Here is a 55,317-nt window from a genome sequence, read left to right as displayed (position 1 = left end):
CGCCCGAAGGGACACGGCGCCTATTTCTGTCGTGCGGCACAACAATTCAAGCGTGCAATAGTGGCTTTTCGATTTCGCGGCGATTTTATCGCCCTGCTCATGAATCGAGACGCCCATGCGAAAAAGGATGGCGGGGTTGCCGCCATCCTCTCCCGTGACTGCCGGACACCCTGCAAGGGGGGCGGGCGCCGCTCAGTCAGACCGTGGAAATCGGTCGTCAGTTCTGCTTCTCAGCCTGGTCCTTCATGGCGTCGGACTTTGCGTCGCCCGCCTTCTCGACCGCGTCCGCCTTGGCATCGAGCGCATCCTCGGCAGCGCCGGTGGTCGCATCGGCCTGGTTTTCGATCGCATCTGCCGCCGCTTCGGACTGCGCCTCGACCGCGTCCGCGGCCTTCTCGGTGGCTTCCTGCTGCGGGCTGTTGCAGGCAGCAAGGCCCAGCGAGGCGGAAGTGACTGCAATCATGGCAAGGCGCGGCATGGTGATGGCATTCATGGCGAGAATTCCTTTCCCTCTGTTATCGTAGCGGCGCGGGATTTTCAGGAGGACGCGCCAGCCTCCTGCGCGGGGCCCGTCACCGGGCCCCGGCCGCGTGGCTTAGCGAACCGAGCCGCGACGGAACAGGTTGACGATCGCCAGCAGGACCACCGCGCCCAGGAACGAGGCGAAGAGCGACATGATGTCGAACGCGCCGCTGGTGATGGGTGCACCGCCGATCAGCGGAGTGATGATGAAACCGGCGACGAGCGCGCCGACGATGCCGACGACGATATTGAGGAAGATGCCCTGCTGGGCATCGGTGCGCATCAGGATCGATGCCAGCCAGCCGATGATGCCGCCGACAATGAGGATGAGAAGAAGGGTCATTGTACCGTCTCCGAAAAGTGTGCTTGTTGATCCAGTAAACGGCCAGAGTCCGGCAAGGTTCCGCGTTCCTTCCAAATCGATCTTTCGCTTGCCCTTTCGTCGGTCGCGCCGGTTTCGCCGGACGGGCCCGCTGCCTCCCGGCCCCTCCCGAAACCATCCGTGGGCCTGCCGGGTTGTATTACCCGAGGAGATGCGAAGAGGTGTATACGTCCGCCCGCACCCGCGCGCTTTCAGCGCTGGCCTCGTTGCTGATCGTGGCGGGCGGCGTGCTCGCGCTGGTGGCCGGCCTCGCGGCCCGCATGACCCAGCAGGAGCGGCGCGAGGCGCTCGCCGCGATCCTGCCGCTGCGCGACCCGCCAAGGGAACCCAAGCGCCGCGAAGTCCCCGCCAAAGCCAGTTCGACCGCAGCGAAGGGCCGGCCTTCGCCTCCCAACTTGCGCAACAAGGCAACCCAGGTCGTCGCCCCGCCGACACGCCTGCCGCCGCTGATCGTGCCGCCCCCGATCGTTGCGGCACAGCGCGCCGGCACCGGCTCGGCCGCGCAGAGCGGCGCCTCCGACCGGCTCGGCCCCGGCCAGGGCGCGGGCGGCATCGGCGATGGCGACGGTGGTGGCGGGGATGGCGACGGGGACGGCTACGGCGATGCGGTGACGCGCCCCAGGCAGATCCGCGGCCGCCTGCACTTCTCCGACCTGCCGCCGGACTTGCGCGAGCAAAAAACCGGCGGCGAACTCAAGCTGCGCTACCGCATCGGCGTCGACGGGCGCGTGAGCGACTGCCGCATCCTCGTCTCAAGCGGCCGGCCATCGCTCGATGCAACGACTTGCCGCCTCATCACCGAGCGCTTTCGCTTCCGTCCGTCCAAGGACGCGCGCGGCATTCCGGTGCCTTCGATCATGGTCGAGACGCATGGCTGGTACTGGCCCCCCGACGAGGGGGATGATGGTGGCGGCTTCTGAAACCGGCCCGGCCGCCGGTACGTTGTACGAGTAATCCACCGTTGTTGGGTCTCGTGCAGCCCTCCTGGCAGGCAAGACGGGTTGACGACACCGGGCCAACTGGAGCAAGTGAAACAATCAAGTCCTTGCGAGAATTGCACCGATGCTTTCGCAGAAAACCCGTTATGCGATCCGGGCCATGCAGCACCTCGCGGACAAGTACGGCCAGGGTCCGATCCCACTGACCGACATCGCCGAGACGCAGAACATCCCGGCCAAGTTCCTCACCGTCATCCTCTCCGAACTTTCGCGCTTCGGCATCGTCGCCTCGCAGCGCGGCAAGGACGGCGGGTACTGGCTGGGCGTGCCGCCGATCGACATCACCTATGGCGACCTCATCCGGGTGATGCGCGGCTCGCTGGCGCTCGTTCCCTGCGCCAGCCGCTTCGCGCACGAGACGTGCAAGAACTGCGTCGAGGAAAAGGACTGCCGCACCCGCGCGCTCATGCTCCAGGTTCGTGACGCCACCGCCACCCTGCTCGACGGGGTGACCCTGAACGACGCCATCGAACTGGTCCCGGCCGCGGCAGGACTGGAAGCAGTCGCGGAAGCCGGCTGATCGTCGTTCCGGATCGGGTCCGGCAGCAGGTCGTTCGTCTACCTCCACCGGCCTTGGGTCGCCAGCTTTCGGCACTGAAAGCAAAGCTACGCCACCGACCCCGTTGTCAACTTATTAGATTGAGAATAGGAGGGCGCATTGACCTTCTCGGGGACGGCTGCCCCCGCGATGCGAGAGGAGACGCGCATGCGCATTGCCAAGACCAACGAAGCACCCGCCGGCGAGCATCCGCTGCTCAACGAAGGCGTACAGCACGTCATCGAGGCGCTGCAGCATTTGCGTTTCGGCGTGATCCAGCTGACCGTCCACGACGGCAAGCTGATGCAGGTGGACGTCACCGAGCGTCGCCGCTTCTCCAACTGACGCCGCGCTCAGGCAGCCGGGAACACTGGTCCACCGGAAGTCCCTGCCGCCGCGCGGGACGCCTTGCTGCTACCCGCTCCCGGGCTCTGTCGAGCCCATGCCGGCACCGCTCCTGTCTGGACGCGGGCTGGTGCAATCCGCTTCTACCTGCTCCAACCCCCGCCACGGGAGGAATATGAATGCTCGATTCGCTACTGGCCGATCTGCCGGGCCACTTGGCCGCGATCGCCCCCTTCATCGCCATCGGTTTCGCCGCGCAGATCGTCGACGGCGCTCTCGGCATGGCCTTCGGGGTGATTACGCAGACGCTGCTGGTGAGCGTGGTCGGGGTCGCGCCGGCGGCCGCCTCGGCAAGCGTGCACCTGGTCGAGCTGTTCACGACCGGGACTTCGGGCCTGAGCCACATCTTCCACCGCAACGTCAACTGGGGCCTGTTCTGGCGACTGGTACCGGCGGGCATCGCCGGCGGCGTGACCGGCGCCTACCTGCTGTCGAGCATCGACGCGTCGGTGGCCCGGCCTTTCGTCATGCTCTACCTCGCGGGGATCGGCTTCTACCTGTTCATCCGTGCCATGCGCATGCGCAAGCCCAGCTTCGCCGACCCCAGCTACACCGCCCCGCTCGCGCTGGCCGGCGGCTTTCTCGATGCAGCGGGCGGCGGCGGCTGGGGTCCGGTCGTGACGTCGAACCTGCTGGTCCAGGGCGGCGAGCCGTCCAAGACCATCGGCACCGTCAACACGGCCGAGTTCCTGCTGACTGCCTCGATCTCGGTCGCCTTCATCGCGACCATCGGCCTTTCGGCCTTCACCACCGCGACTGTCGGCCTGATCCTGGGCGGCGTGATCGCAGCACCCTTCGGTGCCCTGTTCGCCAAGCGCATGAAACCGCGTATTCTGCTCATCGCGGTCTCGATCGTGCTGATCTCGACCAGCCTGTTCAGCGTCTGGAAGGCCTGGCCGATCTTCTGAACCGTCGGCGCGGGGGCTGACGGCATGCGCCGATCCTTGTAGGGATGGTCCAAACAAGGAGAGGACCGACATGGCCAAGCCCCCCCGGCCGGCATCCGGCGTAATCGACGAAACCCACGACGCCGACCGCCTGTCTTGGGTCGAGGGCGCGAATGGCTCCGGCGATTTCCCGATCCAGAACCTGCCGCTCGGGGTGTTCTCGCGCCCGGGCGAGGCTCCGCGCGGTGGCATCGCCATCGGCGGGTACATCCTCGACCTTCCCGCCCTGACAGGCACCGGCCTACTGCACGGCGAGGCGCTGGCAGCGGCATCGGCGGCCCAGGCACCGGCCCTGAACGCGCTGCTGGCGCTGGGTGCCGGCCCGCGCACGGCGCTGCGCCGGGCCGTCTCCGCCCTGCTGGCGAAGGACGCGCCGGAGCGCGGACGCATCGAGCCGCTGCTGGTGCCCGTTGCCGAGGCGACGCTGCACCTGCCCGCCGCCGTGGGCGACTACACCGACTTCTATGTCGGCATCCATCACGCCACGACGGTGGGCAGCCTGTTCCGCCCCGACAACCCGCTGCTGCCCAACTACAAGCACGTTCCGATCGGCTATCACGGCCGCGCCTCGACAATCCGGCCGAGCGGTGCCGCGGTCGTCCGGCCGCTTGGCCAGACCCGGGCACCGGATGCGACGGAGCCCCGCTTCGGCCCCGCCGCCAGGCTCGACTACGAACTGGAGCTGGGCGTCTGGATCGCCGCCGGCAATGCGCTGGGCGAACCCATCCCGATCGCCGAGGCTCCTGCGCACATCGCCGGCCTGACCCTCCTCAACGACTGGTCCGCGCGCGACGTCCAGGCGTGGGAGTACCAGCCGCTGGGCCCATTCCTTGCCAAGAACTTCCTCACCACCGTTTCGCCGTGGCTGGTGACGAACGAGGCGCTCGCCCCGTTCCGCCGCGCACAGGCGCCCCGTCCCGAGGGCGACCCGCGCCCCTTGCCCTACTTGTGGGACGAGGCCGACCAGGCGGCCGGTTCCTTCGCGCTGACGCTGGAAGCGCACCTCTCCAGTGCGGCGATGCGGGCACAGGGCATCGCGCCCTTGCGCCTCAGCCACGGCTCTGCCGGCTCGATGTACTGGACCATCGCGCAGATGGTGACCCATCACGCCTCGAACGGCTGTGCGCTGCAGACCGGCGACCTGCTGGGGACCGGCACGATCTCCGGGCCGGAGCAGCATTCGCAAGGCAGCCTGATGGAGATCACCCGCAACGGCGCCAGCCGCATCGCCCTGCCCACCGGCGAGACCCGCGCCTTCCTGGAAGACGGCGACGAGCTGACGCTGTCCGGCCGCTTCGAGGCCGACGGCTTCCGCTCGATCGGGTTCGGAGCATGCACCGGGGTGGTCGAAGCGGCGCGAACGGCAGCATCGTCGCCCCGGCACTGATCCGCGGGCGGCGGCTCCCTTCAGAACGTGAAGGTCACCACGATCGAATCGCTGTAGGCCCCCGGCTTCGGGTACTGGCGGGCGGGTATGCGGCCATAGGCCGTCTTCGATGCGTTGAAGTTCAGCAGGTTGTTTATCATCATCGTCTGCAACTGGCCGCCGTTGCTGCCGTTGCCCCAGATCGTGGCGTAGCCGTTGTCCTGATAGATGTTGTAGTTCAGCCGCGCGGCGCCGTTCGCCAGTTGCCGCCCGGAAGCCGTGCCCGAAGTACCTGCGCTCAGGCTCAGGTCGACGGAGGCGTTCATCGGCACGCTGACCGAAATGCAGTTTGCGGTCACCGTCGCCGTCGCGGCATTGGGCGTAGCGCTGGCCGGGTTGTAGGTGCCGAAGCTCAGCGGCGTGGTCGAGACGCTGCAGAGGCAAACGAGGCAGCCTGCAGCCGATCCCGGCGCGGGTGGCATCAGTCCCCCGGCCAGAACGCCCAGCGCGACGACGGTGCGGACGATCGTGGAATAGTTCATGGCGTTGCGTCCTTTTCGGCGAGGGCCACTTCGGCAGGGGGCCTGCCGCCTTCGACCCATTCGCTTTCCGAGGCGCAGGCGACCGGCGTGGCCGCCATGAGGCGGGCTTCCCCGGACAGCACGGGCACGACGGCGCGGCAGGCCCCCTGCGCGCCGGTCACGCGCAGCACGGCGCCACCGACGTAGTCGTCGATCCAGACTTCGCCGTCGTAGCCTACGATGCCGCTGCCCCCCGTCCAGGCGAAGGTCGATCCGGTCGGGACCGGGGCGCCATGCGCATCGACGAGACGAAGCCGCGCGCCCACTTCGCCCGCACCGCCGAAGCGCACCCGCACCGCCTGCCGCCAGCCGGGCGCGATCGCTTGTGCCTGGGCGTCGAGCGCAGCGTCGATCGGCATGTCGGCGGCGTCGACGGAAATGTGGTTCTCGGCATAAGGCTGCAGCCCGGTGACGATGACGCTGCGCCCCTGGCCCGCCTTGCGCGGGCGTGCGCGGTTCTCGACCAGGACCGTCACCGGGGTGTCGCTCGCCACATCGACCAGCGCGAAGCCCTCGTCGATGTGCTGGCTCGCCAGAAGGGTCCCGTCGACGTGCAGCAACCCACCCCTGGCGTTGAGTTGCACGCCCTGCCGGCCCTGGCGCTGCGCCGCGTCGATCCGCACGTCGCCTGCCCCGGTGCGGTAGGAAACCCCGCCCTCGATCCAGGCCGACCCGCGGTCGACGCCGGCAAGGCCGCGCAGGCCGAGACCGGTGTCGTCCGGCAGGTTCTGCTCGAAGGTCACGGCGGCGCGGCCCTGCTCGGCGATGGCTCCGACATGGCGGCGCGGTCCGAGCGGCACCGTGAGCGAGCCGAAAAGCCCGAGATTGCGGCTCGCCCGCTGGCCCCGGTCGCCGTCGCGACGCGTGGTATGCTGGACGCCGACCGAGACATAACCGCCGCGGATGTTCGTGGCATAGTAGGCCGAGGCGAGGTCGAAGCGGCTCGAGGCATCGCCGCCAATGCCCTGCCGCAGCCGCGCGTAGCTGGCGTTGATGCTGCCCAGCATCCCCATCGCGAGGCCCGCCGCCACTGCCAGCTCGCTCCGCCCGCCGCCGTTGAAGCGCCCCTCCCCGACCTGGCGGAACCGGGCATCGGCACGCTCGTAGCTGGCGCTCAGGGTGTAGACCGGGGTGATGCGCTGGGCCTGCGCGCGCACCAGCGTGCCGGTGCCAGCCTGCCCCTGCGACACCGCGCCCGAAACCGAGACCTCGCCGAACGGCGCGATCACCATCGTCCCGCCGAGGCCGGCCATGCGCGTGGCGGCGCTCGCTTCGAGGCGGCCCTCCAGCGTCAGCGCGTTGGTGATGCCGCGACGCAGGCCGGCGGCGGCGAAGAGCGGGCCGTAGGCGAAGCTGTCGAAGCCGAAATCGCGGCGGAGCGCGCCCGCCTCTATCGCGAATTCACTCAGGCCGGGGCGCAGCAGGCTGGAACTGGCGTAAAAGCTGCGCGTCACCTGGCGGGTGTTCCCGGCGAGGTCGCGCACGCTCATGGTCACTTGTCCGGCTCCGGTCAGGCGGGGTTGCAGCGAAAGGTCGAACGCCCCCGGCCCGACGTCGAGCGCGCGGCGCGTGCTCTGCGAGAGCAGCTCGACCGTCGAGGGGGTGAGCGCGCTGCCCGAGATCACCGGCAGCGGGAAGTTGATCGCCTGCGGGTCGAGCGAGAAGTCGGTGCCCAGGAACACGCCACCGTAGCGGACAGGACGGCTCCAGGGCGCGCCGCGGCCGAGCGCATCACCCAGCACGAGGCGCATCCGCCGGTCGGGAAAGTCCCGGCGCAGCGAGGTGTCGAGGCGCACCACGCCGCGCCGGTCGCTGTCCACCAGGAAGCTCGAATCGGCGACGCCCCAGGCCCCTGAAAATCCGGCATCGAGGAGGCCGGTCAATTGCGCCTGGCCGTTCCAGTCGGACAGGGTGAGATCGTAATCGAGGAACTGCGCGGGCACGGCGGCGGCGACCGGGATAGTCCGCTGGGCGGCCCCCACCGCGAGGCGGGGAAACAGCGAGACGTCGGCATCGACGAGCAGGGTCGCGCCATCGGCATCGAGATGGGCGACGAGGCCTTTCACACGGTCGAGCGCGACGTAACTCTCACCTTCCAGGGTCGTCGCCGGCGCGATGGTCCTGCCGGTCAGGCCCCAGGCGGCGAGGTCGCTGCTGCGCGCCATGAGGCGGCCGTCACGCACCAGCACGAGACCGGGCTCGGCCATCGCCTGCCCGTTGACCACGACGCCCACCGGCACCGGCGCGGACGGCGCGACGCTGGCTTCCTGCGCCTGTGCCGCACCGGGGCCGATAGCCAGCGGCAGGGCGAGCGCAACCGCCAGGGTTGCCTTGGCACGACAGGACAGACGCGGCACGGGCCGGCCCCATTACTTCACGAGTGCGGCGGCAGGGTCGAGGGCGACGTCGAACTCGCCTTCCTCGGCCCGCACATGCATGGCCTGGGCACCGCCTGGAAGGCGCTCGACGGGGAGGACCTGCGCGCCGCCCGCGAGCAGATAAAAGGACCGCTCGATGGTGACGGTCTCGCCACCGATACCTTCGAGCCGTACCGCGAGCACCTTGACGTGCGCGGTGCCGACGTTGGCGAGGCGCAGCGACTTGCCCGCGAACGAGGCCACCAGGCGCGGCGCGGCGCGATCGGGCGCGCGGAAGACGGGGATCGAGATACGCAGCAGCGTCTGCACCGTGCCGGGCACGTCGAAGTCCGGATCGGGAAGCTGGTCGACGATCAGGCGCCACTGCTGTTCCGCCTGCCCCGCCGGGGCGGCGACGGGCAGGCTGCAGCGCACCAGCTTGCTGGCGCCCGGCGCGATCGTGGCGATCGCGGGGTTGAGGACGAAGGCATTGTCGGGATCGAGGATGTCGGCGCCGCTCTCCTCGCGGCTCCAGGCGAAGGCGCGCACCTGCACCGTCACCGGCTGGGCGGAATCGTTGCCCAGCGTGAGCGAGCAGAAGCGACGGCCGGCGGCCACGTCGACGCGCACCGGCATCACGCTGAGCGAGCCGGCCCGCGCCGGTGCGGCGCCCAGGGCGCCGGACAGGGCAACGAGCGCGAGCACGGCCGCGGCCAGGACCGATGCGCGCCGGGTGGCCATCTCAGTAGGTGACCGTGACGGTGACGGAGTCGGTATAGGCGCCGGCAGTGGTGTTCTGGCTGCCGGGGATCCGGCCGTAGACGGTGTAGACGGTGGCGGAAGTGCCGGCAGTCCCGGGGACGGTGTCGGTCCCGATGGTGTTCCCCCAGTTGGTCGAGCGGGTGGTGTCCTGGTAGAGTGCGTAGTTCAGCGTGTGGCCGCTGCTGGTGAGCTTGCGCACGGTCGTGGTCGCGCCGGTGCCGCCGCCGGCGCTGAGGCCGACGTTGTAGGCAGTGCCCTGCGTGCAGGTGACGTTGAGCGTCGTCGTCGCGTCGAGGTTCGACGACGAGATCGGGTTGTAGGTCCCGAAGGCCAGCGGGCTGGCCACGACGGTGCAGGTGGCCTGCACTGTCGCCGTCACGGCGATGGTGTCGGTCACCGTTGCCGCCAGGGCAGCCTGGGGAGCGAAGGCGAAACCTGCGGCAAGGACGACCCCTGCGACAAGCGGGCGAAGGCACGAAAGCGTGCGGGTGTGGTGAACGTTGCTCATGGCGCTCGTTTACCAAGAGGTCGTTGCACAGGCTTCTCATGCCCCCCTCGGGGATTCCCATAGACAGGCGGAAACCAGCCGCGCCGATCCGGAAAGTTTCTCGCCATTTTCCCATGGTCAAGGCGCCCTGCCATGGCGGCCGCCGCGCAAATGTCGGCGGGGCGCTTCCGCTCACGCCGCGATGACGAGGCGTTTGCTACCATGCGATTCACCACCCTGGATAACCCGGCACCCCGTCTCCGGAGCCGGCCCGCAACGCTCCGGCGATTTCGGCCCGCGCCACCCTGAAAAGGCCGATGTCCGAAGGTGTCGCGCTTTTGCCGCGCGCGCGCGGGTGGCAAGGTCCGCGCAAAGGGAGAAGACCCTCCCGGGAGAGACCTGACCTTGCGCTATCTAACGGAAATCGCTGCCGCCTGGCGCCCGCTGCTGGCGGCGACCCTGGGCATGGGCACCGGCATGTCGATCATCGGGACGGTCACCAGCGCCATCGCTCCCACCCTGGTCGCCGATGCCGGCTGGTCGAAGTCCGACTTCGCGATGGTCGGCACGCTCGGCCTGCTGACCGCGCTGGCGATGCCCTTCATCGGCCGCCTCGCCGACGTGCTGGGCGTCAAGCTGACCGCGCTGATCGGCATCGTCGCGATGCCGCTCGCGTTCCTGGCCTACAGCCTGAACGGCGGCTCCTTCGGCATCTACCTGGGCGTCTTCATCTTCCAGAGCGTGGTCTGCGTGACCACTACCGCCACCGTCTACACCCGCCTCGTGGTGCAGCACGTGGTCCATGCCCGCGGCCTCGCGCTGGCGATCGTCGCCTGCGGGCCGGCCCTGTTCAGCGCCGTGGGAGGCCCTGTGCTCAACCACTTCGTCGAGGGCCACGGCTGGGTCGCGACCTATCGCGCGCTGGCGCTGTTCGTCGCGCTCACCGGCGTCGTCACGTTCCTCTTGATCCCCGCGACCGGCCGGACCCTCGCCCTTGCCGCCGTCGCCCCCAAGCGACGCGCCCGCGACGACTATCCAGAAGTCTTCCGCGAGCCGGCGTTCTGGATTCTCTTCGCCTCGATGTACTTGTGCAACCTGCCGCTGACGCTGATCCTGGTGCAGCTCAAGATGCTGGTGCTCGACAACGGGGTGACGGGCGAAGGCGCCTCGATCATGTTCACCGCCCTGGCGCTGGGGATGCTGCTTGGCCGATTCATCACCGGCGTCGCGCTCGACCGCTTCGCGCCCAACGTGGTCTCGTTCTTCACGCTGGGCCTGCCGGGCATCGGGCTCTACGTGCTGGCGACCAGCTACGACGCGCCGGGCGTGGTGACGGCGGCGATCTTCAGCCTGGGTTTCGCGGTCGGCGCCGAGGGCGACATCCTCGCCTTCCTCGTCGCGCGGCATTTCCGCCCGGCGATCTATTCGAGCGTGCTGGGACTGCTGACGGGAGTATGCTCGCTGGCCGCCGCATCGGGCGCGGCGCTGCTCAGCCTGACGATGGCACGCACCGGCAGCTTCGACACGTTCCTGGTGATTACCGGGACCTCGGTGCTGGTCGGCTCGCTGCTGCTGCTGATGCTGAGGAAGGCGGCGGGGGAAGCCTTGCCGGCATGATAGGCGAGGGCCTCAGCCCCCGTTGCAGCGGACGTGCACTTTCGTCTCGGCGTTGGGCCCGCGCAAGGTCTCGAACATCGCCGGCAGATCGAGCAGCCCGATATTGCCGGTGACGATCGCCTTGGGATCGGGATGCCCGCCGCCCTGGATGTGGTCCCGGTCCAGCATCCGCGCGATGGCGAGGAACTCGCGCATCGAATAGCCCACCGCGAAGTGCATCGATACGCACTTGTAGCTTGCCGTCGCAGGGATCACCGGGTCGGGAGAAGTGCAGAAACCGAGGCTGACGATCCGACCGAAAGGCGCCACATGGCGCACGGCCCTGCCCAGCATCCCTTCCGCGCCGACGCATTCGAGCACCACTTGCGGCGCCCCGCCGAGCGTCTCGATCACCTCGCCGGCCTCGTTGTCGCCGAACGCGACGAAAGCGTCGGCCCCCATCCCGAGGCACAAGTCCCGCCGGCGCGGGGAGCGCGACATCGCAACGACGCGCCCGGCGCCCAGCCGCCGCGCCCAGTAGATCGCGTAAAGCGCCACCGTCCCGCCGCCCAGCACCAGCACCCGTTCGCCTGCGCGGATATGCGCCATCTGGGTGCCGTAGAGGCTGACGGCCAACGGCTCGATCAGCGCGCCGTCGGCCATCGAGAGTGTCTGTGGCAGGCGCGTCGCCACGCTCACCGGAACCCTCGCCAGTTCAGCGAATCCGGCCGCGACCTTGCCAGGACTTTCGCGGCACAGCACGTTGTTGCCGTGGGTCCGGCAAGTCTCGCAGCGCCCGCAGGCGGCGGATGGCAACACCGCGAGCCGATCGCCCGCCTTCCAGCCGGACACGTTGCGGCCCGCTTCCACCACCGTCCCGGCATATTCGTGGCCGAACTGCACGCCCGCCCCGAAGTCCCAGGCGCTGCCCCGCGTCATCGAAAGGTCCGTGCCGCAGATGCCGCAGCGCGCGACGCGGATGAGCAGGTCGTCGGGGCCCGGGACCGGATCGGCAATGTCCTCGATGACGATGGGCCGGCCTTGCCCAGGATAGATCGCCGCCTTCATGCCCTGCCCTCCAACAGACCGTAGCGGTCGATATAGTCCGCGAACGGCGCGCGCGCCTCCTCCACGGTCATGCCGTAGTCGGCGATGTCATAGCGGTGGACGCCCCGGCTGAGTTCCGGCCTCTCAGCGATCCGCAGAGCGAGCGCGGCGCGCGTGTCTTCCGGGATCTCCATGCCGATGAAACGGTAGATCGCCTCGACCGTCGCCATCGGTGCCGCGTGGAAGTCGGCATGGACGACGTCGAGCACCTGCCCGGGGTGGCGCGCCTTGACCGCCTCCGCCTTGTCGGCCGCACGGGCCCACTTGGCGACCTCGCGGCGCAGCAGGGTCGCGGCGCGCTGCTCGGTGCGATCGGGCTCCATCAGCCCGTTCATGTTCATCAGCAGCGAGACCAGGCTCGGCAGGGCCTTGCCCGGATCGCGGTGGGTCTGGATCACCCGCGCATCGGGAAACACGGCGAGGAGCAGGTCGAGATGCTCGATGTGCCCGGGATTCTTGAGCAGCCAGCGCCTGTCGGGCTCGTTCATGCCGATCAGTTGCACGCACCGCGCGAAGTGCGCGTAGGCCGGCCCTTCGTCCTGGCACTGCCACCAGGCATCGTACGTCGCCGCCGACCAGCCACACGACCACAAGTTCGAGACGAACGACTGGCGCAGCACCATGCAGCATTCGTGGACTTCCTCGGCGGCGCGGAAATGCGCGGCCCTGGCGCCGGGCAAGGCGGCGTATTGCGCCTCCAGCGCGGTCATGGTCCGGCGATAGGCCGGGTTGTCGCCCCAGTCCCGGACCGGCGGGCGCGGCATCGGACTGTCGAGCAGCCAGGTCTGCAGCCCCTGGAAGCGGGGATCGACCGCCAGCAGGCGGTGCAGAGCGGTCGTGCCCGTGCGCGGCACCCCGGTGATGACCACGGGCGAGAGCACCGGGCGCGCATCGAAGCCGGCGTTGGCCTTCATCGCCGCGATGGCCTGCGCCCGGCCCCGCAGCACGCCCACCACCGTTCCCCAGGCGGCGCGGCGGCCCTGATCCGAAAACCGGGGGTCGTAGTCCATCGACTGCAACAGCGTCATGAGCCCGGGAACGTAGTCGCGCGGGCCGAAGTCGTCGAAGCCCGTTTCGGCGGCGACCACCGCGTGCACATGGTCGAGCGCATGGCGGAAGGCCGGGGGCGGATCGTAGCTCAGGTCCATGGGTCGGACTCCGCCGTCACCACCGCCGCCGCCGCTGGCACGCGACGACGCGGCCGCGGATTTCCTCGGCGCGTTCCTCGGGGCCGACGACCGGCGTATCGGCGGGCAGGTGCGCGCGCAGGTCGGCCAGCTTGACGCGGGTGATCGTGGGCAACGGCTCGCTGTCGCAGTCGTACCAGCGGCCGTAGATGCCGCCCTCGGTATAGCCGGCCGGATCGAGCCAGTTGGGCACGCCGGGATCGGTAAGCGCGATGACGCCGCGGTATTTCCCGTCGCTCGACAGCCGCGCCATCGCCCCGTTGGTGCTGCCCAGGCGATGAACGTATTCGAGCGCGTTGAAGTACGGGTCGTTGAGCTGGACGTTCCAGTAAGGCGCGCGCGCCGGGATCTCGGTCTCGATCACCAGTGCCTCGTCTGCCTCCAGTTGGAAGCAGGCGGGCCAGTAGGTCTGCTTCACCAGCGCGCCGGGATAACGGACCGGCTCGAAGACGTTGAAGCCCACCCGCTCCTTCACCCCGTTCTGCATCGGATAGTAAAGGTCGGTCTTGCGCCGGGGCAGCCGCGCCATCTCGGTGAGACGGCGCAGGATCTCCTCGGGCGACAGGCGCGGTTTCGGCCCGACGGGATCGAGGCATTCGATCGACAGCACCGGGTCGATCTCGGCCTCCCAGTCGTACATGCGATAGCGGGTGAACATGCCCCGCGCGGACGGATCGAGCGGCGCCCAGTGGCCGTCGTAGCCTTCGGGACGCCGGGCGCTGAAGACGATCGAGAAATCCTCGCCAAGGCCGATGCCGAGGTCGTTGGTGTCCAGCTCGTTGTGGCCGTTGGGGCGCGGCATCTCGTCCACCGTGCCCGACAGCGCCGCCTGGGTCGTGAAGGAAAGGATCCGGCAGGTGCCCCGGTTGCCCGAGACGCGGTAGGTCAGGTCGCCGCGGATCGGGGACTGGACGTAGATGTCGTCGGGGTTGGGCTGAAGCGTGTAGACCGGGTTCCACAGCGGCGCCCAGTCGGGATGCTCGGCATCGGCATGGAAGTACATGAAGTAGGAATAGGACAGGCTCGCCATGGTCTGGCGATAGACGTCGGCGCGATAGGCGGGATCGTCCGGCCGCCAGGTGTGCCGGAGGTTGCCTACCGCGCCTTCGAGGTCGGTCAGGTAGGACAGGATGGTGGGTTCGATCTGCATGGTGCCTCTCCGGTCGCGGCACAATTGATAGTATGCACTATCTATTTAGACCAGAGAGCGCCCATCGCCCAGGCGTTGATCGCGGAGGGCTCGATGGCATCTCGAACGCTTTCCTCGATCTCCAAAGCTCGCAATGACGAGGGGGCAAGGTCACGCCCTTCGTTCGTGTCGAGCGAAGGGCAGGAATAATTCTGTCCAGCGGGCGCCGGGGCGTCCAGCCGGCGGATCACACCGCGTTGACGGCGACCGCCTTTTCATTCTGCGCAGCAAAGCGCCGCGCCAGCACGGCGCAGACCATCAACTGGATCTGGTGGAAGAACATCAGCGGCAGGATGATCGCACCCACTTGCGCTGCCGGGAACAGCACGCCGGCCAGCGGCACGCCCGTCGCCAGGCTCTTCTTCGAGCCGCAGAACAGCAGCACGATCCGGTCCTCGCGCGCAAAGCCCAGCGCCCTGCCCGTCATCGTCGCGGCGACCATGACGATCGCCAGCACCCCGATCGAGATCAGCGCGATGAGCCCAAGCTCGCCCAGCGTCACCTTCTGCCACAGCCCCTCGATCACCGCCGCGCCGAAGGCGGTGTAGACCACCAGCAGGATCGAGCCGCGATCGACGTAGCCCAGCACCGGCTTGTGGCGCGCCACGAAACCGCCGATCCACGGGCGCAGGAAATGGCCGGCCAGGAACGGCAGCAGCAGTTGCACGGAAATGTCGATGATCGGGTCGGTAGAGAAGCCCTGGCTCTGCCCGGTGATGAGCAGCGCGGTCAGCACCGGGGTGATGAAGATGCCCGCCAGGTTCGAGAACGAAGCGCTGCACACCGCCGCCGCGACATTGCCGCCCGCGATCGCGGTGAAGGCGATCGAAGACTGTACGGTCGAGGGCAACAGGGTCAGGAACAGCACGCCGGTGGCCAGCGAAGGTTCAAGCCCGGGGATCGCCCGCACGCCGAGGCCGACAAGCGGGAACAGCACGAAGGTGACGGCGGCCACGGTCAGGTGCAGCTTCCAGGCCTTCGCCCCGTCGATCACCGCCTCGCGCGAGAGCTTGGCGCCGTGGAGGAAGAAAAGCAGGGCGATCGCCGCGTCGGCGATACCGCCGGCTATGTCCGCCCAGATCCCGCGTGCCGGAAGTATCGAAGCCAGGCCGACCGTGCCGACGAGCAGCAGCAGATAGGGATCGATGTTCAACCGCGCGAGCAGGCCCTTCATTCGTGCAAAACCCTTATCGTCAGAGCCACTTCTGCTCGCGATACCATTGCGCGGTGGCCTTGAGGCCTTCGCGCGTCTCGATACGCGGCTGCCAGAGCATGGCGGGAACCGCGGCCTCGGGCGAGACCACCCAGTCCGGATGGCTGAAATAGGCAGCCCGGTCGAGCGTCATTTTTGCGCGCGTACCGCGCAAAAAATTGTCCAGGCGCGCCACGCGATTGAGCATGGCGTGCGACAGGCCGATCACGCGCGGGCGCTTGCCCAGGGCCCAGCCGATCGCCAGCGCCGTCTCGTAATGGTCCCAGCCTTGCGGCTTGCCGTCGTCCGGCTCGAAGATGCGGCCACTGACGCCGCCGATCACTTCGCCATCGCCGGGTACGAGCGCGACCAGCAGACGGGCCAGATCCTCGACGTGGATCATCGAGGCGCGGCCCTCCTTGGGCATCGGCATCACGCCCCAGCGCGCGGCGCGGAACAGCTCGAACATCTCCTTGTCGCGCGGACCGTAGATCGCCGGCGGACGCACGATCGTCCAGTCGAGCGGGCTTGCCATGAGGAACTTCTCGGCCTTGGCCTTGGAGGCACCGTAGGCCGACAGTTCGGGCTCGCGCGCGGAAAGCGAGGAGACCTGCACGAACCGCCGCACGCCGGCGCCGATCGCCGCCTCGATCACGTTGAGGGTGCCGGTGACGTTGCCTTCCTCGAACCCGGCGACGTCGGGTGCATTGACCACGCCGGCAACGTGGATCACCCCTTCCACGCCCTGCATCAGCTCGGACAGCGCCGCGATGTTGCCAAGGTCCCCACCGACCCAATCCACCCCGCCGCGCTCGGGCTGGGTCCGCCGGGTCAGCGCGCGCACGGCATAGCCCGCATCCAGCGCGGCATCGAGCACCGACTGGCCGACGAAACCGGTCGCCCCGGTCAGGGCGACGATCGGACGGTCCACGCGCTTCACTTCAGCACCATCTGGTCGCGGTGGACCACCGAGGAGCGCGGCGCATAGCCGAGCACACGTTCCTGCTCGCTCGAATGCAGGCCAACGATCGCAGCGCATTCGGCAGCATCGTATTCGGACAGGCCGTGGGCCAGGACATGGCCCTTGCCGTCGACGATGGCGACCGGGTCGCCGCGCCCGAACACGCCTTCGACCGCGGTGATGCCCTTGGCGAGCAGACTGGAGCCCCGGCGCAGCGCGGCGGCGGCGCCGTCGTCGACCAGCAGCTCGCCCTTGAGCCGCAGCCGCCCGCCCAGCCAGGCCTTGCGCGCGCCGGCCTTCCGGTCCCCCGGCGTGAACAGCGTACCGATTTCGCGGCCGACGATCCGCTCCAGCGGGCGGTCGTGCTGGCCGTTGCCGATGACCAGGCAGATGCCCGCCAGTTCGGCGATCTCGGCGGCCTGGAGCTTGGAGACCATGCCGCCCGAGCCCATGCCGGAATTCGATTCGGTGCTCGCCATCGCGTGGATTTCGCGCGACACGCCTTCGACCATCGAGATCAGCGTCGCGCCGGGCAGCTTGGGGTGGCGGTCGTAGAGGCCGTCGATATCGGAGAGCAGCACCACCGCACTGGCCCGCGCCGCCTGCGCCACGCGGGCGGCAAGGCGGTCGTTGTCGCCGAAGCGGATTTCCTGGGTCGCGACCGAATCGTTTTCGTTGATGACCGGCACCGCGCCAGCATCGAGCAGGCGGGTCAGCGTGGCGGTGACGTTGAGATAACGGCGGCGGTCCTCGAGGTCCTCGAGCGTCAGCAGCATCTGCGCGGCGGTAAGGCCGTGGTCGTCCAGCAACTGCGCCCACAGCCCCGACAGCGCGATCTGCCCGACCGCCGCGGCGGCCTGCGCATCCGCCAGGCTCCCGCGCCCGCCCTTCTCCAGCCCCAGCGTCGCCGCACCCAGCGCGATAGCGCCCGAGGACACGACGATCACGTCCTGCCCGCGCGCGCGCGCCTCGGCGATCTCGGCCACCAACTGGGTGATCCACGAACGGCGCACGCCTTCGGGCCCGACGAGCAGCGCCGAGCCCACCTTGATGACCAGGCGGGGAGACAGGGCGGTGTCGGAGAGGTCGGAGAGTCGGGTGATAGGCATGGAGCGCCAGCCTCTAGGGTAATCGCCGAGGGTAGGAAAGCGTCAGCTTGCGCGGACGGGCCCGGCGAGAGAACGGGTGAGACTGTCCCGTCGTCCCGGGCTTGACCCGGGACCGTGGGCAGCGCTCGAGGCTACAGCGCTCGCCAGGGCGGCCCGACGCGAAGTCGCGCCTGGAGACCGCTGGCGGTCCCGCATCAAGTCCGGGAGGACGCAAGCCTCAGATGGGCGACCAGGGCGTGTCGTCGACTTCCTCGCGCGCGCCTTGCGGACGCTCGGTCACGGTGGAGGCGGGCAAGTAGTCGATGATCGCGTCGAGCAGCCTGTTCATGCCCTTGCCGGTGGCGCCCGAGATCGGGAACACCTCGTCGGCGCCGGCCTTGAGCAGCAGCTTGGCATAGCCCGCCGCCAGCTCGTCGTCGACGAGGTCGACCTTGTTGAGCGCCACCAGACGCGGCTTGTCCGACAGTTCTTCGCTGTAGGCTTCCAGTTCCTCCTCGACGATCTGCATCGCCTCGACCGGATCGGCATTGGAAATGTCGATCAGGTGAACGAGGACGCGGCAACGCTCGATGTGACCCAGGAAGCGGTCGCCCACGCCCGCGCCTTCGGCGGCGCCGGCGATCAGGCCGGGAATGTCGGCGACGACGAACTCGCGGTGCTTGTGGGTGACGACGCCAAGCTGCGGACGCAACGTGGTGAAAGCATAGTCGCCGACCTTGGCCTTGGCGTTCGACAGCTTGTTGATGAAGGTCGACTTGCCCGCATTGGGCATGCCGACGAGCCCGACGTCGGCGAGCAGCTTGAGCCGCAGCCACACCCACTGTTCGACAGGCGGGATACCCGGCTGGTGCTGGCGCGGCGCGCGGTTCGTGCTGGTCTTGTAGCTGGCGTTGCCGCGGCCACCCATGCCGCCTTCCATGAAGACGACCCGCTGGCCGGCCTGCGTCAGGTCGAGCAGCACGGTGTCGCGGTCCTCGTCGTCGGCGATGACCTGGGTGCCGATCGGCACCTTGATGACAAGGTCCTTGCCGGCCGCGCCATTGCGGTTCTGGCCCATGCCGTGACCGCCGCGCGGGGCCTTGAAGTGCTGGGTGTAGCGGAAGTCGATCAGGGTGTTGAGCCCCGGCACCGCCTCGAAGATGATGTCGCCGCCCTTGCCGCCGTTGCCGCCGTCGGGGCCGCCGTATTCGACGTACATCTCACGCCGGAAGCTGACGGCACCGGGGCCGCCGCCGCCCGAACGGATGTAGATTTTGGCCTGGTCGAGAAAATGCATGGGTCCTGATCGCTTTCGGCGCTGCTGCGGCGCCCCTGTTGCGACCGGTCCCGGCCGCCGGGACCTTGACCGTCCCGTATGCGCCACCTGCCGCAGATAAACAAAAAACCCGGCCGTGTCTCGGGCCGGGTGATGCCCGGGCGTTCCCGGACATGCCTAGAATGTCAAAATACTGGTGGAGCCGAGGGGGATCGAACCCCTGACCTCGTCATTGCGAACGACGCGCTCTCCCAGCTGAGCTACGGCCCCGTTCCAGTATCATGCCTTCCGCGGCACGGAGCCGCATCGGGAGCGCTCCCTTAGCGAAGAGAACCGCCCCGGAAAAGGGCAAAAATGCATGGCCGGACGAATCCGCGCCATGCCCGGGCGTTACTGGCTCGACACCTGAGGCAGCGTCGGCGCCTTTACGGCCGGCTGCGCCAAGGTCTGCTCGGCAGTGGGGCGCACCGTGATGAGCCCGCCCGAACCATAGCGCGACTGCCAGGCGGCCAGGTCGGCGCGGTACTGCTCGTACGCGGCGAAGAACTCCTTGAACGGCGCTTCCAGCCGAGCGAGGCCCTGGTACGAATAGGCCTCGAACTGGCTGGGCTCGACCGTCATCAGCTCGACGCTCAGCTCCATCGCGGCGCGGCAGAAGCCGGCGTCGACGGGGGGCAGCGAGAAGAAGTTGTAGACCTGCGTCTGGTACGTTTCGCGTGCGACGATCGCAGCGCGGCCCTTGTGCTGGCTCTGGAAGCTGCGGTCGATCTCCTTCGACGCCTTGTCCAGCGACTTGTCGTAAGTCTTGAGGAAGCGCTTGTAGCCGTCGAGGATCGGAGTGAACTGCGGTTCGACGCAGTTGAGCGCCGCCACGTTGTAGCCGGACCGCAGGTTCCATATCGCCTGCGAGGTGGAGATGCCGTAGTTCACCGTGCGGCGCTGCCCGTCAGCCGTCACGGCCGGAACCGTCATCTCCAGCGGCGCGCCCATCGGCGGGGTGGGCATCGGCGGGATGACGACGACCGGGGGCGGCGGTGGCGGGGGTGGCGGCGGCTTGGCGCAGCCCGCCAGCGTCGCGAGCGCCACGGCGACTGCCGAGCCGGCCAGCAGCGACAGGCGGCGACGCATGCCCTGTTCGCTTGCCCTCATGTCCATACCGTAGTTCACGCAAAACTCTCCAAAACAGGAGCCAAGGTCTAGCGTTGCAAGCCGATAAAGCAAATGCCCGGTGCGACGAAACGCACCGGGCATCATGGCTATCCGAATCTGCACTGTGGATTAATCGCTTAGGAGGAAATTACCTCCGTTCCGGTGCGATCATTAGTGCACAGATCCGATCGTCATCGTCGCGTGAGGCTCAGTCCCTCTGACCCAGGAAGCTCAGCAGGAACTGGAACATGTTGATGAAGTCCAGGTACAGGCTGAGCGCGCCCAGGATCACGGCCTTGCCCACGAAGTTGGTGCCGCGAAGCTGGAAATACTGGTTCTTGAGCATCTGCGTGTCGTAGGCGGTGAGGCCCGCGAAGATCAGCACGCCCAGCACCGAAATCGCAAGCTGGAGCACCGTCGAACCGACGAAGATGTTGACCAGCGACGCGATCAGGATGCCGACCACGCCCATGATGAGGAAGGTGCCGAAGCCCGACAGGTCCTTCTTCGTGGTGTAGCCGTAGAGGCTCAGGCCCGCGAAGGCGGCCGCCGTCGCGAAGAACGTGGTTGCGATCGACGAGCTGGTGTAAATCAGGAAGATCGTCGAGAGCGACATGCCCATCACCGCCGCAAAGCCCCAGTAGAGCACCTTGAGGGTGGATTCGCTGAAACGCTGGGCGCCGCCGCTGATCGCAAAGACGAAGCCGAGCGGGGCAAGCATGACCAGCCACTTGATCGGGCTGCCCACCATCGCCTGCGCCAGGCCGTAGTTCGCGAATACGAAGGCGACGATGCCCGAAAGCAGCACGCCCGAGGCCATGTAGTTGTAGATCGACAGCATATGCCGCCGCAGCCCGGCATCATAGGTGGTCCGGCCGGCGGTGCGCCCGTCTAGGCTCGGAGACGCACCGAAGCCCGTGCGGGGCTGGGGGTCGTTCCAATTCGCCATTTCTAACTCCCTTTCGCGGGTCACAGCACAATGCGGACCCGCACGAGGGGAATATCGCCCCGCACCCTCCAAGTTTCAAGGAAAACCGGAACCGGCGAATTGTGACAAAGTGTATAAGCGGCTTTCGTCAGCCGCGGCGGGCTTCCGCTGCCATTTCGGCGTTGCGGTCGCGCGAGGCTGCCATGGCATCGGCGACCACCGCGGCGAGCGCCCCGCCCGCGTCCAGCACGTTCATGCCCGCCCGCGTCGAGCCACCCGGGCTAGCCACCTTGTCGGCCAGTTCGCCCGGCGAGAACGCGGACGCCCCGGCGAGCCGCGCCGCCCCCTCGACCATGGCGAGCGCCAGGCGCTGCGACTGGCCTTCCTCGAGACCGAGCGCGGCCCCGCCGGCGGCCAGCGAATCGATGAAGCGGTAGACGAATGCCGGACCGCAGCCCGCCAATGCGGTGACCGCGTCGAACAAGTGCTCGCCGGCCAGCCACTCGGGCGTGCCGAGCGGGGTCATGAGCGCGGTCACGGCGGCGCGGCCGGTCTCGTCCAGACCACGGGCGTCGAGCGCGACCGGCGACTTGCCGATGGCCGCCGCCAGGTTGGGCATGATCCGCACCAGCCCGCCGGCCTCGGGGAAGCGCGCCGCGAGGCTTTCGAACTCGACGCCCGCGAGGATCGAGAACAGCACCGCCTGCCGCCCGGCGAGCGGAGCGAGCTGCGGCGCCACGTCGTCGAGGCCCTGCGGCTTCACGCCGAGCAGGATGGCGTCGAAGCGTCCCTCGGCCGGCAGTCCGCGCAGCAGGGTGACACCCTCGGGTACGGCATCGCGATACGGGTCGACCACGGTGAAGCGCGTCGCGGGAATGCCGCCCGCCAGCCACCCGGCGAGCATCGCCCCGGCCATGTTGCCGCAGCCTACGAGCAGGATGTTCTGAAACCGGTCCATGTGCATTGTCCTCGCGCAATTCTCGGCGCGCGGCTTAGGCGAGCGGGCGGGGCGTGCCAAGACCAACCCGCACGCCCCGCCTGCTCGCCCCCGAACCGGCATGCCTTATACGTTGAACCGTCGTTGCGAGCGCAGCCAAGCATTCCCGGGGGACGTGGCCCCGCCTTGGGTTGCTTCGCTGTGCTGCCAAGAACGAAAACGCGTCAACTCCACGTATCCCAGGCCGTGCCGAACCGGGGACCCTGATTGATTGAACGCCCTCAGGCCTCTCCGGCGGCGTCCACCATCGCGGCGGTGAGCGCTTCTGCAGGGGTCTTGTCGCCCCACAGGATGAACTGGAACACGGGATAGAAGCGGTCGCATTCCTCGATCGCGGCTTCCACCACCATCTGCGCCTGCCCGGGGCCGAGCAGCCCGTCGGGGCCGAGCATCAGCCCGTGGCGGTAGAGCACCACGCCGCCGTTCGACCAGACGTCGAAATGGCCGAGCCAGAGTTGCTCGTTGATGAGCGCCAGCGCTTCGTGGACGGCGGCGCGCTTGGCTTCGGCGATGCGGATGTCGGGCAGGCACAGCAACTGCAGCACGCGGTCCTCGGGACGCCAGATCGCCTGAAGCTGGTAGCTGGCCCAGGCGCCCTTCACTTCCGCCGAGATCTCGTCCTCGCCGGAATACTCGAAGGGCCAGTCGCGCGCCTCGAACAGCGAGGCCAGCATCTCCACGGGAGCGGCCTCGTCGTCGTCACGGTCGATATCGTCCTGAACGGTCCTCATAATCTGTGACATCAACCCTCCGCGAATACGGTGCATGGATGCTTCCTGCGGGCGGGAAAGCACAATCCGCCATGGATGATCGCCTGCGCATAACTGCACAAGCCTGTTCACAGCGTGTGGATAAGAACGAACCCCGTTTAACACAAGGCAAGCCGGGCGACCATCGCGCCGCCCGCAAGGCACTACTTGGCCGACAGCGCATCCACGACCTGGCCTGCAGGGCTCGTCCACGGCAGCGCATCGGAGAAGCCTTGCTTCCTGGCATCCGCAAGGAAAGCGCTCGCCGCCTTCTGCGTCGCGAAAGGGCCGATGAGGACGCGGTTGGTGCGCCCCATCTCGCTCACGTAAGGTTGCCGGCCCTTGAACAGAGCAGGCGCCTCGCGATTGTAGCGCCGCCAATCGAAGGCGATCGCCGCCTTGTCGCGCCCGACTCCGACCTGAACCCAGATACGGCTGGGATGCGCGGGAGGGGCCGGCTTCTTCGCCTTGGCCTTGGCATCGGCGGCCGCCTTGGCCTCCGCCGCCTTGGTCTTGGCATCCTTGGCCTTGGCGTCCTTGGTCCTGGTGGTGGCAGCCTTGGGATCGACGTTCGCCTTCCCGTCGGCCGGCTCGGCCTCGGCTACCTTGAGGGGTTCCGGCTTCGCCAGTTCCGACTTGGGCGGCACGCGCGAAGGCGGCGGCGCCGGCGTAATCATGCGGATGTCGACCGCGCCCGGCACCGGCACGGCCGCCGCGGTCGGCTTGCCGAGGTCCGCGAAGATGTCGGCAAGCGAAGGCTGCGCCGGAGCGGCAACCCGCGGAGCGGCCACGGCAGCGGTTGCGGGCGACGGCGCTGCGGGGGCAGGCGATGGCGTGAGGGGCGCCGGCGAGGGCGGCACAGGCGCCGACGGCGACGGCTGCGTCGCGGACATCCGCGCGAGGTCGAAACCGGGCGCCGGGGCCTTCGCGACGGGCGCCTTCGAAACGGGAGACGGGCTCGCCTGGGCGACGCGCGCGGGAACCGGAGCAGGTGCTTGTACGGGGCCGGAATCGGGCGCGAGTACCGGTCTGGGAGCGGCCACTGCCGACGGCAGTTCCACCCTTGACCCTCCATTCGCGCTACCGATGGGCGGCAGTTCGCCGGTATCCCGCTCGATCGTCGGATTGACTTCGGGCGGGGCCACCCGGTCGGGGTCCGCTGCCGCCAGCGTGGTAGTACGCGAGGTCGCAAGGCTCGGCTGAGCCCCGTCCGCCTTGGCGGGGCGCGCATAAGGCGGCGTCTTGACGGCCCTGCCCGGCTTGGCCGCGCCCGCCTTCGCGAGCTTGGTGCCTCCCGTGCCGAACGGCTCGCCCTTGGGGATCAGGCCATTGCCCGCGGCGCTCGCACGGGGCGGGGCATAGGCGGCGATGCGGGCATCGTCGCGGCCCACTTCCGACGCACGCGGGAAACGGCCGAGGTTTGCCGCCGCGGCCTGCTGCGCCCGTGTCAGTCGCGGCATGTACCGCAGATACGGCGCGATATTCTGGGCAAGCTGGGCGGGCAGGATCTTCTGGGCGACGTCGACCGCCTCGGCGGTCTGGCCTGCGATCGCCAGCGTGAAGGCACGGGTCCGCCAGCCCGGCTTGTCCTGCTTGTTGAGCAGCGGCAGCAGGGTCCTGTATGCCTCGTCGCCCTGCCCGCCGATCGCCTGACTGACCGCGAGCCGCGTGCGCAACTCGTCCGCCGCAGCGCCCGACAGCGACGGCAGCGCCATCGCATAGTAGCGCTGCGCCGAGGCATTGTCGCCGACGAGGTCGTAGGCCAGACCCCGGTCGGCGGAGATCAGCGAAGGTGTCGCCCCGGCCAGGTCGGCCGCGTCGAACAAGGGAATGGCGCTCACCGGATCGCCGCTGAGCACGAAGGCGCTGGCCAGCCCCGCCTTGACCCGGGCATTGCCGGGGCTCGCCTCGTCGGCGCGGCGATAGAAACCGATGGCCGCGGCATAGTCCTGCAACGCGCGGGCCGAATCGCCCGCCTCGATCAGCGCAGCGACGTCACGCGGGTTACGACCGATCGTCGCGAGTGCAGCGTTGAGGCGCTTGCTGTCGGCGCTGGGCAACGACTGGACGACCGGACGCGACACCACCGGAGCGCCTTGTGCGAAAGCAGGGGACGTCCCGATCAGCACGCCGGCCAGAGCTGCTCCGGACAACAACCGCGAAACCAAGTGATCCAACCGCACGTCCTTCGTCATCCCTGTCGACCCACCCGTTGGGCCTTTCGCGCGCCCATGGCACCGGACCGATGAACCTCAAGCGAACGCGGGACGCCCGATCCTGGTAAGAGGCTCGATTGGCCCCCGTCATCGGCGCGCGAGCACGGCCCCGGCGCCGCGCGCTGATCCGCCCCGCCTGCGCAAGGATCACGAACCGCGGGACCACAGTGGCGACGGCCGACGCAGCGGACAATGCCCGCTCCGTCGGCAACAACGCCTTATTGGTTGTTCTGCCGACCCAGGAAGCGGGGGATGCTGATGGACGCGGCGTCGTCGTCCTCACCGACCGGTTCGGCCGCACCGGGACGTGGACGCGACAGGCTGGTCATGCGCTCGAACAGGGTGCTGCCGCCCGTGGCGGGCTTGGGACGCGGCGGGACGGGGGCCTGGGCGACCGGCTGCGCCTGGCCGCCATCGAGGCGAAGCTCGTCCTGCACGCGCGGCCGGGCAACCGGCGCGGGTGCCGGCTCGGGCTCCGCCTGGGCTTCGAGGCCGAGGTCCAGCGGTTCGCTGTATCCGCCACGCAAGCCCGACGGGCCGCCGTAGCTGCCGGCGGCGGGCTGTTCGGCAGCCTCGTCCGCAGCGCCGAGTTCCAGCTCGGACGTCGGCTCGTAAGCGTCCAACGGTGCAGGTTCGACCTGCGGGACCGGCGCAGGGGCCGGAGCGGGAGCGGGCTGGTACGAAGCCGAGGAAGGCATCTGCAGCGCCGGGCGCACCGGGCCGCGCGAGGAGCCAAGGTTCATCGGACGCGAGGCGATCTCGGCCATTTCCGTCGTCTGCTCGATGCCGGTGGCGACGACCGAGACACGGATCTTGCCCTGCAGGTCCGGGTTGAACGCCGACCCCCAGATGATGTTGGCGTCGGGGTCGACCAGTTCGCGGATGTGGTTCGCAGCCTCGTCGACTTCGAGCAGCTTCATGTCGTCGCCGCCGATGATCGAGATGATGACGCCCTTGGCACCCTGCATCGACACGCCGTCGAGCAGCGGATTGGCGATCGCCCGCTCCGCGGCTTCCAGGGCGCGGTTCTGGCCTTCGCCCTCGCCGGTGCCCATCATCGCCTTGCCCATTTCGCCCATGACCGAGCGAACGTCCGCGAAGTCGAGGTTGATGAGGCCGGGCATGATCATCAGGTCGGTGATCGAGCGCACGCCCTGCTGGAGCACTTCGTCGGCGAGCGAGAAGGCTTCCTTGAAGGTGGTCTCGGCCTTGGCGACGAGGAACAGGTTCTGGTTCGGGATGACGATCAGGGTGTCGACGTGCTTCTGCAGCTCCTCGATCCCGGCGTCGGCAGCGCGCATACGGCGCGTGCCTTCGAACATGAAGGGCTTGGAAACCACGCCCACCGTCAGCACGCCCTTTGCGCGCGCCGCCTCGGCGATGATCGGCGCCGCACCGGTGCCGGTGCCGCCGCCCATGCCGGCGGCGATGAAGACCATGTGGACGCCGTCGAGCAGGCGCTCCAGTTCCTCGAGCGTCTCTTCCGCCGCGGCACGACCCACTTCGGGACGGGCGCCCGCGCCGAGACCCTGGGTGATGTCCGGGCCGAGCTGGATGCGCGTTTCCGCGATGGAATTGTTCAACGCCTGCGCGTCGGTATTGGCGACGACGAAGTCCACGCCCTCGATCTGGGCCTGGATCATGTTGGCGATGGCGTTGCCGCCAGCGCCGCCGACGCCGATGACGACGATGCGCGGACGAAGTTCTTCGATCGCCGGGGGTCCGATGTTAATGCTCATTTCGCTCTCCTGGCAGCCGCGTGCGCGAAGAAAATATATTGACTCGTCTGATGGCATGCTTCGAGTTATCGAAGCAAAGCATCATAAACCTTTGTCCACAGCCAAAGCCGCCATTTCCGCCACTTTGCGCTACGCCCGTCGTCCGGTTTGCACGGTTGGGCTTTGGCGGTGCCGGTGCGTTGTTTCTCGGGCCGTTCCGACAGGTATTTCCCACCCCGTCACTCTGAACTGGTTTCACGGTCCGTCGCGCAGTTGCCACCCAAGCGTCGGTTCGCCATCCGCCCGCGTGGCTTGCTGCGTCATGGCGCCGGACCGGCCGCGCGATCGAGCCTGAACCAAGTTCGGGGCAACCCCGTCTATGGTGCGTGCCTGGCTGCATCCGTTCCGACCGAACCTCAGAAATACTCGCGCAGCGCCTGGTAGACGCGCCCGACCATGCCCATGCCGCCCATCTTTACCGTCCGGGTGTGCCCGCGCCCGAGCGCCCGAATGTCGACCGGATCGGCCGCCGCGTAGAGCACCAGTCCCGCCAGCGTCGAGAAGCCCGGCTTCACATGTGCCTCGGCGAGGCCCGACAGGTGCGGGATGCGCCCGATGCGCACCGGCTTGCCGATCGCCGCCTGGGCGTAGTCCGCCAGCCCCACCAGCTCAGCGCCGCCGCCGGTGAAGACCACCTGCTTGCCCCGCTGGCCAGTGAAACGCATCGTCTTGAGCGCCTTGTTGATCTCCTCCATCAGCGAGCCGAGCTGGCCGGTGATGACGCCGATCAGCTCGGCGCGCGGGATGCGGTTCTTGTCGTCGGCGTGGCGGGCGATCGGGCCGGTGCCTTCCTCGCCCGGCGCGTTGACGGGGATCATCTCGCGATGGTCGGTGGGGTTGGCGATGGCCGAGCCGTTGACGCATTTCAGCCGCTCGGCCTGGAAGCGGCGGATGCCGAACGCCGAGGCGATGGCGTCGGTGATATCGGCCGATCCCATCGGAATCGCCATCATGTCCTTGAGCATGCCCTGTTCGTAGATCGCGACGTTGGTGACTTCGCCGCCGAACTCGACGAGCGCCACGCCAAGGTCGCGTTCCTCGGGAGAGAGGACGGCATGACCCGCCGCGATCGGGGAGCCGACCACTGCCTCGACCTGCAAGTGCGCGTTCTGCACCGCCTCGGTCAGGTTGCGGATCGGGGCGCCGTCGGCCAGCATGATGTGGATGTCCACGCCGAGGCGCTCGGCGTGGAGGCCCTTGGGATTGCCGACGCCGTGGGCACCGTCGAGCCGGTACTGTGCGGGCTGGGCATGGAGCACCATGCGCCCGTCCGGCTGGATCACGTCACGCGCGGAGATCAGGAGTTGGTCGATGTCCTCCTGCTCGATGCGGCGGCCGCCGATTTCGGCATCGAACTGGTCGATGCGGCTGGCGAGCCCTGCTCCCGAGCAGCCGATCCACACTTTCTGTACGGCGGTGTCGGCCATCTTCTCGGCACGATCGATGGCATCGCGCACGGCATACGTCGCGGCGGCCATGTCGGTGACGTAGCCGCGCTTGATGCCCTGGCTGGCGCGGTGGCCCGAGCCGAGCACGACCATGTCGCCCACCTCGTTGATCCCCGCGACGATGGCCGAGATGCGGAACGAGCCGATGTTGACCGCGCCGAAGACGCGAGTGATGCGCTGCGTCGCCATTAGTTGGTGTCCCCCATCACTGGTCTTCCGCCGTTTCGCCGCCCTCGGAGGCCGGGACCGCCGTATGCGGCACCGATCCGGCCTTGAGCGCGAGTTCCTGTCCTTCCTGCTCGGGCACGCGCAAGTAGATGCGGTCCCTTGCGCGCATGTCGAACGCCGTCACTTTGCCGCCGAGAAGGCGATTGGTGCCGTCGAGCCGCGCGAAGGTCACCAGCGCGCCGGCGGATTCGCGGTCGCCCTCGGGCAGTGCGAGGACCTGGCCCGACTGGAAAGTCAGGTTCCAGCGGCGATTGCCGATCCACTCGGCCTCGGCGACGCGGGGCTTCAGCGCAGGCGCCGCCTCGAGCAGCTTGCCCAGCGCGATGACCTGCTGGCCCGCACCGGGGCCCGAAACGATCAGCTTGCCGCCCGCTTCCTTGCGGTTGATCGCTTCAAGTTCATGCCCGGTCTCGTCGATCAGCACGAAGCGGTCGGCCTTGCGCAGCACCGCATGGGGCTCGCGCTCGACGATGTCGATCACGAGTGTATCGGGCAACTGGCGTGAAACGCGCGCATCCTTGACCCACGACAGGCCGAGCAAATCCTGCCGTAGCCCCTCGATATCGACCAGCGGCATCGCCCGATCGCGCTCGGCCAGGGCCTTTTCGTAGACCTTCAGCTCGTTGATGTTCTTGACGCCGCGCACTTCGACGCGCTTGACCTCGAAGCCGGTCTGGCCCGCGACCAGCGCCATCTGCTTGCCCGCAAGCGTCGGCAGCCCCGCGAACGAGGCGACCACGCAGACCAGCGCCGCCGCTCCGCCAAGGATCGCGACGAGGAAGATCTTCTGCAACTGCGCTTCGCTGAACGGCAGCCAGCCCATGGCCATGTCGAGCGCCGAGCCGGTCCGCGCCTTGGCCGCGCGCACTTTGCGCTGCTGCCCCTGCGTGGCGGCGGCCTTGCGGGCAGTTGTGCCCTTGCGCCGGATCGTCTGGCTCATTTGGCCCCTGCTTTCGTCGCCTTTGGCGCGTCGGCCAATGCCTCGGCGATGATCGCCTCGACCAGTTCGGGATAGTCCATGCCGCAGGCGCGCGCCTGTTCGGGAACGAGGCTGAGCGGGGTCATGCCCGGCTGGGTGTTGACCTCGAGCAGGAACAGGCCTTCGATGCCCTGCGTATCGTCCCAGCGGAAATCGGCGCGGCTGGTGCCCTTGCAGCCGAGGAGCTGGTGCGAGCGCAGGGCGAGGTCCTTGCAGGCCTGGGCGATTTCGTCGGGGATTTCGGCGGGGCAGACGTGTTCGGTCAGCCCGTCGGTGTACTTGGAATCAAAGTCGTAGAAGCCCGACTTGGGCTTGAGTTCCGTCACCAGCAAGGCGCGATCCCCGATCACGGCCGTGGTCAGTTCGCGACCGCGGATGTAGGGTTCAGCCAGCAGTTCGTCGAACTCCTGCCACGGACCCGTCACGTCGCGCGCGATCGGGTTGCCGTAGTTGCCCTCAGGCGTGACGATGGCAACGCCCACCGACGAGCCCTCGTTGACGGGCTTCAACACATAGGGGCGCGGCAGCGGATCGCGCTCGTGGATCTCGGCGCACTTCACCACGCGCCCCCCGGGCATGGGAATGCCGTGGGGGACCAGCGCCTGCTTGGTCAGTTCCTTGTCGATCGCGATCACCGAAGTGGCGAGGCCCGAGTGCGTGTAGGTCAGGCCCATCAGGTCCATCATCCCCTGCACGGTGCCATCCTCGCCGGGGGTGCCGTGAAGCGCGTTGAACACGACGTCGGGCCTGGCCTCGGACAGCCTAAGCGCGACGTCGCGGTCCATGTCGATGCGGGTGACCTTATGGCCCTTGCTCTCCAGAGCCTTGGCCACGCCCTCGCCGCTCATCAGCGAGACCGGGCGTTCGCTCGACCAACCGCCCATCAGGACCGCAACGTGAAGCAGGGGAAGGCTCATGAATTCAGACTCGTTCTGTAAAGAGGGGTTTGCAGGTCGCGGACGGCCTCGGAGCAGCCCTTGTCCCATGGGAACAGGCCGTCGTCGACGCCGGGCCAGACGATCTGCATGGCGCGCGTGAACTCGGTTTCCATCTCGGTCTCGGCATACCAGATGGCGGAATTGAAATAGTAGGGCACCAGGCACTCGGGCTCGACTTCGCGCAGCACGCAGCGGTGGCCCTTGAGCAGGCCGTCGATTTCCTTCCAGTCCTCCAGCACGAAGCCTTCGCGGCACATGTCGAGGACGCCGTTGATGACGGCCGCCGAAAGCTCGGTCGAGAAGCCGAAGACGATCACTTCGGGCTGCCCGACGGTCTTGGCGAAGCCGACCGAGTAGGCGAAGCGCGAATCGCCCTCTTCCTCCTCGTCGAACTCGCCGTCGTCGAACTCGTCGAGATCATCGTCCTCGTCGGGCGGGGAGACGACGGTGATGTGGCAGCCGAATTCCTCGATGTTGTCGAGGATCTGCTGTTCGTGGTCGGTGAGATCCCAGTCGTGGTCGCTCATGGCCTGCCAGCCTCGGGCTTGCGGCCCACCCGCTGGATTTCCCATTCGAGATCGACGCCCGAACGCGCCTTGACGCGGCGGCGCACTTCCTCGCCCAGGTCCTCGATCTGGGTGCTGGTCGCCTCGCCGGTGTTGAGCAGGAAGTTGGTGTGCTTCTCGCTGACTTGCGCGCCGCCGATGGCGAGGCCACGGCAGCCGGCTTCGTCCACCAGTTGCCAGGCCTTGTGGCCATCCGGGTTCTTGAACGTCGAGCCGCCGGTCTTGGAACGCAGCGGCTGCGAGGCTTCGCGGGCGGCGGAAATGCGGTCCATCTCGGCCTGGATTGCCTCCGGTTCGCCGGGGCGGCCCTCGAAGCGGGCAGAGACGACGACCGCGCCTTCGGGCAGTTCGGAGTGCCGGTAGGTGTAGCCCAGGTCGGCGTTCGCCAGCGTGACCAGCGAACCGTCGCGCAGCACCACGTCGCAGTCGATCAGGATGTCCGCGACCTCGCCGCCATAGGCGCCGCCGTTCATCCGCACGAAGCCCCCCACGGTGCCGGGGATCGACCGCAGGAACTCGACACCCGCCACACCAGCATCACGCGCGGTGGAAGACACCAGGATGCCGCTTGCACCGCCGCCGCATGCGAGCGTGACGCCATCGGCGGCGACTTTGGCGAAGGCCTTGCCCAGCCGGATCACGACGCCGGCGACACCTCCGTCGCGCACGATCATGTTGGACCCCAGGCCCAGCGCCATGACCGGCACTTGCGGGTCGAGCGCGGCGAGGAAGTCCTGGAGGTCGGCGAGATCTTTGGGCTCGAACAGCCACTGCGCATGGCCGCCCGCCTTGAACCAGACGAGCGGCGCCAGCGGGGCGTTCGGGGTCAGCTTGCCGCGTACAGAGGGAAGGCTGGCGGCCTCGATCACACGGCCCTCCGCACCTTGATAGCCTCGGCAAGCCCGGCCGCCCATTTGGTGATGTCGCCCGCGCCCAGACACACCACCATGTCGCCAGCCTGCACCGTGCCCGCCAGCGCGTCGGCGAGCGCGTCGGCCCCGGCGATGACTTGCGCCGAACGGTGTCCGCGCGCCTTCATCCCTGCCACCATTTCGGCGCTGTCTACGCCCTCGATCGGCTGTTCGCCGGCAGGATAGACGGGCGCCGCATAGACCACGTCGGCGTCGTTGAAGGCGCCCTGGAAGTCCTCCATGTGATCGCGCAACCGGGTGAAGCGGTGCGGCTGGACCACGGCGATGACGCGGCCTTTCACGCCTTCGCGCGCGGCGGCGAGAACGGCGCGGATTTCGACCGGGTGGTGACCGTAGTCGTCGATCACCGTCACGACCCCGCCATCCAGCGCCACTTCGCCGACGTTGGTGAAGCGGCGCTTGACCCCTCGGAACTTCGAAAAGCCGGTCTGGATGCACGAATCCGAGCAGCCCATCTCCACCGCCACGCCCACGGCGGCAAGCGCGTTCTGGACGTTGTGGCGGCCGGGCATCGGCAAGGCGATCCCCTCGATCCGGCGGAACGAACCGTCGCGCTGGCGCAGCGCCACGTCGAAGCGGTTGCCGCCGGGGATCGGAGTCACGTTCTCGCCGCGAATGTCGGCCTGGGCTGAGAAGCCATAGGTCACCACGCGGCGGTCGCGCACCTTGGGGATGATCGCCTGTACTTCGGGGTGGTCGATGCACAGCAGCGCCGCGCCGTAGAACGGGACGTTCTCGATGAACTCGACGAACGAGTCCTTGATCCTGTCGAACGAGCCGTAGTGGTCGAGATGCTCGGGATCGATGTTGGTGACGATCGCGATCGTGCCGTCGAGACGCAGGAAAGAGCCGTCGCTCTCGTCGGCTTCCACCACCATCCAGTCCGAGGCACCAAGGCGCGCGTTGGAACCGTACGAGTTGATGATCCCGCCGTTGATGACGGTCGGATCGACGCCGCCGGCATCGAGCAAGGCCGCGACCATCGAGGTCGTCGTCGTCTTGCCGTGGGTGCCGGCGACCGCGACGGTGTTCTTGAGGCGCATCAACTCGGCCAGCATCTCGGCGCGTCGGACCACGGGGATGCGGTGTTCGAGCGCGTAGACGACTTCCGGGTTCTCGCGCTTCACCGCCGTAGACGTGACGACAACGGCCGCACCTTCGACGTTGGCGGCCGCGTGACCGATCATGACCTTGATCCCGCGCTCGCGCAGGCCCTCGACCACGTAGCCCTCGGCGATGTCGGAGCCCTGCACCGAGTAGCCGAGGTTGTGCATGACCTCGGCGATGCCGGACATGCCGATGCCGCCGATGCCGACGAAGTGGATCGTGCCGATGTCGGTGCCGACGCCCTTCACGCGACGGCTCCAAGATACTTCGACAAGCTCGGCACGAGCGGGGAAAAGTTCTGCAACGACAGCTTCCTAGAAATCCTCTGACATCCGACATCCGCTCCGTCCAGGCTGGACGAAGGCCAGGCAGCGCTACACCGGATCACGGCGCCATCTCCCGCGCCAAGGCCTCGCCGCCTTGCGGCGCTGTGGCCTTTTCCATGCGGATCACGTCCATGATTGGTGCCGCGCCGAAGCTCTCGACCAGATCGGCGAGATCCTTCGCCGCGTTGGGATAGCCGCAGTTCCACGCCGCATGGGCCGCGTTCGCCAGCGTATCGGGATGCTGGGCGATGGCTTGGATCTGTAGGCACAAATCCTTAGCCATCTGCTGGTGGATTTCCGACTGCTTGGAGAGCAGCGCATTGCGCTTGTCGCCCTTGTAGGCGTCGGGCTCCTCGGTGGTGATCGCGGGCTGGCGAATGACCCGCGCACCGCCTGCCGCAACGATCTCGCGGGCATTGGCGGTCTGGTGATCGTCGGTCGCGTAAGGCAGCGGTATGAGGATCGCGGGACGGCCGACAGCAGTGAGTTCCGCGATGGTCGAAGCGCCCGAGCGGCCGATGAACAGGTGCGCCCCCGCGAGCCGATCTGCCATGTCCTCGAAATACGTCGCAAGTTCGGCCGGGATGCCGTGCGCGGCGTAGCGCTGGCGCACGCCCTCGATATCCTCGGGCCGGCACTGTTGGATCACCTGAAGGCGCGAGCGAAGCGCGGGCGGCAGCATCGCCAGCCCCTCGGGCACGATCTGCGAGAGCACCCGCGCGCCCTGGCTGCCGCCGGTGACGAGGATGCGCAAAAGGCTGTCCTCGGAAAACTCGGGGAAAGGCTGGTCGCGCAGGGTCAGCACTTCCTCGCGCACCGGGTTGCCCACCAGCGTCACTTTGGCGTCGAGCGAGGGATCGAGCCGGTCGGTCCGCTCGCTGGAGGTGGCGATGGCGTCGACGCGCTTGGCGAAATAGCGGTTCACCCGGCCCAGCACCGCGTTCTGCTCGTGCAGCACGGTCGGCAGCTTCGCCGCGCGCGCCGCCAGCAGCGTGGGCAGCGCAGGATAGCCGCCGAAACCGACGACGGCGGTGGGCTCGAAGGTAGCGAACAGGCGCAGCGCCATGCGGCGGCCTTCGAGCACGCCCTTGGCACCCTTGAGCCAGCCGAGCGGGTTCCTGCCCGCGATGCGGCCCGGCGGCAGAACGTGGGCGGGCAGGTAATCAGGCTTGCCGGGGATCGCGGCGCCGCGCTCGTCGGTTACCAGCGCGACGTGGTGGCCACGCGCGTGCAACTCGGCGGCGAGTGCGAAGGCCGGAATGAGGTGTCCGCCCGTCCCGCCCGCAGCGAGGACATAGTGGCGCGAGACCAGGCTCATTGGTGCCGGCTCATGGGTGAATGTCTCCGATAGCGCGCAGGGAAAACTTCTCACGCTTGATGAAGGGATTGCGCCGGGTGACGGCGAGCAGCAAGCCCATGCTCAGGCACATCGCGACGGTGGACGAGCCGCCGTAGCTGATGAGCGGCAGGGTCATGCCCTTGGAAGGGAACAGCTGCAGGTTGACGAGGATGTTGATGAACGCCTGCCCGCCGAACTGCGCCGCGAAGCCCGAGGCCGCGAGTACCGTGAACAGGTCTTCCTCCTCCACCAGCCGCAGGATCACCCGGGTCAGGATCGCGAGGTAGAGCACGACGATGATCATGCAGGCGATGAGGCCGAACTCCTCGCCGATGACCGAGAAGATGTAGTCGGTATGCGCCTCGGGCAGTGCCAGCTTGCGGGTGCCCATCCAGAATCCGAGGCCCGTCCAGCCGCCGTTTAGGATCGTGCGCTGGGCCAGGTCCACCTGGTCGAACGCGGTGCCGCCGAACAGGAAGTTGTCGATGCGGTTGCGGCCGTTGTCGTACGTGAAATACATGAGGACGAGGCCGGCAATGCCGACCCCGAAGAACATGCCAATGCGCCGCAGATCGATCCCCGACAGCAGGATCAGGACGAGGAAAGCCCCGGAAAACAGCATCGTCGAGCCAAAGTCCGGCTGCAACATCAGCAGCCCCGCCAGCAGGCCCATGAGCCCGAAGCAGATGCCGACCACCGGAATGTTCGGATCGCGGGCGCGCCAGGACAGAATCCACGCCAACAGGATCGGGAATCCGCACTTGAGGAATTCGGACGGTTGCAGCGAGATGCCAAAGCGCAGCCAGCGCCTGGCGCCGTTCACTTCGGAACCGACCAGCGGCACCAGCACCAGTGCGACGAGCATCGCCCCGCCGAGCAGGATGCCGAAGCGCCGCGCGTTGTCCTTGCTCAGGCTCGATGTCCAGAACATCGCCACCAGGCCCAGCAATTGCCAGCGCATGTGCAGGTAGAAGAAGTGGAGCGGGGAAAGCTTTTCCGCCGCCGTCGACAGTCGGCGGGCGCTGGCGGGGGAGCCCGCCGCCACGGCCACGGCGCCGATCGCCATGAGGACCAGCACGAGAACCAGCGTCGGCCGGTCGATCTCCTGCCACCAGATCGCAAGCTGGCTGCGCCGGTTGCGGTTGTAGCGCTGCGACGCGGCGCCGCCCGGGTTCGGGGCGATGGTGGCCATCAGGCGGTCCCCTCATCGGGTGCGAGGAGCGCCTCGACGATCTGGCGGAAGGCCTGCCCGCGCGCTTCGTAGTCGCGGAACTGGTCGAAGCTGGCGCAGGCGGGCGAGAGCATGACGACGTCACCGGGTTTCGCGGCAGCCATCGCCTCGCGGATCGCCTCGGCCATCATCTCGGAGTTGTGGACGGGGACGTGCGGCGCCAGGATCTCTGCGAAACGCGGGCCGGCATCGCCGATGGTGTAGGCGGCGGCGATGTTGCCGAAGAACGGCACACACTCGTCGAGGTTGTCGCCCTTGGGCAGCCCGCCCAGAATCCAGTGGATGCGGGGATTAGGCTCTGGCGGGAAGGCGGCGATGGCCGGCGCGGTGGAGGCCGGGTTGGTCGCCTTGCTGTCGTTGATGTAAGTGACCCCGTTCGCCTCGGCGACGCGCTCCATGCGGTGCGGCAAGCCGCTGAAAGTGCGTAAGTGCTTGCGCCACTGCGCCTTCTTCACCCCCAGCGCCTCGACGATCGCGACGGCGACGGCGGCGTTCTGGAGGTTGTGCGGGCCCTGCAGCGAAGGCCATTCCTTCTGAAGTGGGGCAAGGTCGCCCCCGTCGACCATGCGTACCAGCCCCGGCGCGCGCTGCGCGGCCTCTATATGGGCGAAGGCGCGGGTTTCCCGGTCGCCGGTGCCGAAGATGGCGTGACCGGCCCTGCCCTGCATCGCGAACAGGCGCGCCTTGGACGCGGCATAGGCCTCGAACCCTTCGTAGCGGTCGAGGTGATCGGGGGTGATGTTGAGCAGCGCCGTTACCTCGCAGTCGAGGCTGCGGGTGAGGTCGATCTGGTAGCTCGACAGTTCGAGCACGTAGACGCTGCCGGCCGGAAGCGGTTCGGTGCCGAGGACCGGCACGCCGATGTTGCCGCCGGCGCGCGCACGCACGCCGGCGCATTCGAGCAGGTGGCAGACCAGCGAGGTCGTGGTCGACTTGCCGTTGGTGCCGGTGATGCCGACGACACGGTGCGCCGGCAGGTGGGGCCGAGCCAGCGCGAAGAGTTCGATGTCGCCGATGACCGGCACGCCTGAGCGTGCGGCGGCTTCGGCGATGGGGTGGCGATTGAGCGGGATGCCGGGCGACACGACCACCCCGTCGTAGCCGGTGAGGTCGGCCGAGACCGGGTCGGCCAGCTCCACCTTGCCGCAGTCGGTCCACTCGCACAGCGACTGGCGCGCTTCGTCGCGGCTGTCCCAGGCCATGACGTGCGCCCCGCTCTCCACCAGCGTGGCGACCGCCGTCAGCCCCGAACGGGCAAGCCCGAGGACGGCGTAGCGCTTGCCGGCGAAGATGGGGGAGACGATCATGCGCCGATCCTCATCTCTTTGGCCTCATCGCAGCTTCAGCGTGGCGAGACCGAGCACTGCGAGCACGATCGAGATGATCCAGAAACGGATCACCACGGTCGATTCATGCCAGCCCTTCTGCTCGAAATGATGGTGGATCGGGGCCATGCGGAAGACGCGGCGGCCGGTGCGCTTGAACCAGAAGACCTGGATGATGACCGAGACCGCCTCGAGCACGAAGAGGCCGCCGACGATGGCGAGCACGATCTCGTGATGCGCCGCGACGGCGATGCAGCCCAGTGCTCCGCCCAGGGCGAGGCTGCCGGTATCGCCCATGAACACGGCGGCGGGCGGGGCGTTGAACCACAGGAAGGCAAGGCCCGCCCCCATGATCCCGGCGCAGAAGATCGCCAGTTCGCCCGCGCGCGGAACGTGCGGGATGCCCAGGTACGTCGCATAGTCGACGCGGCCCGCGAGATAGCAGATGATCGCGAACGTGCCCGCCGCGATGATGACCGGCATCGTCGCCAGGCCGTCGAGCCCGTCGGTGAGGTTCACCGCGTTGCCTGCGCCGACGATCACCACGGCGGCGAAGACGTAGTAGAGCGGCCCCAGCGGTATGTAGCGACCCGATAGGAACGGCACGTAGAGGTTGGTGTTGAGCTGGCTGACGATGATGTACGAGGCGATGCCGGCGACGATGAATTCGAGCAGAAGCCGCAGCTTGCTGGAAAGGCCGGCGTGGTGGCGCTTGGTCACCTTGTCGTAGTCGTCGAGGAAGCCGATCGCGCCAAAGCCCACCGTGACAGCCACGCAGGCCCACACGAACGGGTTCGTCATATCCATGAACAGCAGCATGGTCAGGACCAGCGAGGTCAGGATCATCAGCCCGCCCATGGTCGGCGTGCCGCGCTTGGCGAGATGGGTCTGCGGGCCGTCCTCGCGGATGGGCTGGCCCTTGCCCTGGCGGATTCGCAGCATGTTGATGAACTTGGGGCCGATAATCAGGCCGATCACCAGCGCTGTCATCAGCGCCGCGCCCGAACGGAACGTCTGGTAGCGGAAGAGGTTTGCAAGTCCCTCGTAGTGGAACCATTCTGCGATGAGATACAACATCTTGCGGGGTTTGACCCCTACCCTTCCTGCTTGCTTAGCGCCGTTACGAGAGCGGCTAGACCCACCGAATTCGAGCCTTTGACGAGGATGGCATCATCCCGTCGCAGGCCGAACGCGCGCAAGGTTTCGACAGCTTCCCGCACACTCGGGCAATGCGCGAAGGGCACGGATTTGCCAAGCTCCGCGCCTTGGGATTTCCCCAATTCCGCCGCCAAAGCGCCCATCTCGTCGCCTACCAGCACCGCATAGTCGACCGCCGCCTCGCGGATCGGCGCGGCCAGTGCGGCGTGGTAGTCGGGGCCGTGGCTGCCCAGTTCCTTCATCGCGCCGAGAACGGCGATCCGGCGCTGCGCCGGGGTGCGCCCGAGCTGCGCCAGCGTGGCCCGCATCGAGGCGGGATTGGCGTTGTAGCTTTCGTCGATCAGCAGGGCCTTGCGGTGGCCATCGGCATCGGGCTCGCCACCTTCGACGTCGATCTCGATCCGGGCGCCGCGCCCGGCCATGCCGCCCATCTCGGCGAGCGCGACCCCGGCGGCACCGAGGTCGCCCTTGACCGCGCGGACTGCGGCCATGACCGCGAGCGAGTTGATGACCTGGTGCTCGCCCGGCGCCGCGACGGTGTAGCAGACCCGCCGATCGCCCATGTCGACGGTAACGAGCGAACCGCCACCGATCGCAGGCACCGTATCGAGCAGCCGCACGTCGGCGTCGGCGGCCTTGCCGAACGAGACGATTTGCGCCCCGCAGGCCAGCGCCGCTTCGCGCAAGGCGCCATAGTGCGGGCTGTCGACCGGGATGACGGCGGTGCCGCCTTCCTCGAGCCCCTGGAAGATTTCCGCCTTGGCGCGGGCGATGGCTTCCTCGGAGCCGAGCATCTCGATGTGCGCAGGCGCGATCGTGGTGATGACGGCGACGTGGGGGCGAACCTGGCGGGTCAGCGCGGCGATCTCGCCGGCGTGGTTCATGCCCATCTCGAACACGCCGAAGCGCGACCGGCCCGGCATGCGCGCGAGGCTCAGCGGCACCCCGACGTGGTTGTTGTAGCTCTTGACCGAACGATGCGCATCGCCCCGGCTGGAGCGGTCGAGGGCAGAGAAGATCATCTCCTTCACGCCCGTCTTGCCGACCGATCCGGTGACCCCGATCACCGGGCCGCGCGCGCGCAGGCGGGCCGCGGCGCCAAGGCGTTCGAGCGCCTCCATGGTGTCGGCCACGAGAATGTGCGGGCCATCGACCGGACGGTCGACGACCACCGCGGCAGCGCCCTTGGCGAAGGCCATCTCTACGAAGCGGTGGCCGTCCATCGCCTCGCCCTTGAGCGCGAAGAACAGGTCGCCGGGCTGCACGTCGCGGCTGTCGATCTCGACGCCGGACACGGTAAAGTCCGCGCTGGCGGTGCCTTTCACCGCGCGCGCGATGGAGGCGGCGTCCCACAGGACCTGCTGGTTGTCCTCGGCTGCATCGAGCGGCCAGTCGAGTATCCGGGCAACAGCTACCATCGTCGTTCTACCTTCCCAGCGAGCCAGCCATTTCCCTGGCCACGGTGACATCGTCGAATGGCAGGACGCGCATGGTGTCGCCGCTGCCGATGATCTGCCCCTGTTCATGCCCCTTGCCGGCGATGAGGACGATGTCCCCCACGCCCGCTTCGGCGATGGCGGCGCCGATGGCCTCCCGCCTGTCGCCCACTTCCCGCGCGGGCTCCCTGCCCTTGCCCGCCATTCCCGCCAGAACCATGGCGCGGATGGCGGCGGGATCTTCCCCGCGCGGATTGTCGTCGGTGACGATGGCGAGGTCTGCCCCCTCGCTCGCCGCCCGGCCCATTTCCGGCCGCTTGCCCTGGTCCCGGTCGCCACCGGCACCGAAGACCACGATCAGCCGCCCCGCGACATGCGGACGCAGCGCCGCGATGGCCGCTTCCAGGGCATCGGGCGTATGCGCGTAGTCGACGTAGACCGGCGCGCCCGATGCGGTGACCCCGGCCCGCTCTATCCGCCCGCGCACCGTCACGAGGCGTTTGACCGCATCGAACGTCGCGTTCGCATCGCCGCCCGTCGCCAGCACCAGCCCGACCGAGACGAGCACGTTGGCGGCCTGGTAGGCCCCGATCAGCGGCAGGTCGATGACCCGCTTCTGCCCGGCGTGCTGGATCTCCAGCTTCTGCCCGAGCCCGGTGGGAGTGCGGCCGAGCAGACGGATGTCCGCGCCCTTCTCGCCGACCGTGAACAGCTTCAACCCGCGCGCCTTCGCATGCGTGATCGCCTTGTCCGACCACGCGTCGTCGGCCCAGACGACCGCCGTGCCGCCGTCAACCACGACTTCGTCGAACAGACGCATCTTCGCGGCGAAATACGCGTCCATCGTCTCGTGATAGTCGAGGTGGTCGCGGCTCAGGTTGGTGAAGGCTCCGGCGAGCACGCGCGGCCCTTCGATACGGAACTGCGACAGGCCGTGGCTCGACGCCTCGTAGGCGACGTGCGTGACGCCTTCGCGCGCGAGGCCCGAGAGGTTGGCGAGGAAGGTCGCGATGTCGGGCGTGGTGAGCCCCGTCGAAATGCTCTCGTCGCTGGTGGTGACGCCCAGCGTGCCGATCGAGGCGGCGCGATGCCCGGCCATGCGCCACAACTGCCGGGTCAGCTCGACGGTGGAGGTCTTGCCGTTGGTGCCGGTAACGGCCACCAGCGTTTCGGGCACCGGAGCGAAGAACTGCGCGGCAAGGTGCGCGAACAGCCGCCGCGGCTCCTCGTCGGCGAAGTGGATCACGCCTTCGACATGCGCGTCCGGATGGGCGACGACCGCCACCGCCCCGGCCTCGACGGCGGCGGCGATGAAGTCCTCGCCGTTGAACTTCGTGCCCCGGAAAGCGCCGAAGACGGTGCCCGGCGCGACCTTGCGGTTGTCGATCGCGAAGCCGGTGACGTTCGCGTCCGTCGCCACCGGAGGGAGCCCGGCGGCGGAGCAGATGGCGGAAAGCTTCATTCTCCGTCGCTCCCTTGCGGCACCAGCGGCTTGAGGTCGGTGATGTCGATGTCGCGCGTTTCATCAGGCATCACGCCCAGCAGCGGCCCGATGCGGGGCACGACGCGCTGGATCACCGGCGCGGCGTTCCAGGCGGCCGTGCGCTGGAACGAGGTCGCCTGGGTGCCCTGCGGCTCGTCCATCATCGAGATGACGACGAAGCGCGGCTTGTCCATCGGGAAGGCGGCGGCGAAGGTCGCGATCAGCGAGGACTTGCGATAGCCGCCCACGCCCGGCTTTTCGGCCGAGCCGGTCTTGCCACCGACGCGGAAGCCCGGCGCATCGGCCTTGCGGCCGGTGCCGTATTGCACGATCATGCGCAGCAACTGGCGGATGCGCGCACTGGTCGAGGCCTTGAACACGCGACGACCTGCCGGGACCTGCGACGCGTCCAGTTTCTTGAGCGTCGCCGGGCGCCACAGCCCGCCGTTGACCAGCGCCGCATAGGCCGAGGCCAGATGCAGCGGCGTCACCGCGATGCCGTGCCCGTAAGCCACGGTCATCGTGCGCAGGCGCGGCCATTCGCCGCTCGGCCAGATCGGGAAGCCCTTGGCGGGAAGCTCTACGTGCGGCCGCTCGTTCATGCCGAGCGCTTCCATTGTCTTCTTGAGCCGCACTCCGCCCAGTTCGTCGGCGATGCGCGCGGTGACGGTGTTGGACGAATGGATCAGCGTCTCGGGTACGTTGAGCGAGGAACCGTAGTTGTGCAGGTCGTGGATCGTGAAGCGGCCGACGTGGAGCGGCGTCGCCGGCCACTGCTTGCCCATGTCGGTAACGACGCCGGCATCGATCGCGGACGCCACCGTGATCGGCTTGAAGGTCGAGCCCAGTTCGTAGACCTGGTTGGTCACGCGGTTGAAGCCGTGGGGCACGTCGCCCTGGCGGGCTTCTTCCGCCGAGATCACCATGTCGGTCGGCTTGACGTGGTTGGGATCGAACGAGGGCAGGGAGGCCAGCGCGAGGATTTCGCCGGTGTCGACGTCGAGCACCACACCCGCCGCGCCCTTGGCCTTGGAAAGCTGCATGGCGCGGGCGAGTTCGTCCTCCAGCGCGCTCTGCACGCGAAAGTCGATCGACAGCACCGAGGAACTGGCACGGCCTTCAGGGCTGATGAGCTGGTCGTTGAAGGCCTGCTCCATGCCGACCTTGCCGTGGCCGTAGCTGTCGACGTAGCCCAGGACATGCGCGGTCATCGACCCTTGCGGGTAGAAGCGCGTCGCTTCCAGCGGGAACTCCAGCGCCGGCTCGCCAAGCGCGTGGACCTTGTTGGCGTCCTCGGGCAGGATCGACTTGCGCAAGTAGCACGGCTTGCCGGCGCGCAGGCGGGCGATCAGCTCGTCGCGGTCGAGGTCGGGGAAGATCGCGACGAGGCGCGCGGCGACCTGCTCGGGCGTCTGGATCAGCGACGAGCCCTCGGTCATCGCCTTGGGGTTGAACCACAGCGAATAGACACGGAAATCGCGCGCCAGCGGAACGCCGTTGCGGTCGACGATCTCGCCGCGATTGGGGATCAGCAGGTCGCCCAACTCGCCGTGACGCGGGGTGACGCCGGTGAAGCCGAGGTAGGTGATGCGGCCCAGCGCGCAGACCGTGACGAGGACGAAGACGCCCAGAATCCACAAGGTACGCAGCTTCGCCACCAGCAGCGAGCGCTGGCGCACGTTGACGAGCTTGCGCCGTCCGGTCGAGACCGTCGTCGGTATCGTCCCGAACGAAAAGGTCTGCGCGTTCACTGCTGGGCAGCCTCCGCCACTTCGATGCGGGCCAGCCGCTTGCCGATGGCGGCCGCGTCGCGCGCGATCGCCTCGCGCTCGGGATCGCGGCCCTTCGCCGGCTTGTCCGCTTCCGGCAGCGCCGCGGCGGTCGCGCCGGTCACGGGCGAGACCATCGCCAGCAGCGAGCCGCCCTCGCCTTCCGGCTTCTCGGCATTGGCGTAGCGGATCGGCTGCGGCGCGCCCGGACCGGCAGCCGCGCCCAGGGCCGCAAGCTGGCGCTCGCCCTCGATGTACTGGCCGGCCATCGGTGCCTTGTAGCCGAACTCGAGGTCGTTGAGCTGCTTGAGCGCCTGCTGGTTGGATCGAGTCTGGAACTCGGTTTCGAGGAAGTCGATGTCCTGCTTGACCCAGACGATCTTCTTCTCGGTGTCGTGCACCTGGCTCTTGACCGCGTTGACGCGCAGCGTGAGGCCGATCGTCATCGCCCCGCACACCACCAGTACGGAAACCCAGCCGATCGAGCGGATACGGTCACTGGTGAAGTTCATGCGGCACTCCTGTGGTTGGGGGTCCCAACAGGGTTTCGGGGGGGAGCGGCGGTGCGGACGGCGCTGCGCAGGGTGGCGGAACGCGAACGCGGATTGACGGAAAGCTCATGCTCGCCGGGACGCACGGCCTTGCCGACGCCCTCGAAAGGCACCGGCGCGCCGGCAGCTTGCGGCAGGTGGCGCGAGGTCGACTGGCCGGCGCTGCTGGCATCGCGCAGGAAGCGCTTGACCTTGCGATCCTCGAGGCTGTGGAACGTCACGACCGCCAGGCGCCCACCTTCGCGCAGCAGCGTCTCCGCGGCACCGAGGCCGGCGTCGAGTTCGTCCAGTTCGCCGTTCACATGGATGCGGATCGCCTGGAACGTGCGGATGGCCGGGTCCTTGGGCGCCGAATTGCCCTTGTAGGCCGGGTTGTAGCCCAGCGCCTTGCGCACCGCGCGGGCCAGCTCGGCCGTCGTCTTCAGCGGACGCGCGGCGACGATCGCGCGGGCCACCCGGCGCGACTGGCGCTCTTCGCCATAAAGGAACAGCACGTCGGCGATCGCCGCCTCGTCGGCCTCGTTGCAGAAGTCCGCTGCGGAGAACCCGTCCTGGCTCATGCGCATGTCGAGCGGACCGTCGGAACCGAACGCGAAGCCGCGCTGAGCCTGGTCGAGCTGCATCGAGGACACGCCGATGTCCATCACCACGCCGTCAACCCGATCGACCCCCACGTCCGCCAACCCTTCGACCATTTCGGAGAAGCGGCGGGCGTGCAACACGAGGCGCGGGGGATTTTCGGCGAGTTCGGGCCATTTCCCCGGATTTCCCTCGATCGCGGCAATGGCGTCGGGATCGCGGTCGAAGGCGTGCACCGTCGCGCCCGTGTCGAGCAGGCGGCGGGTATAGCCACCGGCGCCCAGCGTCGCATCGACGATGAGGTCGCCGCCCCGGGGGTTCAGGGCGGCGACCACCTCCTCAAGGAGCACGGGAATATGGGGCTGCTGGGGGGAACTCACTTCTTCTTCGCCTTTGCCAGCTCGGCGTCCTGCAGCGAGCGGCAGGTCGCGATGGCGGCCTCGAACTCGGGATCGTCGGCGAGCTTGTAGAGTTCTTGCGGATTCCAGATCAGGATCGTGCGGCCGATGCCCTGGAAGAACAGTTGATCGTCCAGCGCGGCGAGGCTGGCGAGCGCCTCGGGCATGGTGAAGCGGCCGCTGCCGTCGAACGGCACCTGCTGGAAGTTGTAGAGCTGCATCGCGCGCTTGTCGCGATTGAAGGGGCGGCCGGCGGCATCGGCACGCGCCTGCTCGGCTTCGAGCTGCGCCTCGAACTCGTCGACGCGCGACTGGCCGAAACCGACGAGGCACTTCCACTCGGGATGCTTGGCGAGCAGCAGCACGTCGCGGGTGCCGCTCGATTCGCGCACGGTCGAGCGCAGGACGTTGGGCAGCACGAAGCGGTTCTTGTCGCGTAGAAGCGAAAAGCCCTGCCCGCTGTAAATGAATGGCTGCCCCGCCATGTCCGCCTGTTTTCGCCTTGATAGGTGACCGTCCCGGACAAGACCGACCCTCGCCCGACCACGCACGCGCGCACTCGGGTTCCGCGCCTCCACGAGACACGGCGAGACTCAGCCATTCCGATTGACCGTTCTTCTATATCGGGAAATGTGGTGATTAAAGGGAAATATGGGGATAGGCGGGAATTTATCCACTGCGCCGCTATTTCCTCGCCCAGGACGGCCCTTATCCGGAGAAGATCTTAGGTGCCAAGAATCGCACAATACTGTTGAATCTTATAAAAATTTCGGGACGGCACGGCCGATCCCCACCGATCCCCGATTTCATGCCGCCCATCCCCGTCACCTCTCCGAAACCGGCGGGAGGGCCAAGCGATCTAGCAATCCGGCCAGAATCACCTGGCGCCCGGGGACCTCGGCGGAATCTTCGGGATTTTCCAGGAGTGCCGCGTCCGCAAGCGCCACGATGCGGCCCTTTCCGGCCTTGCAGTCGGCAAGCATCCCCTCCGCCTGCAGACGGCAGTGGGCGACCGCGCCCCCGGATTTCCCCGTTTGCGCCGCTTCCCCGAAATTCCCGGAAAGGCGGAAGCGGCCGGGCAGGTTTACCGGGACGTTCCCCTCGGGCAGCCGAATGGCGTGCTCGCCCGCCGGCTGCTCCTCGTCGAATTCCAGCGCAAGCCCCCAGCGGCCGAGGATCGGCGAGAGCATCGCCATGTCCTGCGGGCGGCGGGGATCGCCGGGGCCGAACAGGGAATGGGCGGTGAGCATCGGATCGGCCAGCAGCAGCACTCGCCCGCCTTGCTGCACCCAGGCGTCGAGCGCGACGTTCTCCTGGGGGGTCAGGGGGCGCGGCTGGGCGAGGATCAGCACGCCGTCGCTGGGAAGCCGCAGCGGCGCGAGCGTATCGAGCGGAACCACCCGGCCGCGCTCGCGCAGGGCCGTCAGCGCCCAGTGCGGTGGCGATTCGTCGGCCAGTTGGCCACGGATGTCGGCGCTCTCGTTCCAGGCGATGGGCAGGCTGGAGTAGAGCCCGAAGGTTTCGCCGCGCGGCGCCGGCGCCGTATCTCCCCTGCCGCAGCCAGCAAGGGCAAGGGCAAGGGCGGCGAGCAGGACCAGCCGGGAAAGGACGGGCCTAGGGCGTGGCGGGCGCACCCGGATCACCCGAGGGGTCTGCGGCCGGCGACGGCGTCGGGCTCGGGTCGGCGGCGGGCATGACGCCGATGTCGGCGAGCGGATCGCTCGCGGTCTTGGTCGGCTTGGCGTCGACCGCGACGACCTGCTGGATCGGGTCCTGCGTATCGGCGAGGCGCAAGCGGTCGCGGATCACGTTCGCAAGCCCCACGATGAGGAGCATCGCGCAAAGGCCGAACAGGCCGATCTGCAATCGGTAGACGGCCTGAGAACGCAGCTCGCGCGCGGACGGGGGCATGAAATGCCGGGGCGCCTGCAGCGGTTCGATGATGCTTTGCTGTTCGACCATAAAAGGCGGAATGTTTCCTGCCATCGACGAGTTGTTACATCACTTCGCCAGCCAAGGGAAGACCGGCAGGCCCTTCGCTTCGAGCCATTCGGCATTGTACAGCGAAGAGAGATAGCGGAAGCCCGTATCGCACAGGATCGTCGCCACGCGAGCATCGGGCTTGCCTTCGGCGACCAGCTTGCGGCCCAGCGCCACCGCGCCGGCCACGTTGATGCCCGAGGACAGGCCCAGGCACAGCCCTTCCTCGGCCAGCAGGCGGCGGACCCATTCGAGGCCCTCCTCGTCCGAGATGCGGAACTGGGTGTCGATTGGCGCGCCTTCGAGGTTGGCGGTGATGCGCCCCTGCCCGATTCCCTCGGCCACCGAATTGCCTTCGGCCTTGAGTTCTCCGTGGGCGTAGTAGTTGTAGAGCGCAGCGCCGTAGGGATCGGTCAGGGCGATGGTAATGGTTTCGTCGAAGGCCTTGAGGCCCATGCCGGTGCCGGCGATCGTGCCGCCGGTGCCCGCGGCGCAAGTGAAGCCGTCGACCCGGCCTTCCATCTGCTCCCAGATCTCGGGTGCGGTCGATTCGATGTGCGCCTTGCGGTTGGCGATGTTGTCGAACTGGTTGGCCCAGATCGCGCCTTCGGTCTCCTCGGCCAGGCGGCGGGAGGTGTGAACGAAGTGGCCCGGGTTCGAGAACGGCGCGGCCGGGACCAGCACCAGTTCGGCGCCCAGTGCGCGCAGCGTGTCCATCTTCTCGCGCGACTGGGTCTCGGGCATGACGATGACCGTCTTGTAGCCCAGCGCATTGGCGACCAGCGCGAGGCCGATGCCGGTATTGCCGGCCGTGCCCTCGACGATCGTGCCGCCGGGCTGGAGCAGGCCCCGGCCTTCCGCATCGCGCACGATCCACAGCGCCGCACGGTCCTTGACCGAGGCGCCGGGATTGGCAAATTCGCACTTGCCCCAGATCTCGCACCCGGCAGCCTCGCTCGGCCCCTTGAGGAGGACGAGCGGCGTATTGCCGATGAGGTCGAGCGTGGAGGGCTGGGCTTGCGGTGCAGAGGGCTTTGAAGCGGTCATGGCGCGACAGTTAGGAAGCCCGGACGCAAGGCGCAAATGGTTTGCGCCTTGCGATCCACAAATAGACCTCAATCTTCCTGCGCGATGGTCACCTTGAGGCCTTCGAGGTCGGCCGTGACCGGCACCTGGCACGACAGGCGCGAGTACTCGTTGCGGTGGTCCGAGCTGTCGAGCAGGTCGTTCTCGTCCTCGCTCATCGCCGGCAGCTTGTCCACGAACGCGGGGTCGATGTGGACGTGGCAGGTCGCGCACGAGCAGCAACCGCCGCACAGCGCGAGCAATTCGTCGAACCCGCTATCGCGGATGACTTCCATCAGAGTGCGGCCCTCGGCAGCCTCGACGTTCGATTCTTCACCGGACTGATTGACGACGATGATCTGCGGCATGGCTCTCGATTCCCCTTTGATACACCCTGTATCGTAATTGTGCTGGTATGCGCACTTGCCGCAGGCTGCTAAAGGCTGCGACCCTGATTTGCAAGGTAGCCGAACCGATGGGTCTGACCGCAGAAAAACTCCGCTCCGGCCTCGACGCCATCGCCGCGCGCGAACCGGCGATGGCCCGTGCCCTCGCGATCGCCGGCTATCCCGAGCCGCGCATCCGCGCGACCGGCTATGCGACGCTGCTGCGCACGATCGTCGGCCAGCAGGTGAGCGTGGCTGCGGCGGCCTCGGTGTGGACCCGGCTGGAGGCGCTGCTGGGCGAAGGCATCCACCCCGAGACCCTGCTCGCGGCCGAGTTCGACGCGCTGCGCGGCTGCGGCCTGTCGCGCCAGAAGCAGGGCTACGCGCGCTCCCTGTGCGAACTGGTGATCGCCGGCAGCCTCGACCTCGAGAACCTGCCCGCCGACGACGAGGAGGCGATCGCGCAACTCGTGCGGATCAAGGGGATCGGCCGCTGGTCCGCGGAAATCTACCTGCTGTTCGCCGAAGGCCGCGCCGACATCTGGCCCGCCGGCGATCTCGCCGTCCAGGCCGGCCTGCACAAGCTGCTCGGGCTGGAGGCGCGCCCCAACGAGGCACTGGCCCGCGAACTGGCCGAACCCTGGCGCCCGCACCGCGGCGCCGCGGCGATCTTCACCTGGCATTGCTACAACAACCCGGCCCTGTGACCTGCGCCCCCCGCGCGCAGCCCGAGGAGACACCAGGTTTACACGGTTTACACTGTCCAGGACGGACGTGTCACCTTGGCCTGGAAGCGTCCCTTCGGCCGGTGTCACCGCGGACAGGGCGCGACGGGCGAACGGGTGCGGAAGGCCGGACGGGATCATGGCCCGAAGCTATCGCACCGCCCCGGATGTAGGAAAGCACCTTAGCGACCCGGATCGCCCGCGCAGCGGGTGGTGGAGGGGTGAGACGAAGACCCCTCCGTCAGCGCTTCGCGCCGCCATCTCGCCGTTCCTGCGGAGCAGGAAGGCGCAGCGCCGACCTGTCCCGGGGTTCCCGCACGCATTCAGGCGATCGAATCGACGAACCGCGCCAGCGCCACGTCGCGCTGGCTCAACCCATCGGCGTCGTGGGTGGTCAGGGTCACGCGCACGGTGGCGTAGACGTTGAACCATTCGGGATGGTGATCGGCCTTGTCGGCATACAGCGCCACGCGGGTCATGAAGCCGAAGGCCTCGTTGAAGTCGGCGAACTTGAGCGTGCGTTCGATGGCGAGGCCGTCTTCGCGCAAGGTCCAGTCGGGCAGGCCGGCAAGCGCCTCGTCGCGCTGCGCGTCGGTCAAGCGGGGTATGGGCATTTCGGTCTCCTTGGCAGCCCCTCGCGTTTCTCCTATCGCTCCCGCCCATGCAAGCCATGCCGCAAGCCATGACCCAACTCGACGTGACCGACCTCGCGTGCCGTCGCGGCGACCGGGTGCTGTTCGCCCGGCTCTCGCTGCGGATGAAGGCCGGCGAGGCGCTGCAGGTGGCCGGGCACAACGGCATCGGCAAGTCGAGCCTGCTGCGCATCCTCGCCGGCCTCGCCCCTGCTTTCGCCGGCACCGTGGAAGTGGCGGGCAGCGTCGGCCTGCTCGACGAGCGTCCCGCACTGGACCCGGCGCTGCCGCTGGGGCGGGCGCTGGCGTTCTGGCGCGGCATCGACGGCGATGGCGGCGACCACCTCGACCGACTGGGCCTTTCGCGCCTGCTCGACGTGCCGGTGCGCTACCTTTCCACCGGCCAGAAGAAGCGCGCCGCGCTGGCCCGCCTGCTGGGGCAGCGCGCGCAGGTGTGGCTGCTGGACGAGCCGCTCAACGGGCTGGACGGGCATGCGGTGCAACTGGCCGAGGCGATCGCCGCCGAGCACTGCGCGGGTGGAGGCATCGCCCTGGTCGCCTCGCACCAGCCGTTCCGCCTGCCGGCAATGCGGGCGCTGAACCTTTCGGATTTCGCGGCATGAGCCGGGCCATGGCCTTGCTGCGCCGCGACCTCGCGCGCCTGCTGATGGGCGGGCGCGGCGGCGGGGCGCTGCTGCCGGTGCTGTTCTTCCTGTCGGTGGCGATGCTCTATCCTTTCGCGGTCGGGCCCGACGCGCCGCTCCTGGCGCGCACCGGCGGCGGGGTGATCTGGGTCGCCGCGCTGCTCGCCGCGATCCTGCCGCTCGATCGCCTCGTCGAGCCCGACATCGAACTGGGCATGTTCGACCAATGGGCCCTGCGCGGCATTTCCGAGGAACTGGTGATCGCGGTGCGCGTGATCGCCCACTGGCTCAGCTTCGGGCCGCCGCTGATGCTGGCGGCCCTGCCCGCCGCCGCACTGCTGGGCCTCGACGGTGCGACGCTGCGCACGGTGGAGATCGGGCTGCTGGCGGGCACTCCCGGCCTCGCCGCGCTGGGCGTGACCGTGGCGGCGCTGACCGCGGGCCTGCGCGGCGGGGCGGCGCTGTCGGGCCTGCTGGTGATCCCGATGGCGGTGCCGGTGCTGATCTTCGGTGCCGGGAGCCTGGGCACCGGCGGCGCCAGCGGCCTCGCGCTGACGGCCGCCGCCAGCCTCGTGCTGATCGCCATCGCCCCGTTCGCCGGCGGCGCCGCGGTGCGCGCTGCCCGGGGGTGAGTTCGACGAGGGACTGAGTCGACCGAAACGGCGCATCATCGCCGAGGCGTTTGGCGCCTGCCCGCCCCCCGCGCATAGTGCCGCTCGCGTACCGGACAAACCGGGCGGGGAGGCGGACGGCGATGGAAGACAGCAAGGCCCTCATGGCCACGGCGCAGGCCGCGACCGGGCTCACCGACTTCGGCGACGACGGCTTTCGCGAGGGGCTGGAGCGGCTGGTCGATGCGCTGAACGCCGAGGCCCGCCTCAACGCCGCCGGCGACCACGCCCTGCGTGACCGCATTCTCCTGCACTTGCGCCAGCGGCTGATGGTCGAGGACTGGTATCGCCGCCATCCCGAGATCGACGACGAGGCGATCACCGCGCCGCTGTTCGGCGTCAGCCTGCCGCGTACCGGGTCCTCGGCGCTGTCCTACCTGCTCGCGAGCGACCCGCAGGTGCGTTACCTCCGGGTCTGGGAAAGCGCGCAGCCCTGCCCGCCGCCGTCGACGGTGGCAGGCCCCGATCCGCGCCGCGGCGTTGCCGCCAGCGCCACCGACGAGCGCCTGCGCGGCGGCAACCGCACCCCCACCGGGATCGACGGCGCGATGGAGTGCCAGGACCTCATGGCGCTCGATTTCCGCAGCCAGATCTTCCAGGCCTTCGCCCAGGTGCCCAGTTATTCCGAATGGCTGCTCGATGCCGACCACGCGGGCACCTACCGCTACGAGAAGCGCGTCCTCAAGCTGCTGCAGTGGGGCGAGGCCGGCGACCGCCCGGCGCGGCCATGGCGCCTGAAGGCACCGACCCACATGCTCTACCTGGACGCGCTCGACGCCGCGTTCCCGGACGCGCGCTTCGTCATGACCCACCGCGATCCCACCGACGTGATGCTCTCGGTGGCGACGGTCTATGCCCAGATCATCGGGACATTCTCCGACCACGTCGACCATGCCTATATCGGCGACCTCAACGTGCGCTGCTGGTCCGAGGCGATGACCCGCGCGATCGCGTTTCGCGAGGCGGGCAACGACCACCGCTTCTTCGACATCCACTTCCGCGCGATGCAGGAGGACCCGGTTCGCGAGGTCCGCCACCTCTACGCCTGGCTGGGCGAGGAGGTCTCGCCCCCGTTCGCCGAGGCCATGGCGCAGTGGTGGGCGTCCAACGGCGCTGCCGACCGCATGGCCAAGCCCGACGATACCCGATTCGGCCTCGAGCCGGGTGCCGTGCGCGCGCGCTTCGCCGACTACCTCGCCCGCATGGACCGCTGGACGCCCCGCGCCCAAGCGGCCTGACCTTTCCACGCCCTCCCCGACCTTTCCCTCCCTCAAGGACAGACACCAAGATGCCCGAACCCACGACCGGCCGGTACGAATTCGATGCGGACGCGCGCATGGCGCAGACTGTGGCGCACGGCCCGCGCTACGCCCCGCTGACGCTGGCCGAAGTAAGCCCGGAGGGGCAGGAGCAGGTCGACGCGATCCGCGCCGCCTTCTCGATACCCGAGAGCCGCCCCTTCCCCGACGTCAGCCTCATCACCTTGCGCCATCCCGGCATGTTCAAGGGCCAGATGGTGCTCGGCATCGAACTGGCCGCCAAGGGCACGATCCCCCACCGCGAGCGCGAACTGGCGATCCTGCGCCTCGCTCTCCTCGCCCGTGCGCCGTTCGAGTGGTGCGAGCATGTCGACATCGGCAAGGCCTTCGGCGTCACGCCCGAGGAGATCGAGCGGGTGATCGACGGCTCCGCGGCGCCCGGCTGGACGCCTCACGAAGCGGCCGTGCTGCGCGCGGTTGAGGAACTGCTCGCCGACCACTGCATCGCCGATTCGACCTGGGACGAGCTGGCGCAGACTTACGACGAGAAGCAGATGCTGGAGTTCCCGCTGCTGGTCGGCTCGTACCTGATGACCGCGCTGCAGCAGAATTCGCTCAAGATCCAGCCCAAGGCGGGGTTCGACTACCGCTGATTCGCGGCGCCCGGCGTGGAGGAACCTGTGGATAGATCGGGCAGAAGCTGTGGGTGAAGAAAGGCGCCGACGAATCGCCTCCCGATCGCCGTGCGGGACTTGATCCGGAACCACTGGCGCGGCCACGCCTTGCCATAGACCGCGGCGCCGGAACGTCCGCCGGCGAGCTATCGCCTCTGGTATGCCCGGCGATCCCCGTATTCGCGGGCCCATTGCAGACCCCCCGATTTCGGCCAGATCGCGGCCTTCCGTGACCTTCAAAAAAAGGCCGGGGCGAGCAAGGCAAGGAGCCGCCCCGGCCAAAGGTCACAGGATGGGAAGAACGCCCCATGACAAGCGTTCCTCCGGGCTTGGTGCAGGCTTGACGAGAGGAGCAAGCCGCGCAACAGTAGCTAATGATAATCATTCGCATGTGCAAGCCCTAAGGAGTCCCGGCATGTATCAATACGTCGACCGCCCGCTCAGCACTCTCGACGAAGGCTGCCGGTTCCTCGTCTGGTCCATGCGCGCATGGGTCACCGCGATCGGCCAGAAGCGCTGCCCGGCCCAGCTGCTCGCTCCGGCCTTCGCGCGCTGGCGCATGATCGGCGGCTTGCAGCCCTTCCACCGCGCGATGGTGCTGCTCAACCGCGACGCGCTCGACACGCTGGCGTTCTGCCCGCTGGGCTGCAGCCACGTCTCCGAGCACGAGGCGGTGATTCTCGAACTCATCACTTCACTGCGCGACCGCGGGCCGGTGGCGACTCGCGAAACGCTGGAACTGGTGGTGACCGAGGACAGCATCGGTGACCTGCTGGAAACCCTGTCGCGCATCGGAGCGGCGCTGGCGATCGCTGGAATCTTTCCCGGCGAGCCGGTGGCCAGCCCGACGCCCCCCCCGTCGTCCCGGACCTGATCCGGGACCGTGGAGGCACGCCTGGGGCGATAGGCCGCCGCGGGCCACTGCGGCGTGGAGGCCTTGCGCAAGCGAGGCGCGGCCTTGCCCCGTCGCCCCGGGTCGAGCCCGGGACGAGGGGGTTACGCACACAGGTTGCTCAATCCAGCGGGGCCACGTCCACCGAGGCGTACATCTTCTGTTCGGACGAGCCCCGGAACGTCCCGTCCAGCGGCGCCACGTCGGAATAGTCGCGGCCCATGCCGAGGAAGATGTGGTCGGTGTCGGCGAGGCAGTCGTTGGTGGGATCGAAGCCGATCCAGCCCAGCTCCTCGCCGCACCACAGGTTGACCCAGGCATGCATGGCGTCGGCGCCGACGAGGCGCTCCTTGCCTGGCGGCGGCAGGGTGCGCAGGTAGCCGCTGACGTAGGCCGCCGGTATGCCGTGCGCCCGCGCGGCGATGATCATGACATGGCTGAAGTCCTGGCACACGCCATGGCGCTTGGCGAAGGCCTCGACCGGCGGGGTATCGGTCTGCGTCGCGTCGGCGTCGTAGGTGAATTCCTTGTGGATCGCCGCCATCAGCGCGCGGCCCGCGGCCATCACCGGCATCGCCTCGTCGAGGAACGAGCCCGCCCACTGCGCGATGACCGGATCGGGCTGCGCGATCGGCGAGGCGAAGATGTACGACGCCGGGCCCAGGTCCGAGAGATCGGGCTTCCTCATCGCCCGCTCGCGCAGCTCGGCAAGGCCGGGGCCGGTGGCGTCGCCCACGAAGAACGGCAGCGGTTCCACTTCCACGGTGAAGCGGCTCTCGATCTGCAACTGCGCCGTCGCCTCGCGCAGGGAGAAGCGCGATTCGTTGACGTGGTAGCCGCCCGGCCCCTCGATCACCTGGACAGGCGCCGGATCGAGGCTGAGCGTGAAGTCCGCCACCGTCTGCCCGTTCCACGCCGCCGGGCGCAGGCGCACGTTGAACTGCGCCATGCTGACCGGCTGCGCGTATTTCACGGTGGTGATGTGGCTGATCGAATAGCGCATTACAGCAGCCGCGTGCGCCTTTCCGCTTCCTCGGAATCGAGCTGGAGAAAATAGCGCGAGGAAATGGCGTCCGACAGGCCGAGCAACTGCCCCTCGATCGCCGCGAGCCGCTCGACCGTCATGTCGGCCGCGGTCGCAGCCTGGAGTTCTCCCAGCAGCGCGCGGGCGGCACGCAAGGGCGCTTCGGGGATGTTGTCGTCGCGCAGGCTCGGCAGCGCCGCGAGGTGGGCGACAATCTCGCCGACCTGGAACACCAGCGCGCGCGGATTGTCCGGGTCGAGCAGCACGAGGTCGCGCACCGGGTTGGCCACCGGCCGGGTCAGGTAGCGGCTGCGGTAGATGATCTGGCTGTCGCACAAGTCGAGCAGCAGGCCGAGCCCCGTCGCCGGGTCGAGCGGCGGGTCGCCCTCCTCACCGGCATCGGGCATGAGCTGGCGGGCCATGCGGCAGATCGCCTGCGCGCGCTCCAGCCGCTGGCCGATCTCGAGGAAGCGCCAGGCGGCCGAACGTACCATGTTTTCCGAGATCAGCCCGGCCAGCGCGCTGAAATGCTCGGTCAGCCAGCGCGTGCTCCCCAGCATCGACTGCGGCTGCTCGACGTTGATCGAGGGCATCGGCCGGCTCACCACCCGCCAGAAATCGCGGGCGAAGCGTTCGCGCAGTGCCATGCCGACCTGTTGGCGGCGGCGCATCAGCATCGCGACCCCGCTGGGCAGGCGGGTTTCGGTGAGCGCCCGGGCGCAGATCTTGGCGACGGAGAGCTTCGCGGTTTCGGCACTGATCGCGCCCCAGTCCTGCAGCAGCCCGGTCAGGCGCGGCAGCACGCCGCCGCCGT

General features: G+C 68.4%; 54 protein-coding genes and 1 tRNA gene (1 of these 55 running past the window's edge). 12 read left to right on the top strand and 43 right to left on the bottom strand.

Annotated features, from left to right (window positions below; all coding sequences use genetic code 11):
• Positions 1–217: 217 nt before the first annotated feature.
• Together ACFFDA_RS27000 and ACFFDA_RS26995 are read right to left on the bottom strand one after the other, a co-directional pair.
• Complete coding sequence (locus ACFFDA_RS27000; RefSeq protein ID WP_404480340.1) at positions 218–493, bottom strand: hypothetical protein; 276 nt, start codon at positions 491–493, stop codon at positions 218–220.
• Positions 494–595: 102 nt separating this feature from the next.
• Entirely contained in the window at positions 596–865 is a 270-nt protein-coding gene (locus ACFFDA_RS26995; protein WP_404480339.1) for a GlsB/YeaQ/YmgE family stress response membrane protein, read from the bottom strand.
• Positions 866–1,065: 200 nt separating this feature from the next.
• On the opposite strand from ACFFDA_RS26995, the gene ACFFDA_RS26990 reads away from it, so the two are divergent.
• The 5 genes from ACFFDA_RS26990 (at position 1,066) to fahA (ending at position 5,179) form a co-directional block, all read left to right on the top strand.
• On the top strand, positions 1,066–1,824 hold the full coding sequence (locus ACFFDA_RS26990) for an energy transducer TonB (protein WP_404480338.1): 759 nt from the start codon (positions 1,066–1,068) through the stop codon (positions 1,822–1,824).
• Between the two features lie 142 nt (positions 1,825–1,966).
• Positions 1,967–2,422 (top strand): RrF2 family transcriptional regulator, encoded by a 456-nt coding sequence (locus tag ACFFDA_RS26985; RefSeq protein WP_404480337.1) that lies wholly within the window; start codon positions 1,967–1,969, stop codon positions 2,420–2,422.
• Between the two features lie 186 nt (positions 2,423–2,608).
• On the top strand, positions 2,609–2,785 hold the full coding sequence (locus ACFFDA_RS26980) for a YezD family protein (RefSeq protein WP_404480336.1): 177 nt from the start codon (positions 2,609–2,611) through the stop codon (positions 2,783–2,785).
• Positions 2,786–2,964: 179 nt separating this feature from the next.
• Positions 2,965–3,753, top strand: coding sequence for a sulfite exporter TauE/SafE family protein (locus tag ACFFDA_RS26975; protein WP_404480335.1), 789 nt, complete (start codon positions 2,965–2,967; stop codon positions 3,751–3,753).
• A 70-nt stretch (positions 3,754–3,823) separates the two neighbouring features.
• Positions 3,824–5,179 (top strand): fumarylacetoacetase, encoded by a 1,356-nt coding sequence (gene fahA / locus ACFFDA_RS26970; protein ID WP_404480334.1) that lies wholly within the window; start codon positions 3,824–3,826, stop codon positions 5,177–5,179.
• 20 nt (positions 5,180–5,199) lie between these two features.
• On the opposite strand, the gene ACFFDA_RS26965 is transcribed toward fahA, so the two are convergent.
• Genes ACFFDA_RS26965 through ACFFDA_RS26950 form a run of 4 tightly spaced genes read right to left on the bottom strand, consistent with a single transcriptional unit; the run spans position 5,200 to position 9,366 of the window.
• Positions 5,200–5,700 (bottom strand): spore coat U domain-containing protein, encoded by a 501-nt coding sequence (locus tag ACFFDA_RS26965; RefSeq protein ID WP_404480333.1) that lies wholly within the window; start codon positions 5,698–5,700, stop codon positions 5,200–5,202.
• Positions 5,697–8,096, bottom strand: a complete 2,400-nt coding sequence (locus tag ACFFDA_RS26960) for a fimbria/pilus outer membrane usher protein (RefSeq protein ID WP_404480332.1) — start codon at positions 8,094–8,096, stop codon at positions 5,697–5,699. Before ACFFDA_RS26960 ends, ACFFDA_RS26965 begins: the two co-directional genes overlap by 4 nt.
• Positions 8,097–8,108: 12 nt before the next feature.
• A complete protein-coding gene (locus ACFFDA_RS26955; RefSeq protein WP_404480331.1) occupies positions 8,109–8,837 on the bottom strand; it encodes a molecular chaperone in 729 nt (242 codons plus the stop codon).
• Position 8,838: 1 nt separating this feature from the next.
• On the bottom strand, positions 8,839–9,366 hold the full coding sequence (locus ACFFDA_RS26950) for a spore coat U domain-containing protein (protein WP_404480330.1): 528 nt from the start codon (positions 9,364–9,366) through the stop codon (positions 8,839–8,841).
• Positions 9,367–9,750: 384 nt separating this feature from the next.
• Here ACFFDA_RS26950 and ACFFDA_RS26945 point away from each other — a divergent pair, with 384 nt between their 5' ends.
• A complete protein-coding gene (locus ACFFDA_RS26945) occupies positions 9,751–10,962 on the top strand; it encodes an MFS transporter (protein WP_404480329.1) in 1,212 nt (403 codons plus the stop codon).
• Positions 10,963–10,974: 12 nt separating this feature from the next.
• On the opposite strand, the gene ACFFDA_RS26940 is transcribed toward ACFFDA_RS26945, so the two are convergent.
• From ACFFDA_RS26940 to ACFFDA_RS26775, 34 genes are all read right to left on the bottom strand, one after another.
• Positions 10,975–12,009 (bottom strand): alcohol dehydrogenase catalytic domain-containing protein, encoded by a 1,035-nt coding sequence (locus tag ACFFDA_RS26940; protein WP_404480328.1) that lies wholly within the window; start codon positions 12,007–12,009, stop codon positions 10,975–10,977.
• Complete coding sequence (locus ACFFDA_RS26935; protein ID WP_404480327.1) at positions 12,006–13,196, bottom strand: sulfotransferase family protein; 1,191 nt, start codon at positions 13,194–13,196, stop codon at positions 12,006–12,008. The genes ACFFDA_RS26940 and ACFFDA_RS26935 overlap by 4 nt, the downstream gene beginning before the upstream one ends.
• Before the next feature lie 16 nt (positions 13,197–13,212).
• On the bottom strand, positions 13,213–14,385 hold the full coding sequence (locus ACFFDA_RS26930; RefSeq protein WP_404480326.1) for a hypothetical protein: 1,173 nt from the start codon (positions 14,383–14,385) through the stop codon (positions 13,213–13,215).
• Positions 14,386–14,611: 226 nt separating this feature from the next.
• Positions 14,612–15,598 carry a bile acid:sodium symporter family protein gene (locus ACFFDA_RS26925; protein WP_404480325.1) on the bottom strand — a complete coding sequence of 329 codons (987 nt, stop codon included), beginning with the start codon at positions 15,596–15,598 and terminating at the stop codon, positions 14,612–14,614.
• A gap of 19 nt (positions 15,599–15,617) precedes the next feature.
• Positions 15,618–16,556, bottom strand: a complete 939-nt coding sequence (locus tag ACFFDA_RS26920) for an NAD-dependent epimerase/dehydratase family protein (RefSeq protein WP_404480324.1) — start codon at positions 16,554–16,556, stop codon at positions 15,618–15,620.
• Positions 16,553–17,686 carry a glutamate 5-kinase gene (gene proB, locus ACFFDA_RS26915; RefSeq protein ID WP_404480323.1) on the bottom strand — a complete coding sequence of 378 codons (1,134 nt, stop codon included), beginning with the start codon at positions 17,684–17,686 and terminating at the stop codon, positions 16,553–16,555. Before proB ends, ACFFDA_RS26920 begins: the two co-directional genes overlap by 4 nt.
• Positions 17,687–17,903: 217 nt before the next feature.
• Positions 17,904–18,962, bottom strand: a complete 1,059-nt coding sequence (gene obgE, locus ACFFDA_RS26910; protein ID WP_404480322.1) for a GTPase ObgE — start codon at positions 18,960–18,962, stop codon at positions 17,904–17,906.
• A gap of 173 nt (positions 18,963–19,135) precedes the next feature.
• A tRNA-Ala gene (locus tag ACFFDA_RS26905) sits at positions 19,136–19,211 on the bottom strand.
• Between the two features lie 120 nt (positions 19,212–19,331).
• Positions 19,332–20,108 carry a hypothetical protein gene (locus ACFFDA_RS26900; RefSeq protein WP_404480321.1) on the bottom strand — a complete coding sequence of 259 codons (777 nt, stop codon included), beginning with the start codon at positions 20,106–20,108 and terminating at the stop codon, positions 19,332–19,334.
• A 190-nt stretch (positions 20,109–20,298) separates the two neighbouring features.
• Positions 20,299–21,039: a Bax inhibitor-1/YccA family protein gene (locus ACFFDA_RS26895; RefSeq protein WP_404480320.1), complete on the bottom strand. Its 741-nt coding sequence runs from the start codon at positions 21,037–21,039 to the stop codon at positions 20,299–20,301.
• Between the two features lie 127 nt (positions 21,040–21,166).
• Positions 21,167–21,976, bottom strand: coding sequence for a pyrroline-5-carboxylate reductase family protein (locus ACFFDA_RS26890; protein ID WP_404480319.1), 810 nt, complete (start codon positions 21,974–21,976; stop codon positions 21,167–21,169).
• A gap of 260 nt (positions 21,977–22,236) precedes the next feature.
• Positions 22,237–22,758 carry a YbjN domain-containing protein gene (locus ACFFDA_RS26885; RefSeq protein WP_404480318.1) on the bottom strand — a complete coding sequence of 174 codons (522 nt, stop codon included), beginning with the start codon at positions 22,756–22,758 and terminating at the stop codon, positions 22,237–22,239.
• Positions 22,759–22,928: 170 nt separating this feature from the next.
• The gene (locus ACFFDA_RS26880; protein ID WP_404480317.1) at positions 22,929–24,959 is read right to left on the bottom strand and encodes an SPOR domain-containing protein; all 2,031 of its coding nucleotides are present in this window, start codon (positions 24,957–24,959) and stop codon (positions 22,929–22,931) included.
• A gap of 239 nt (positions 24,960–25,198) precedes the next feature.
• The gene (gene ftsZ / locus ACFFDA_RS26875; RefSeq protein ID WP_404480316.1) at positions 25,199–26,719 is read right to left on the bottom strand and encodes a cell division protein FtsZ; all 1,521 of its coding nucleotides are present in this window, start codon (positions 26,717–26,719) and stop codon (positions 25,199–25,201) included.
• 395 nt (positions 26,720–27,114) lie between these two features.
• Positions 27,115–28,395, bottom strand: coding sequence for a cell division protein FtsA (ftsA, locus tag ACFFDA_RS26870; RefSeq protein WP_404480315.1), 1,281 nt, complete (start codon positions 28,393–28,395; stop codon positions 27,115–27,117).
• Between the two features lie 16 nt (positions 28,396–28,411).
• On the bottom strand, positions 28,412–29,374 hold the full coding sequence (locus ACFFDA_RS26865) for a cell division protein FtsQ/DivIB (protein WP_404480314.1): 963 nt from the start codon (positions 29,372–29,374) through the stop codon (positions 28,412–28,414).
• Positions 29,371–30,330, bottom strand: coding sequence for a D-alanine--D-alanine ligase (locus ACFFDA_RS26860; RefSeq protein WP_404480313.1), 960 nt, complete (start codon positions 30,328–30,330; stop codon positions 29,371–29,373). The genes ACFFDA_RS26865 and ACFFDA_RS26860 overlap by 4 nt, the downstream gene beginning before the upstream one ends.
• Positions 30,327–30,878 (bottom strand): DUF4262 domain-containing protein, encoded by a 552-nt coding sequence (locus ACFFDA_RS26855; protein ID WP_404480312.1) that lies wholly within the window; start codon positions 30,876–30,878, stop codon positions 30,327–30,329. The genes ACFFDA_RS26860 and ACFFDA_RS26855 overlap by 4 nt, the downstream gene beginning before the upstream one ends.
• On the bottom strand, positions 30,875–31,831 hold the full coding sequence (gene murB / locus ACFFDA_RS26850; protein WP_404480311.1) for a UDP-N-acetylmuramate dehydrogenase: 957 nt from the start codon (positions 31,829–31,831) through the stop codon (positions 30,875–30,877). Before murB ends, ACFFDA_RS26855 begins: the two co-directional genes overlap by 4 nt.
• Positions 31,783–33,204 (bottom strand): UDP-N-acetylmuramate--L-alanine ligase, encoded by a 1,422-nt coding sequence (gene murC / locus ACFFDA_RS26845; RefSeq protein WP_404480310.1) that lies wholly within the window; start codon positions 33,202–33,204, stop codon positions 31,783–31,785. Before murC ends, murB begins: the two co-directional genes overlap by 49 nt.
• A gap of 136 nt (positions 33,205–33,340) precedes the next feature.
• A complete protein-coding gene (gene murG, locus ACFFDA_RS26840) occupies positions 33,341–34,600 on the bottom strand; it encodes an undecaprenyldiphospho-muramoylpentapeptide beta-N-acetylglucosaminyltransferase (RefSeq protein ID WP_404480309.1) in 1,260 nt (419 codons plus the stop codon).
• A 10-nt stretch (positions 34,601–34,610) separates the two neighbouring features.
• Entirely contained in the window at positions 34,611–35,813 is a 1,203-nt protein-coding gene (locus tag ACFFDA_RS26835; RefSeq protein ID WP_404480308.1) for an FtsW/RodA/SpoVE family cell cycle protein, read from the bottom strand.
• Positions 35,813–37,159, bottom strand: coding sequence for a UDP-N-acetylmuramoyl-L-alanine--D-glutamate ligase (gene murD, locus ACFFDA_RS26830; RefSeq protein WP_404480307.1), 1,347 nt, complete (start codon positions 37,157–37,159; stop codon positions 35,813–35,815). Before murD ends, ACFFDA_RS26835 begins: the two co-directional genes overlap by 1 nt.
• A 24-nt stretch (positions 37,160–37,183) precedes the next feature.
• Entirely contained in the window at positions 37,184–38,254 is a 1,071-nt protein-coding gene (gene mraY / locus ACFFDA_RS26825) for a phospho-N-acetylmuramoyl-pentapeptide-transferase (RefSeq protein WP_404480306.1), read from the bottom strand.
• Between the two features lie 17 nt (positions 38,255–38,271).
• Positions 38,272–39,753 (bottom strand): UDP-N-acetylmuramoyl-tripeptide--D-alanyl-D-alanine ligase, encoded by a 1,482-nt coding sequence (gene murF, locus ACFFDA_RS26820; protein ID WP_404480305.1) that lies wholly within the window; start codon positions 39,751–39,753, stop codon positions 38,272–38,274.
• Between the two features lie 7 nt (positions 39,754–39,760).
• Positions 39,761–41,233 (bottom strand): UDP-N-acetylmuramoyl-L-alanyl-D-glutamate--2,6-diaminopimelate ligase, encoded by a 1,473-nt coding sequence (locus ACFFDA_RS26815; RefSeq protein ID WP_404480304.1) that lies wholly within the window; start codon positions 41,231–41,233, stop codon positions 39,761–39,763.
• Complete coding sequence (locus tag ACFFDA_RS26810) at positions 41,230–43,005, bottom strand: peptidoglycan D,D-transpeptidase FtsI family protein (protein WP_404480303.1); 1,776 nt, start codon at positions 43,003–43,005, stop codon at positions 41,230–41,232. Before ACFFDA_RS26810 ends, ACFFDA_RS26815 begins: the two co-directional genes overlap by 4 nt.
• A complete protein-coding gene (locus ACFFDA_RS26805; RefSeq protein ID WP_404480302.1) occupies positions 43,002–43,535 on the bottom strand; it encodes a hypothetical protein in 534 nt (177 codons plus the stop codon). Before ACFFDA_RS26805 ends, ACFFDA_RS26810 begins: the two co-directional genes overlap by 4 nt.
• The gene (gene rsmH / locus ACFFDA_RS26800) at positions 43,532–44,533 is read right to left on the bottom strand and encodes a 16S rRNA (cytosine(1402)-N(4))-methyltransferase RsmH (protein ID WP_404480301.1); all 1,002 of its coding nucleotides are present in this window, start codon (positions 44,531–44,533) and stop codon (positions 43,532–43,534) included. Before rsmH ends, ACFFDA_RS26805 begins: the two co-directional genes overlap by 4 nt.
• Complete coding sequence (locus ACFFDA_RS26795; RefSeq protein ID WP_404480300.1) at positions 44,530–45,036, bottom strand: division/cell wall cluster transcriptional repressor MraZ; 507 nt, start codon at positions 45,034–45,036, stop codon at positions 44,530–44,532. The genes rsmH and ACFFDA_RS26795 overlap by 4 nt, the downstream gene beginning before the upstream one ends.
• A 339-nt stretch (positions 45,037–45,375) precedes the next feature.
• Positions 45,376–46,194, bottom strand: coding sequence for a DUF4350 domain-containing protein (locus tag ACFFDA_RS26790; RefSeq protein ID WP_404480299.1), 819 nt, complete (start codon positions 46,192–46,194; stop codon positions 45,376–45,378).
• Positions 46,166–46,513 carry a hypothetical protein gene (locus tag ACFFDA_RS26785; protein WP_404480298.1) on the bottom strand — a complete coding sequence of 116 codons (348 nt, stop codon included), beginning with the start codon at positions 46,511–46,513 and terminating at the stop codon, positions 46,166–46,168. The genes ACFFDA_RS26790 and ACFFDA_RS26785 overlap by 29 nt, the downstream gene beginning before the upstream one ends.
• Positions 46,514–46,552: 39 nt before the next feature.
• Positions 46,553–47,578, bottom strand: coding sequence for a cysteine synthase A (locus ACFFDA_RS26780; RefSeq protein ID WP_404480297.1), 1,026 nt, complete (start codon positions 47,576–47,578; stop codon positions 46,553–46,555).
• A gap of 68 nt (positions 47,579–47,646) precedes the next feature.
• Positions 47,647–47,964 carry a 2Fe-2S iron-sulfur cluster-binding protein gene (locus ACFFDA_RS26775; RefSeq protein ID WP_404480296.1) on the bottom strand — a complete coding sequence of 106 codons (318 nt, stop codon included), beginning with the start codon at positions 47,962–47,964 and terminating at the stop codon, positions 47,647–47,649.
• Positions 47,965–48,071: 107 nt separating this feature from the next.
• Between ACFFDA_RS26775 and ACFFDA_RS26770 the strand changes: the two genes are divergently transcribed.
• On the top strand, positions 48,072–48,689 hold the full coding sequence (locus ACFFDA_RS26770) for a DNA-3-methyladenine glycosylase family protein (protein WP_404480295.1): 618 nt from the start codon (positions 48,072–48,074) through the stop codon (positions 48,687–48,689).
• A 341-nt stretch (positions 48,690–49,030) separates the two neighbouring features.
• Here ACFFDA_RS26770 and ACFFDA_RS26765 read toward each other — a convergent pair whose 3' ends face one another.
• Entirely contained in the window at positions 49,031–49,321 is a 291-nt protein-coding gene (locus ACFFDA_RS26765; protein WP_404480294.1) for a 4a-hydroxytetrahydrobiopterin dehydratase, read from the bottom strand.
• 68 nt (positions 49,322–49,389) lie between these two features.
• Here ACFFDA_RS26765 and ccmA point away from each other — a divergent pair, with 68 nt between their 5' ends.
• The 5 genes from ccmA to ACFFDA_RS26740 all read left to right on the top strand — a co-directional run bounded on the left by ccmA (position 49,390) and on the right by ACFFDA_RS26740 (position 53,461).
• Positions 49,390–49,962, top strand: coding sequence for a heme ABC exporter ATP-binding protein CcmA (ccmA, locus tag ACFFDA_RS26760; RefSeq protein WP_404480293.1), 573 nt, complete (start codon positions 49,390–49,392; stop codon positions 49,960–49,962).
• Entirely contained in the window at positions 49,959–50,615 is a 657-nt protein-coding gene (locus tag ACFFDA_RS26755) for a heme exporter protein CcmB (RefSeq protein ID WP_404480292.1), read from the top strand. Before ccmA ends, ACFFDA_RS26755 begins: the two co-directional genes overlap by 4 nt.
• A gap of 122 nt (positions 50,616–50,737) precedes the next feature.
• Positions 50,738–51,892, top strand: coding sequence for a sulfotransferase family protein (locus tag ACFFDA_RS26750; protein WP_404480291.1), 1,155 nt, complete (start codon positions 50,738–50,740; stop codon positions 51,890–51,892).
• A gap of 50 nt (positions 51,893–51,942) precedes the next feature.
• Positions 51,943–52,566, top strand: a complete 624-nt coding sequence (locus ACFFDA_RS26745) for a carboxymuconolactone decarboxylase family protein (RefSeq protein WP_404480290.1) — start codon at positions 51,943–51,945, stop codon at positions 52,564–52,566.
• 436 nt (positions 52,567–53,002) lie between these two features.
• Positions 53,003–53,461: a hypothetical protein gene (locus ACFFDA_RS26740; protein ID WP_404480289.1), complete on the top strand. Its 459-nt coding sequence runs from the start codon at positions 53,003–53,005 to the stop codon at positions 53,459–53,461.
• Between the two features lie 139 nt (positions 53,462–53,600).
• On the opposite strand, the gene ACFFDA_RS26735 is transcribed toward ACFFDA_RS26740, so the two are convergent.
• Both ACFFDA_RS26735 and ACFFDA_RS26730 read right to left on the bottom strand, forming a co-directional pair.
• Positions 53,601–54,482, bottom strand: coding sequence for a transglutaminase domain-containing protein (locus ACFFDA_RS26735; RefSeq protein WP_404480288.1), 882 nt, complete (start codon positions 54,480–54,482; stop codon positions 53,601–53,603).
• A protein-coding gene (locus ACFFDA_RS26730) for a circularly permuted type 2 ATP-grasp protein (protein ID WP_404480287.1) crosses the window boundary here: on the bottom strand, positions 54,482–55,317 show its final stretch. 1,675 nt of this gene lie beyond the right edge of the window; only the last 836 of its 2,511 coding nucleotides appear in the window; its start codon lies beyond the right edge, outside the window — the gene reads right to left on this strand; the stop codon is at positions 54,482–54,484. Before ACFFDA_RS26730 ends, ACFFDA_RS26735 begins: the two co-directional genes overlap by 1 nt.

This window comes from Novosphingobium sp. BL-52-GroH, from assembly GCF_044813085.1.
In the GTDB taxonomy this organism is placed as follows: Bacteria; Pseudomonadota; Alphaproteobacteria; order Sphingomonadales; family Sphingomonadaceae; genus Novosphingobium.
This window is presented reverse-complemented; position numbering and strand designations above follow the sequence as displayed.

Excerpts from the sequence above, each read along its gene's own strand:
- ACFFDA_RS26955 (WP_404480331.1), bottom strand. The coding sequence starts at position 8,837 with ATGGCCACCCGGCGCGCATCGGTCCTGGCCGCGGCCGTGCTCGCGCTC.
- ACFFDA_RS26785 (WP_404480298.1), bottom strand. The coding sequence starts at position 46,513 with ATGGTCGAACAGCAAAGCATCATCGAACCGCTGCAGGCGCCCCGGCAT.
- ACFFDA_RS26795 (WP_404480300.1), bottom strand. The coding sequence starts at position 45,036 with ATGGCGGGGCAGCCATTCATTTACAGCGGGCAGGGCTTTTCGCTTCTA.
- ACFFDA_RS26855 (WP_404480312.1), bottom strand. The coding sequence starts at position 30,878 with ATGAGCGACCACGACTGGGATCTCACCGACCACGAACAGCAGATCCTC.
- ACFFDA_RS26815 (WP_404480304.1), bottom strand. The coding sequence starts at position 41,233 with ATGAAGCTTTCCGCCATCTGCTCCGCCGCCGGGCTCCCTCCGGTGGCG.
- ACFFDA_RS26775 (WP_404480296.1), bottom strand. The coding sequence starts at position 47,964 with ATGCCGCAGATCATCGTCGTCAATCAGTCCGGTGAAGAATCGAACGTC.
- ACFFDA_RS26835 (WP_404480308.1), bottom strand. The coding sequence starts at position 35,813 with ATGGCCACCATCGCCCCGAACCCGGGCGGCGCCGCGTCGCAGCGCTAC.
- mraY (WP_404480306.1), bottom strand. The coding sequence starts at position 38,254 with ATGTTGTATCTCATCGCAGAATGGTTCCACTACGAGGGACTTGCAAAC.
- ACFFDA_RS26980 (WP_404480336.1), top strand. The coding sequence starts at position 2,609 with ATGCGCATTGCCAAGACCAACGAAGCACCCGCCGGCGAGCATCCGCTG.
- ftsA (WP_404480315.1), bottom strand. The coding sequence starts at position 28,395 with ATGGCGACGCAGCGCATCACTCGCGTCTTCGGCGCGGTCAACATCGGC.
- ACFFDA_RS26735 (WP_404480288.1), bottom strand. The coding sequence starts at position 54,482 with ATGCGCTATTCGATCAGCCACATCACCACCGTGAAATACGCGCAGCCG.
- obgE (WP_404480322.1), bottom strand. The coding sequence starts at position 18,962 with ATGCATTTTCTCGACCAGGCCAAAATCTACATCCGTTCGGGCGGCGGC.
- ACFFDA_RS26950 (WP_404480330.1), bottom strand. The coding sequence starts at position 9,366 with ATGAGCAACGTTCACCACACCCGCACGCTTTCGTGCCTTCGCCCGCTT.
- ACFFDA_RS26930 (WP_404480326.1), bottom strand. The coding sequence starts at position 14,385 with ATGCAGATCGAACCCACCATCCTGTCCTACCTGACCGACCTCGAAGGC.
- ACFFDA_RS26780 (WP_404480297.1), bottom strand. The coding sequence starts at position 47,578 with ATGACCGCTTCAAAGCCCTCTGCACCGCAAGCCCAGCCCTCCACGCTC.
- murG (WP_404480309.1), bottom strand. The coding sequence starts at position 34,600 with ATGAGCCTGGTCTCGCGCCACTATGTCCTCGCTGCGGGCGGGACGGGC.
- ACFFDA_RS27000 (WP_404480340.1), bottom strand. The coding sequence starts at position 493 with ATGAATGCCATCACCATGCCGCGCCTTGCCATGATTGCAGTCACTTCC.
- ACFFDA_RS26885 (WP_404480318.1), bottom strand. The coding sequence starts at position 22,758 with ATGTCACAGATTATGAGGACCGTTCAGGACGATATCGACCGTGACGAC.
- ACFFDA_RS26740 (WP_404480289.1), top strand. The coding sequence starts at position 53,003 with ATGTATCAATACGTCGACCGCCCGCTCAGCACTCTCGACGAAGGCTGC.
- ccmA (WP_404480293.1), top strand. The coding sequence starts at position 49,390 with ATGACCCAACTCGACGTGACCGACCTCGCGTGCCGTCGCGGCGACCGG.
- ACFFDA_RS26985 (WP_404480337.1), top strand. The coding sequence starts at position 1,967 with ATGCTTTCGCAGAAAACCCGTTATGCGATCCGGGCCATGCAGCACCTC.
- murD (WP_404480307.1), bottom strand. The coding sequence starts at position 37,159 with ATGATCGTCTCCCCCATCTTCGCCGGCAAGCGCTACGCCGTCCTCGGG.
- ACFFDA_RS26755 (WP_404480292.1), top strand. The coding sequence starts at position 49,959 with ATGAGCCGGGCCATGGCCTTGCTGCGCCGCGACCTCGCGCGCCTGCTG.
- fahA (WP_404480334.1), top strand. The coding sequence starts at position 3,824 with ATGGCCAAGCCCCCCCGGCCGGCATCCGGCGTAATCGACGAAACCCAC.
- murF (WP_404480305.1), bottom strand. The coding sequence starts at position 39,753 with ATGGTAGCTGTTGCCCGGATACTCGACTGGCCGCTCGATGCAGCCGAG.
- ACFFDA_RS26805 (WP_404480302.1), bottom strand. The coding sequence starts at position 43,535 with ATGAACTTCACCAGTGACCGTATCCGCTCGATCGGCTGGGTTTCCGTA.
- ACFFDA_RS26940 (WP_404480328.1), bottom strand. The coding sequence starts at position 12,009 with ATGAAGGCGGCGATCTATCCTGGGCAAGGCCGGCCCATCGTCATCGAG.
- ACFFDA_RS26860 (WP_404480313.1), bottom strand. The coding sequence starts at position 30,330 with ATGAGCCTTCCCCTGCTTCACGTTGCGGTCCTGATGGGCGGTTGGTCG.
- proB (WP_404480323.1), bottom strand. The coding sequence starts at position 17,686 with ATGCCTATCACCCGACTCTCCGACCTCTCCGACACCGCCCTGTCTCCC.
- murB (WP_404480311.1), bottom strand. The coding sequence starts at position 31,831 with ATGGGCGGCCGGGCTTGCCGAGGCTATCAAGGTGCGGAGGGCCGTGTG.
- ACFFDA_RS26890 (WP_404480319.1), bottom strand. The coding sequence starts at position 21,976 with ATGGACCGGTTTCAGAACATCCTGCTCGTAGGCTGCGGCAACATGGCC.
- ACFFDA_RS26975 (WP_404480335.1), top strand. The coding sequence starts at position 2,965 with ATGCTCGATTCGCTACTGGCCGATCTGCCGGGCCACTTGGCCGCGATC.
- ACFFDA_RS26935 (WP_404480327.1), bottom strand. The coding sequence starts at position 13,196 with ATGGACCTGAGCTACGATCCGCCCCCGGCCTTCCGCCATGCGCTCGAC.
- ACFFDA_RS26770 (WP_404480295.1), top strand. The coding sequence starts at position 48,072 with ATGGGTCTGACCGCAGAAAAACTCCGCTCCGGCCTCGACGCCATCGCC.
- ACFFDA_RS26895 (WP_404480320.1), bottom strand. The coding sequence starts at position 21,039 with ATGGCGAATTGGAACGACCCCCAGCCCCGCACGGGCTTCGGTGCGTCT.
- ACFFDA_RS26965 (WP_404480333.1), bottom strand. The coding sequence starts at position 5,700 with ATGAACTATTCCACGATCGTCCGCACCGTCGTCGCGCTGGGCGTTCTG.
- ACFFDA_RS26865 (WP_404480314.1), bottom strand. The coding sequence starts at position 29,374 with ATGAGCCAGACGATCCGGCGCAAGGGCACAACTGCCCGCAAGGCCGCC.
- ACFFDA_RS26745 (WP_404480290.1), top strand. The coding sequence starts at position 51,943 with ATGCCCGAACCCACGACCGGCCGGTACGAATTCGATGCGGACGCGCGC.
- ftsZ (WP_404480316.1), bottom strand. The coding sequence starts at position 26,719 with ATGAGCATTAACATCGGACCCCCGGCGATCGAAGAACTTCGTCCGCGC.
- ACFFDA_RS26750 (WP_404480291.1), top strand. The coding sequence starts at position 50,738 with ATGGAAGACAGCAAGGCCCTCATGGCCACGGCGCAGGCCGCGACCGGG.
- ACFFDA_RS26765 (WP_404480294.1), bottom strand. The coding sequence starts at position 49,321 with ATGCCCATACCCCGCTTGACCGACGCGCAGCGCGACGAGGCGCTTGCC.
- ACFFDA_RS26925 (WP_404480325.1), bottom strand. The coding sequence starts at position 15,598 with ATGAAGGGCCTGCTCGCGCGGTTGAACATCGATCCCTATCTGCTGCTG.
- ACFFDA_RS26880 (WP_404480317.1), bottom strand. The coding sequence starts at position 24,959 with ATGACGAAGGACGTGCGGTTGGATCACTTGGTTTCGCGGTTGTTGTCC.
- ACFFDA_RS26995 (WP_404480339.1), bottom strand. The coding sequence starts at position 865 with ATGACCCTTCTTCTCATCCTCATTGTCGGCGGCATCATCGGCTGGCTG.